At 57.0% G+C, this 57,671-nt stretch carries 47 protein-coding genes and 1 pseudogene (1 of these 48 running past the window's edge); 13 read left to right on the top strand and 35 right to left on the bottom strand.

Translation table 11 applies throughout. From position 1 onward, the window contains the following. The 3 genes from L3J03_00775 to L3J03_00785 form a co-directional block, all read left to right on the top strand. Positions 1-397: hypothetical protein (locus L3J03_00775; GenBank protein MCF6289528.1), on the top strand; the 397-nt coding region annotated here is incomplete at its 5' end. Positions 398-596: 199 nt separating this feature from the next. Continuing rightward, the gene (locus L3J03_00780; protein ID MCF6289529.1) at positions 597-1,814 is read left to right on the top strand and encodes an ISAzo13 family transposase; all 1,218 of its coding nucleotides are present in this window, start codon (positions 597-599) and stop codon (positions 1,812-1,814) included. Between the two features lie 214 nt (positions 1,815-2,028). Continuing rightward, positions 2,029-2,376 (top strand): hypothetical protein, encoded by a 348-nt coding sequence (locus L3J03_00785; GenBank protein MCF6289530.1) that lies wholly within the window; start codon positions 2,029-2,031, stop codon positions 2,374-2,376. 219 nt (positions 2,377-2,595) lie between these two features. On the opposite strand, the gene L3J03_00790 is transcribed toward L3J03_00785, so the two are convergent. Then, on the bottom strand, positions 2,596-4,011 hold the full coding sequence (locus tag L3J03_00790; protein ID MCF6289531.1) for an ISKra4 family transposase: 1,416 nt from the start codon (positions 4,009-4,011) through the stop codon (positions 2,596-2,598). Next, on the bottom strand, positions 4,008-4,910 hold the full coding sequence (locus L3J03_00795) for a DUF4338 domain-containing protein (GenBank protein MCF6289532.1): 903 nt from the start codon (positions 4,908-4,910) through the stop codon (positions 4,008-4,010). Before L3J03_00795 ends, L3J03_00790 begins: the two co-directional genes overlap by 4 nt. A 493-nt stretch (positions 4,911-5,403) precedes the next feature. Here L3J03_00795 and L3J03_00800 point away from each other — a divergent pair, with 493 nt between their 5' ends. The 3 genes from L3J03_00800 (at position 5,404) to L3J03_00810 (ending at position 6,611) form a co-directional block, all read left to right on the top strand. Then, a complete protein-coding gene (locus tag L3J03_00800; GenBank protein MCF6289533.1) occupies positions 5,404-5,622 on the top strand; it encodes a ribbon-helix-helix domain-containing protein in 219 nt (72 codons plus the stop codon). Then, positions 5,619-5,930 (top strand): type II toxin-antitoxin system PemK/MazF family toxin, encoded by a 312-nt coding sequence (locus tag L3J03_00805; protein MCF6289534.1) that lies wholly within the window; start codon positions 5,619-5,621, stop codon positions 5,928-5,930. The genes L3J03_00800 and L3J03_00805 overlap by 4 nt, the downstream gene beginning before the upstream one ends. Before the next feature lie 477 nt (positions 5,931-6,407). Then, positions 6,408-6,611 carry a hypothetical protein gene (locus L3J03_00810; protein MCF6289535.1) on the top strand — a complete coding sequence of 68 codons (204 nt, stop codon included), beginning with the start codon at positions 6,408-6,410 and terminating at the stop codon, positions 6,609-6,611. 123 nt (positions 6,612-6,734) lie between these two features. Here the strand turns inward: L3J03_00810 and L3J03_00815 are convergent, their stop codons facing one another. From L3J03_00815 to L3J03_00845, 7 genes are all read right to left on the bottom strand, one after another. After that, positions 6,735-7,865: an ATP-binding protein gene (locus tag L3J03_00815; protein MCF6289536.1), complete on the bottom strand. Its 1,131-nt coding sequence runs from the start codon at positions 7,863-7,865 to the stop codon at positions 6,735-6,737. A gap of 306 nt (positions 7,866-8,171) precedes the next feature. After that, on the bottom strand, positions 8,172-9,359 hold the full coding sequence (locus L3J03_00820) for an AAA family ATPase (GenBank protein ID MCF6289537.1): 1,188 nt from the start codon (positions 9,357-9,359) through the stop codon (positions 8,172-8,174). A gap of 365 nt (positions 9,360-9,724) precedes the next feature. Next, positions 9,725-10,114 carry a hypothetical protein gene (locus L3J03_00825; protein ID MCF6289538.1) on the bottom strand — a complete coding sequence of 130 codons (390 nt, stop codon included), beginning with the start codon at positions 10,112-10,114 and terminating at the stop codon, positions 9,725-9,727. 271 nt (positions 10,115-10,385) lie between these two features. Next, on the bottom strand, positions 10,386-11,468 hold the full coding sequence (locus tag L3J03_00830) for a polysaccharide deacetylase family protein (protein MCF6289539.1): 1,083 nt from the start codon (positions 11,466-11,468) through the stop codon (positions 10,386-10,388). 9 nt (positions 11,469-11,477) lie between these two features. Further along, a complete protein-coding gene (locus L3J03_00835) occupies positions 11,478-12,416 on the bottom strand; it encodes a glucosaminidase domain-containing protein (GenBank protein ID MCF6289540.1) in 939 nt (312 codons plus the stop codon). A 282-nt stretch (positions 12,417-12,698) separates the two neighbouring features. Continuing rightward, the gene (locus L3J03_00840; GenBank protein ID MCF6289541.1) at positions 12,699-14,801 is read right to left on the bottom strand and encodes a DNA topoisomerase IV subunit A; all 2,103 of its coding nucleotides are present in this window, start codon (positions 14,799-14,801) and stop codon (positions 12,699-12,701) included. A 4-nt stretch (positions 14,802-14,805) separates the two neighbouring features. Then, on the bottom strand, positions 14,806-16,638 hold the full coding sequence (locus L3J03_00845) for a type IIA DNA topoisomerase subunit B (GenBank protein MCF6289542.1): 1,833 nt from the start codon (positions 16,636-16,638) through the stop codon (positions 14,806-14,808). Between the two features lie 416 nt (positions 16,639-17,054). Between L3J03_00845 and thiD the strand changes: the two genes are divergently transcribed. Further along, positions 17,055-17,888, top strand: coding sequence for a bifunctional hydroxymethylpyrimidine kinase/phosphomethylpyrimidine kinase (thiD, locus tag L3J03_00850; GenBank protein ID MCF6289543.1), 834 nt, complete (start codon positions 17,055-17,057; stop codon positions 17,886-17,888). A 59-nt stretch (positions 17,889-17,947) separates the two neighbouring features. On the opposite strand, the gene L3J03_00855 is transcribed toward thiD, so the two are convergent. The 13 genes from L3J03_00855 to L3J03_00915 form a co-directional block, all read right to left on the bottom strand. Beyond that, a complete protein-coding gene (locus tag L3J03_00855) occupies positions 17,948-18,151 on the bottom strand; it encodes a hypothetical protein (protein MCF6289544.1) in 204 nt (67 codons plus the stop codon). A gap of 3 nt (positions 18,152-18,154) precedes the next feature. Continuing rightward, positions 18,155-18,484 (bottom strand): divalent-cation tolerance protein CutA, encoded by a 330-nt coding sequence (locus L3J03_00860; GenBank protein MCF6289545.1) that lies wholly within the window; start codon positions 18,482-18,484, stop codon positions 18,155-18,157. Between the two features lie 24 nt (positions 18,485-18,508). Beyond that, positions 18,509-20,656, bottom strand: a complete 2,148-nt coding sequence (locus L3J03_00865) for a U32 family peptidase (protein ID MCF6289546.1) — start codon at positions 20,654-20,656, stop codon at positions 18,509-18,511. Beyond that, positions 20,653-21,363 (bottom strand): rhomboid family intramembrane serine protease, encoded by a 711-nt coding sequence (locus tag L3J03_00870; GenBank protein ID MCF6289547.1) that lies wholly within the window; start codon positions 21,361-21,363, stop codon positions 20,653-20,655. The genes L3J03_00865 and L3J03_00870 overlap by 4 nt, the downstream gene beginning before the upstream one ends. Before the next feature lie 37 nt (positions 21,364-21,400). Then, the gene (locus tag L3J03_00875; protein ID MCF6289548.1) at positions 21,401-22,828 is read right to left on the bottom strand and encodes an ATP-binding protein; all 1,428 of its coding nucleotides are present in this window, start codon (positions 22,826-22,828) and stop codon (positions 21,401-21,403) included. Between the two features lie 227 nt (positions 22,829-23,055). After that, complete coding sequence (gene pyrR / locus L3J03_00880) at positions 23,056-23,601, bottom strand: bifunctional pyr operon transcriptional regulator/uracil phosphoribosyltransferase PyrR (protein MCF6289549.1); 546 nt, start codon at positions 23,599-23,601, stop codon at positions 23,056-23,058. Between the two features lie 60 nt (positions 23,602-23,661). Further along, a complete protein-coding gene (locus L3J03_00885) occupies positions 23,662-24,231 on the bottom strand; it encodes a phosphoribosylglycinamide formyltransferase (protein MCF6289550.1) in 570 nt (189 codons plus the stop codon). Between the two features lie 3 nt (positions 24,232-24,234). Further along, on the bottom strand, positions 24,235-24,852 hold the full coding sequence (locus tag L3J03_00890; GenBank protein ID MCF6289551.1) for an IMP cyclohydrolase: 618 nt from the start codon (positions 24,850-24,852) through the stop codon (positions 24,235-24,237). A gap of 209 nt (positions 24,853-25,061) precedes the next feature. Then, complete coding sequence (locus L3J03_00895) at positions 25,062-25,466, bottom strand: RNA-binding protein (GenBank protein MCF6289552.1); 405 nt, start codon at positions 25,464-25,466, stop codon at positions 25,062-25,064. A 142-nt stretch (positions 25,467-25,608) separates the two neighbouring features. Beyond that, complete coding sequence (locus L3J03_00900; protein MCF6289553.1) at positions 25,609-28,509, bottom strand: hypothetical protein; 2,901 nt, start codon at positions 28,507-28,509, stop codon at positions 25,609-25,611. A 135-nt stretch (positions 28,510-28,644) separates the two neighbouring features. After that, complete coding sequence (locus L3J03_00905; protein MCF6289554.1) at positions 28,645-29,088, bottom strand: hypothetical protein; 444 nt, start codon at positions 29,086-29,088, stop codon at positions 28,645-28,647. A gap of 88 nt (positions 29,089-29,176) precedes the next feature. Beyond that, on the bottom strand, positions 29,177-30,439 hold the full coding sequence (locus tag L3J03_00910) for a hypothetical protein (GenBank protein ID MCF6289555.1): 1,263 nt from the start codon (positions 30,437-30,439) through the stop codon (positions 29,177-29,179). A 6-nt stretch (positions 30,440-30,445) separates the two neighbouring features. After that, positions 30,446-32,074: a hypothetical protein gene (locus tag L3J03_00915; GenBank protein MCF6289556.1), complete on the bottom strand. Its 1,629-nt coding sequence runs from the start codon at positions 32,072-32,074 to the stop codon at positions 30,446-30,448. 408 nt (positions 32,075-32,482) lie between these two features. Between L3J03_00915 and L3J03_00920 the strand changes: the two genes are divergently transcribed. The 4 genes from L3J03_00920 (at position 32,483) to tkt (ending at position 38,308) form a co-directional block, all read left to right on the top strand. After that, positions 32,483-33,619 carry an SPFH domain-containing protein gene (locus L3J03_00920; GenBank protein ID MCF6289557.1) on the top strand — a complete coding sequence of 379 codons (1,137 nt, stop codon included), beginning with the start codon at positions 32,483-32,485 and terminating at the stop codon, positions 33,617-33,619. Positions 33,620-33,775: 156 nt separating this feature from the next. Further along, a complete protein-coding gene (locus L3J03_00925) occupies positions 33,776-34,999 on the top strand; it encodes a hypothetical protein (GenBank protein ID MCF6289558.1) in 1,224 nt (407 codons plus the stop codon). A 146-nt stretch (positions 35,000-35,145) separates the two neighbouring features. Beyond that, the gene (locus L3J03_00930; protein MCF6289559.1) at positions 35,146-35,940 is read left to right on the top strand and encodes an FkbM family methyltransferase; all 795 of its coding nucleotides are present in this window, start codon (positions 35,146-35,148) and stop codon (positions 35,938-35,940) included. Between the two features lie 361 nt (positions 35,941-36,301). Continuing rightward, positions 36,302-38,308, top strand: a complete 2,007-nt coding sequence (tkt, locus tag L3J03_00935; protein ID MCF6289560.1) for a transketolase — start codon at positions 36,302-36,304, stop codon at positions 38,306-38,308. A gap of 6 nt (positions 38,309-38,314) precedes the next feature. Here the strand turns inward: tkt and L3J03_00940 are convergent, their stop codons facing one another. The 10 genes and pseudogenes from L3J03_00940 to L3J03_00985 form a co-directional block, all read right to left on the bottom strand. Beyond that, positions 38,315-39,226, bottom strand: coding sequence for a PEGA domain-containing protein (locus tag L3J03_00940; GenBank protein ID MCF6289561.1), 912 nt, complete (start codon positions 39,224-39,226; stop codon positions 38,315-38,317). 156 nt (positions 39,227-39,382) lie between these two features. Next, complete coding sequence (locus L3J03_00945) at positions 39,383-40,114, bottom strand: hydrogenase iron-sulfur subunit (protein MCF6289562.1); 732 nt, start codon at positions 40,112-40,114, stop codon at positions 39,383-39,385. A 5-nt stretch (positions 40,115-40,119) separates the two neighbouring features. Then, positions 40,120-42,954, bottom strand: coding sequence for an FAD-dependent oxidoreductase (locus tag L3J03_00950; GenBank protein ID MCF6289563.1), 2,835 nt, complete (start codon positions 42,952-42,954; stop codon positions 40,120-40,122). A 15-nt stretch (positions 42,955-42,969) separates the two neighbouring features. Next, on the bottom strand, positions 42,970-43,158 hold the full coding sequence (locus L3J03_00955; GenBank protein MCF6289564.1) for an FAD-dependent oxidoreductase: 189 nt from the start codon (positions 43,156-43,158) through the stop codon (positions 42,970-42,972). A gap of 113 nt (positions 43,159-43,271) precedes the next feature. Continuing rightward, the gene (locus L3J03_00960; GenBank protein MCF6289565.1) at positions 43,272-44,627 is read right to left on the bottom strand and encodes an acetyl-CoA decarbonylase/synthase complex subunit gamma; all 1,356 of its coding nucleotides are present in this window, start codon (positions 44,625-44,627) and stop codon (positions 43,272-43,274) included. Between the two features lie 57 nt (positions 44,628-44,684). Next, positions 44,685-46,895: a CO dehydrogenase/CO-methylating acetyl-CoA synthase complex subunit beta gene (cdhC, locus tag L3J03_00965; protein MCF6289566.1), complete on the bottom strand. Its 2,211-nt coding sequence runs from the start codon at positions 46,893-46,895 to the stop codon at positions 44,685-44,687. 63 nt (positions 46,896-46,958) lie between these two features. Continuing rightward, the gene (locus tag L3J03_00970; protein MCF6289567.1) at positions 46,959-48,449 is read right to left on the bottom strand and encodes an acetyl-CoA decarbonylase/synthase complex subunit delta; all 1,491 of its coding nucleotides are present in this window, start codon (positions 48,447-48,449) and stop codon (positions 46,959-46,961) included. Positions 48,450-48,698: 249 nt separating this feature from the next. Further along, positions 48,699-49,610, bottom strand: a pseudogene (locus L3J03_00975) (methylenetetrahydrofolate reductase). Positions 49,611-49,688: 78 nt separating this feature from the next. Then, positions 49,689-51,692, bottom strand: coding sequence for an anaerobic carbon-monoxide dehydrogenase catalytic subunit (cooS, locus tag L3J03_00980; protein MCF6289568.1), 2,004 nt, complete (start codon positions 51,690-51,692; stop codon positions 49,689-49,691). A 94-nt stretch (positions 51,693-51,786) separates the two neighbouring features. Continuing rightward, positions 51,787-52,674, bottom strand: a complete 888-nt coding sequence (locus tag L3J03_00985; GenBank protein ID MCF6289569.1) for a bifunctional 5,10-methylene-tetrahydrofolate dehydrogenase/5,10-methylene-tetrahydrofolate cyclohydrolase — start codon at positions 52,672-52,674, stop codon at positions 51,787-51,789. A gap of 682 nt (positions 52,675-53,356) precedes the next feature. Between L3J03_00985 and L3J03_00990 the strand changes: the two genes are divergently transcribed. Then, positions 53,357-53,578: a NifU family protein gene (locus L3J03_00990; protein MCF6289570.1), complete on the top strand. Its 222-nt coding sequence runs from the start codon at positions 53,357-53,359 to the stop codon at positions 53,576-53,578. A gap of 70 nt (positions 53,579-53,648) precedes the next feature. On the opposite strand, the gene L3J03_00995 is transcribed toward L3J03_00990, so the two are convergent. From L3J03_00995 to L3J03_01005, 3 genes are all read right to left on the bottom strand, one after another. Further along, the gene (locus tag L3J03_00995; GenBank protein MCF6289571.1) at positions 53,649-54,119 is read right to left on the bottom strand and encodes a 23S rRNA (pseudouridine(1915)-N(3))-methyltransferase RlmH; all 471 of its coding nucleotides are present in this window, start codon (positions 54,117-54,119) and stop codon (positions 53,649-53,651) included. A gap of 118 nt (positions 54,120-54,237) precedes the next feature. Then, entirely contained in the window at positions 54,238-54,627 is a 390-nt protein-coding gene (locus tag L3J03_01000; protein ID MCF6289572.1) for a YkgJ family cysteine cluster protein, read from the bottom strand. A 194-nt stretch (positions 54,628-54,821) separates the two neighbouring features. Then, entirely contained in the window at positions 54,822-55,376 is a 555-nt protein-coding gene (locus L3J03_01005) for a YqgE/AlgH family protein (GenBank protein ID MCF6289573.1), read from the bottom strand. Positions 55,377-55,654: 278 nt separating this feature from the next. On the opposite strand from L3J03_01005, the gene glgB reads away from it, so the two are divergent. Next, positions 55,655-57,671: the 5' portion of a 1,4-alpha-glucan branching protein GlgB gene (gene glgB, locus L3J03_01010; GenBank protein MCF6289574.1), read on the top strand. 194 nt of this gene lie beyond the right edge of the window; only the first 2,017 of its 2,211 coding nucleotides appear in the window; the start codon lies at positions 55,655-55,657; its stop codon lies beyond the right edge, outside the window.

Genomic DNA, 57,671 nt, shown 5'->3' on the forward strand with positions numbered 1-57,671 from the left:
ATCGATAATACAACATTTAGCATGTGATAATATGAATTCCATAAAGATGTCTGATATTTTCAAAGAAATGGCGATGACAGTTTTAAAAAAGCCAAACTCGATTCCTTCAAGTGAGGCTGCACATGCAGCCTTACTTCTGTCACACGTGGCCTGGAACAGATCAACTGGGCAAGGTTTCAATCATAACGATTGCGAAAACCTCCTGAGCGAATTTGAGAAATCACGGCCTAAATTCTGGACAGAGTTGAAAACCAGGAATTGGGAATCTCTAGTCGATGATCTTATCAGCTACAAAGAACAGCACTTCCCTACTGACAAACGTATCGTTGTTGTTTGCGGCATGAGAGACCATAATATACGCGTTGAGTGGCAAGATCCTGAAGAAATAAAGGGGTAGCTGCCAAACAATTCCCGCAGGATAATAACCATTGTGACCACATTGGGCAAGATTTGGCATGCATTGTACCCCATACTGTCAGCGGTTCTTCACTGTCTCGGTCTTATATTTATCAAAAACAGGAATAGGGGTCGGATTTATTTAAGAGTTTGTAAAATAATAACTTGGCCGTTTATGATGGGTGTGTTAATATGGTCGCATGGATATTGAAAAGGCAATTAGGGATCGTTATCAAAATCTTGAATGGGTATTAGATGAACGGCTCAGGCGTTTATATGCTGCTGCCGAAGCCAAAGCATTGGGGCATGGCGGCATAACGCTTGTACAAAAAGCAACGGGAGTTGCACGAAACTCGATAAAACAAGGATTGAAGGAACTCTCGCAACGAGCGACAGGGGCGGAAGATACTGCATTCCAAAGAATACGCCGAGCAGGAGGCGGTCGAAAGGCATCTGTCAAAGCAGACAAAGGATTGCGAGTTGCTCTGGAAAACCTTGTCGAGCCCGTTACTCGAGGTGATCCTGAGTCGCCGTTACGCTGGACCTGTAAGAGCTTGCGGCAATTGGAAGCTGAGTTACGGTCACAGGGATATGTCGTCAGTCATTCTTCGATAGGCAGCCTGTTGAAAGAGTTGGGTTATAGCCTGCTGGGCAATCGCAAGACCCTGGAAGGTTCGAGCCATCCTGATCGTAATGCACAATTTGAGTTTATAAATCTACGAACAGAAGAGGCTATGCGTAATGGGCAGCCGGTTATTTCAGTTGACACCAAGAAAAAAGAGTTGGTTGGGCAGTACAAAAACGGAGGAAAAGAATTACGACCAAAGGGTGACCCTGAACAAGTTAAAGTGTATGACTTTGTAGATAAAAATTTAGGAAGAGCGAACCCTTATGGCGTTTACGATATGGCTAACAATTCTGGATGGGTTAGTGTCGGTACCGATCATGACACTGCAAGCTTTGCAGTCTCTACAATTCGTCGGTGGTGGTTTGCTATGGGCAAGGAGCTCTATTCTGGTGCCCGTGAATTGGTAATCACAGCAGATGGTGGCGGTAGTAATGGTTCCAGGGTACGCCTGTGGAAGGTTGAACTACAGAAGTTAGCCAACGAGCTTGACATGTCCATACGGGTCAGTCACTTCCCTCCAGGAACGAGCAAATGGAACAAGATTGAACATCGATTATTTTCGTTTATCAGCATGAACTGGCGAGGTAAACCACTGGTCAGTCATGAAACGATTGTTAATTTAATTGCCTCTACCACAACTAGAAAAGGATTGAAAGTACGAGTTGAGCTTGATTCTGGACATTACCCGAAAGGGGTTAAGGTAACAGACGATGAGTTAGGGGCAATACAAATTGTGCGTGATGAGTTTCATGGAGAATGGAACTATTCAATTCTTCCAATCAAAAAATGAATGGCCGTGTTATTGTTTTACAGGCCCTAATTCCTCGATATGAATGAATCAAACGGCAAAAATCGCCGCCCCCCCCCTGCCGGTTCAGTTGACCAGGGCCACAGCGGGCCTATTAAAAATAGTTAAATAATTCAAGTCAGTTGCCATGGCCATCTTTGTCGTGTGGCCCTGTCAACTGACCTTTTCGTTATGCCTCAAAGGAGTACATGATAAAATGAAGAATATTGTTTTTCTCTTTTCGCTATTATTAATATTGGGTTGTGCCTCGAACTCAGGAGTTGTACCTATCGGCCCAGAAACATTTATGGTGTCTCGCCAAGCTGCTACAGGTTTTTCTGGCTTAGGAACTTTAAAAGCCGATGCATTTAAAGAAGCGAACGAATATTGCACCAGTCAAAATAAAAATATACGGGTGGTCAACACTAATGAATCCTCACCACCATATGTAATGGGCAACTTCCCACGAGCTGAAATACAGTTCATGTGCCTCGACAAAAATGATGCTGAATTAACGCGCCCCAAAATGCAAAAAGCACCAGATACAGTAATTGAAATCAAGTAAATACTAATACAGAACCATGCTGCTTTGGGACAATACGATGAAATTGTATCACCACGACCTCGAAATTGATCTAAATGACGCATGGTGGGAAGAGGCGAAGATGGAAGACTTCGTGCCGAAAAGTTCGGCTTATCGAGTTGATCTCGATGCTATGAAAGGTCGCAAAGTCTTCGAGGTCAGTATAAATGAGGTTCGTCCAGTAAAAAGAAACCGGGAGCATTACGCGTTTCTTTTAAAGCGCTTCGCCTTTTCCCGGATGGCGTGGTTGTCGAACAGGTGCTCGAAGGTACCGTTAACCAAGGCGCAGCGTAGTTTGAGCATGTTGTTGCAATTTGACACCAACCACCAGGCACCGCTTCGTTTGATCCGGACATGGCAGATGAACTTATTGGCGGACTCGATGCCCCCGCTGCCAATAGCATAACCGCCCCGCCGGGCACCGTGGTAATTGAAGCGGTCCTTGTTGTTGCTCAAATAGTTGGCTGTCTTTCGAATAAGTTCCTTTACCGTGTCGTTTACAGGGCGCATCCGCTTAATACCGCCAATAACTGCACCCACTTCACCCTTATGTGAAAGGCGTGCCATGGTACTTTCCACCCAGAGAAAGGCCTTTTGGGGATCGGCAGCGTATTGAGCATTGGCCAAGGCGTGAACATGTTCCGAGCAGTGGTAATAATCCAGTACTTCACGAGCTCCGGGAAAGGCCTGCTGCATGGCTTTCCATAGCCACGATGCTCCGTCCCCAACCAGGCATGGACGAACTTTTTTCAGCGGAATCCTGGATGCCGCCACCTTGAGCGCCTTGCCAAGTTCCTCGGCATCGCAAACCTGGTGCCAGCTGGCGATATGCACGATACGGTCATCATTGAGGAGATATAGCCTGAAGCCCTTGGCCTCCTTGTATTCACCGGGGCCCCACTTTTCATCGCGGCCCTCTCCGCGGGGACGGGTGGGAGTGTGCGCGCCGTCTGTTGCCGCCACCAGCACTGGACGCCGTTTTTTCTTGCCTCTCACCTCATCGATACGCCGTTCGATTTCCTCGGCAGAAGGAATGACATCTTCCACCGTGGCATCTTTGCTGAACTGCGCAAATAAGTCATGCATCCGATGATCGCTGAAGGAAACACCTGTGGACTTGAAAAAGAGTTCGCTGGCCCGTTCAAAGGGCAGGTCGGCCAGAAACTCCAGCGCCAGTTTTTGGAGGTCATCCTGTTTTTTGCGGGGAGACAGACCAATCGTCGCGTCAGCCGGGAAGAAACCGTGCTTGCAAGGAGCACAGTAGAAATAAGGGCGAGCAATGGTCGACGCCCCGAGCAATGTCTCGATCGTCCTGGGAGCCTGTGTACTCCTGTTGACCTTTTTCCGGCAACATGGGCATTCCGCCTGCTGCTGCGACAACACATCACCGTGTTTTGCCTGGACAAGCCCTTCCATGGCTGCTTTCAATAACGCCGGCTGCGCCTTGGATATGGCCTGGGTGATATCCATCAGGGTCATCTTCTTTTCCGAAAGGATGTCTTCGGCAAGGGCATCGACAAAGGTGTCAACGGCAGCTTTCATCATGTCTCGGTAGCTCTCGATCAGGTGCTGTTGTAACTGGGCGTCCAGTATGCTGATATCGACGGCGGCGCTCATGCCACGCCTCCTTCGTGAACATACCGGAGGCGCTCGCGAAAATCACGAACAAGCGGCAAGACAAGGATGTCTTTCTTCCGGCCGTGCTCATGAAACCGGTTGTCTTTCTTGGCATACCCGGCAGTCTCGCCTACAACGGTCCAATTAGCCGCCTTATAGCAGGTTCCGGCAAATCTAGCCTGGTCGACAAATGTTTCCAGCAGATAAGGCGGATACCCATAGAATTTCCGCCAGTCATTGCCAATGGTTCTGGCCGACAGGCCAAGCAGATGCGACGCAAGATTCTTGACCTTGACCCAGGGAAGAATCAAAAAACGGTTGTTATTGACCACATGGCGGATGTTTCCACTCCTGGCAGCAGGATTCCAGCCTATGAAACGGTCTCGGGCAGCAATCCTGAATACACTGGAACTCCACGATAAACAGGCAATAGGCCGACCGCCCATCCAGGCGATATATTTCAGGTGTGATCCGACAATAATCCGAAAACCCTCATAATGGTATCGATGGACCAGGTAATTCCATAACCCCTCATGTTCGGTCCGTCGGACCATTGTCAGCCCGATAGGCGAAATATCCCCAAAAGCAGCCTCCAGCGGGGTGTCGTTCACCTCAGGAGGAGCGGACGGAGGGACGTAATAGCGGCGTCGCGGGTGATTGGCAAGGCCTGTCTTTGGCGGTGGCAGCGAAATGAGGCCCTTGCTTTCCAGCTTCCTCAACAAAATTCTGCACACCTGCCCTTTGAGTTGACCGTTTTCCTGGCGCCAGTCCCACTGCCGGCAAAGTTCCTTGGAAATGGCCACGCGACCCTGGGCCCAACGCCCTGTGATGACCGACTCGATTTGATGAAGTTCCGCCGATCCGATACGTTTGCCACGTATAATGAGTTCTGTATCCATGGTCTTGCCTCCTTGCTGAAAACAAGGTAACAAGACCTGGTAAGGAACGCAAGTTGATTTTCAAGAAACGCGTAATGCTCCCACAATTAGCTCAACATTGGCCATTTTATACGGTGCGCCACTTCGTTCTGCACCGTATAAAATGGCAAGTTAGCATGGCGATGGTGCCCCGCTGCGCGCGGCACCATCGACCCGAGTTGAGCGGTAGACCCGCTCCCACGTCTTGCTGGCGGCTGGCATTGGCTCCGCTGATACTACATTCCAGCCACTCGGGTTTAATCATGGCTTGTGCGCTGATTCGCGGCCGCCATCAAAAGTCGTCGGAGCGGACACTGGCCACTGTCTGATCAGAAACAAAATTCTGATCAGACAGCACCCAGCGCCGCTCAACTCGGGTCGTTGGCCGAGGAAATCGATTTGACATGAGCTGTAATGTGGACTATTATAGCTATTAGAATCCATATCGTAGAGGTGTACTATGAGAACCGTCCAGATGACCCTTGATGATGATCTTGTCAAAGCGGTTGACCGTGTTTCGAAGCAACTTCACACAAATCGTTCTGCTTTCACACGGAATGCCCTTCGTGAGGCGCTTGCTCGATATAGCCTTGAGCAACTAGAACGGAAACACCGCCAAGGGTATGAACGGCACCCAGTATCTACCGATGAGTTCTCTGTTTGGGAAAAGGAACAGGCTTGGGGTGACGAATGAAACACGGTGAAATCCGTTGGTACAAATTCGCCAAGCCGGATAAAAAGAGGCCTGTTCTTATCCTAACACGAGATTCTGTATTGGAATATCTTGGTGAAGTAACTGTTGTCCCCATTACAAGTACGGTTCGCGACATACCATCCGAGGTTTTTCTCTCAAAAGCCGACGGCATACCCAGGGATTGCGCTGTAAACTGTGACCACCTGCAAACTGTCTCGAAGGGAAAAATCGGCTCCCTGATTATAACCTTGCCCCCGGCAAAAATGGCTGATGTCAGCCGTGCAATTCGATTTGCCCTCGATATCTGAAACAGGAATGGCCAATCGGGTAGCCGGAGGTCTTTCTCCCCCGGCCCTCACACCACCTAGCAAGCGGGTCCGCACTAGGCGGTTCCCATGAGCTACCGCGCCGTAGCGGGGTAATGGACGTTTACCCACAGTTCTTTGACAGACAACAGACCTTGATCCTTCAGTCCGCCTCAGGCGGATCATCCCCGACTGGGTGGCCAGTGTCTTGGCGAGTCGATATGGTCCTTTACGGCTCAGGCCGATGGATATGGCCAGCCGCAGGTTTGTACCGAGTTTGACAAGTTCGCGGACCTTGGTACGGCAATGATTTCTGCACGGATTTTTCTGACCTCAACCTCGGGCTCAAAAGCTACAAGGGGCCGCCCCTTCCGCTTCGCCCCCATCGTCATCGGTCCAGGGCTTCGCTTGGGTGAGACCGACGCCGACGGTGACGAAGCTACAGGGGCTTAACATCCCATTTTTGGTGCTATACTTGGGTTGGGAAATCCGGATAGACCCTCTTTTTTCAGTGACGGCGAACTGGTGCCGGCTGAGCATCTGCGCCGGGTCGAGGTGCTGGGCTATGCGGCAGTGGCGATCACCGACCATGCCGATGCCTCGAACATGGACTTTATCATCCCCCGGATCATCCGGGCGGCCGAGACCCTGAACCCCTTCTCAAGGACCCGGCTGATTTTCTGACCGCCGAAATGGCCGAAACCGTGGCCCTGGGCGCGGGCCTGGATAAGGGTCAATATGAAAGAATCCGCAGGGACATGGCCGCGCTGGTGGCCCGGGTGACAGAGAAAAAGTAGAGCGGAACTTTCAGCCCCACGGGGGTGCGGCAAAATAGCGTAATGGATCAACGACCCGGATCCCGTTCTTGTCGTAGGGTCTGTTAAGCCTGGCCACAATCTGGGTGGTTTTTTCAGGCTTTAAACGTCTGGCGTAATAAGCAAGATGCCTTGCAGGGACATCATCACTGTATTTCACCTCCACCAGTTCCTCCACCACCCCTTCCCTGATGATGACAAAATCCACCTCTCTCCCCTCCTTGTCTCGGATATAGCGCAGTTCATAGCGGAATCCATCCCGGTCTTCCCGAAAATGGAGGCGTTTGAGCAGCGAGGTTGCCACCAGGTTTTCAAAACAGGCCCCCGCATCTCCCAGGACATCACCGTTGTCAAAGAAATAAACCTTGGGCGGCTTCAGCACAGCCCGCGGCAAGGATTTGGTGTAAGGTCGGACCGCAAAAACAAGATACATCCGTTCCAGGACCTCCAGCCATGCCTTGACTGTTTTTGGCGATACCTGGATGTCGCCAGCCAGGTTGGATAAAACGACCATGCTCCCGACCCGGGATCGGAGAAGGTCGAGAAACAGGCTGAGGCTCTGGATATTGCGGACCGATTCGAGATCACGGACATCCTCCCTGATTACCCGGTCAAGCCGTTCACGCCGCCAGCGGCGTGCCTCGCGTTCATTGTTGTCCAGGAACGGTTCAGGGAAACCGCCCACGGTCATCAGCCGGGTAAAAGCATCCGCTGGAGCAATGCCGACCGGAATCTCGTCAAGGGTAAAGGGATGCAACCGCCAGTAATGATATCTGCCGAGCAGGGAATCTCCGCCCCGGCGGTACACATCAAGCCTGGCCGACCCTGTCACCAGAAAAGAATGTTCATTGCCGGTCACATCGTACAGCCCCTTTAACCAGTTTTTCCAGCGGGGAAACTTGTGCAGTTCGTCAAGGACGAGCAGCCTGTCCTCATTGGTCCATTTTCGGGCAAGTATATCCTGCCGGTCATCATCAAAGTCCCAGTTCAGATAGCGACCGCCTCTGTTCTCCCGGGCCAGGATGTTTTTCGCCATTGTTGTTTTGCCGACCTGGCGTGGGCCGCCGACAAAAACCATCTTTCTGGCGAGGTCGTTGAGGACATATGGAGCAATGTATCGCATATGTCTATTTTAGACTCTACTCCAAAAGAGTCAAGGCTGTTTTGGAGTAGAGGGTAAAATAGACTGACCAGCGACAATTATAATTCCCCCCTGACGACAATTATTTTCCCCGGTTGATTTGGAATCCGATTATTCATGTTCCTCAAAGGAGGACACGAATTGTCCTGACCTATTCCAACTGGGAGACCGGTACGACTTGTTTTTCCGAGAGTTTTGAAAGCTTGAGCGAGGGGCTGCAGCACGCCTTATGGAAACTTGGCGGCGTTCCGGAGATGCACCAGACATTTGTTCTTGTAACCTATGGTTTCATAACCAAATTTTTTTATCTGAAGGCGGAGATTCCTCTGCTGCAAACGGTTGGGCAGGGATCAGATCTCGCAGGAACTGCTCGCAGGGGAGACAGAGGATATTTTTTATTACAAGTCGTTCATTACCGCGGTAGAGAAGGACAGACCTGGCCTCCGGGTAGTCTTCCTGGAAGGCGGTTAGCCCTCTGAGCATTTTGTTGTTGACCCTGGCTGAATTCTTGACCTCAATGGCCCAGAAGGTGTCCTGACCATAGAGTATAAAATCAACCTCAAGCCTTGATTTTGTGCGCCAGTAATAGAGGTTACAAGTTTTGTTGCTATATGCTATCCAGGCTCTTAAGTGCTGGGCAACGAGGCTTTCAAGTGCGGCTCCGTCAATTTCATGGGGGCTGTCCAAGGGGCCTGTTGGCCGCAAGGACCGAAAAACTCCGCTATCAAAATAATATAATTTAGGATGGGAAGCCAGATGCCGCTTAGCCCGCCTGGAAAAAATCGGCACCCGGAACGACAGTAGCAGGTCTTCAAGGACAGCAAGATAGTTATCCACGGTTTTTCGTTTGACCTGGCATTCCCTTGCCACCTCAGAGACATTCAAAGTCGATCCGTGGGAAAAACTGACCGCTTCTAAAAAGCGACTGAAGGCCCCAATATTGCGCACAGCTCCTTCCATCTGCACTTCTTCTTTCAAGTAGAGAGCGACATACGAATCAAGAGTTTCCCGCGGACTCGCAGAGTGGGTGATCAGGGGGACCAGGCCGATCTGCAGGCTGTCTGTCAGAGAGAAAGATTTGCCTATCTCGGCAGCCATGAAAGGATGCATTGTTTTAATAATGGCACGGCCGGCCAAAAGATCGACCCCGGTCCTTTTCAATTTCCGCGCACTGGAGCCGGTAAGAATGAATTGGCGGCCAGATCCCTCTTCGATAAGCTGATGAACTACATCAAGAAGTTCGGGGATTTTCTGGACTTCATCAATGATTATGGTCTTACTCTTTGCACCGCGCACCACCTCGCGTAATCGTTCCGGACTTGCCGAATATACTCGAAACACCTCCGGCGATAGAAGGTCTATCATCTCAGAGCTTTTGTAATGCTGTTTAAGCCAGGTTGATTTTCCTGTTCCTCTCGGCCCGAAAAGAAAATAACTTTGCTGGGGTGCCTGGAAAAAACGACTCACTGTTTCCATTTTTGCTTCCTTTTTTGCATTTCAAGTACAAAATATCACTAGAGTGAGGTACGTGCAAGGCAATTATTTCTGCAGAGATACTCTGCAATAAAAATCACCATCAAAGAGGTCGTTTGAAAATTTGCCGCAGGATATCCAGCAGAAGGCACGGGGCAGCAATCGGACCCGTCAGGAAACCGTGATGGGACCCGGTGGCGCTGGATTGACTTGGCCCGCTATATGAAAAAATCCGCACGGATATGGCCGCGCTGATTGCCCGGGTAACGGGATCCCCCCCTCACCAATGCAAGAAAACAAAAAAGGGGTGATGACAATGCATGTGCTTTGTCGTCGCCCCTTTTAATACAAACTCCCTGAAAGATTTTTCAGCGGCACCGGCACCAGGGATTGCCGGCAGTCAACTCATTGCCCTTTTCGTCATAGACGTCGCAGCGGGCCCGCAGCCCCTTCTTGCCCGCCTGACGGGTGGATATGGTGACCCATCCGTTTGCCGGGGTTTTTTTATTGCACCGCAGGTTGCAGTTTATTCCCGGAACCTGGAAGGAGATAAAGGTGTTGCCGGCGCACCCTGCCTTGTCGCCCGGACAGGCGCCCTGGTCACCGGCCTTGATCTTGGCCTTGTAACAGTCCGAACAGTCACCGCCTTGAACCGCAATGGTGTTGCCGGTGTCGTTGTAGACCGTAAATGCACCGGCCGGACTGCCCGCTAAAAACATGAAAGATACCATTGCAACGAAAAACCAGCTGATCTTCATAACATCTCCCTCCTTTCACGATTGCAGGTTTCTTGACCAGCAGGGCTGGACCATATGGCCGGCCGCAACAAAAAAATCAAAAACATCACTCCGGCATGGCAGGGACCGCGCTTGCTGGCCGACCCCCATATAAAACAACAAGCCGGCAAGAAATAAAAACAATTTATCAGGATATGTTGATCCGGAGGGGGCGAAGGCGAATATTTTTACCACCACCGGCCTGAAAAAAGAGCGGAAAAGGGGCTGCGCTTTTTTTTACCGGCCGGCAGGATCAGGGATGATCAGCAGCCGGGTTGGCCAGCAGCCAGAAACGGATCGCGGTCCGGCCGCTCTCCCTTTCCCGTCCGCTGATCGCCACCCGGTTAAGCCGCCGTTTAAGAGAGACCTTGTTTTCGATCCGGGCGACCCCGTCGGTGATAACGGCCTGGTGCCAGCCCAGTTCGCTCACATAGATACCCACGGTTCCCGGCCGGTAGCGTTCGGGAAACAGGAGTCTGGCGCTGAAGGCGTCAGGGGCCGGATCAACAAGCGGCACCATGTCGGGCACAGGATCGGTAATGGGCAGATCGACCCGCTCCAGGACCATCCGGAAATGATCCATGGTGGACCAGTCCTTCCCCAGGATCGGCTCCCTGGGGATGGTCATCGGCCCGGTCTGTTCGCTGACCGAGCCGGGGTCCTGGGTGAAAACCGCGTCATAGCCGGCCTCCCTGGCGATATTGATGACGGTCCGATTGTACTCGCCGTACGGCACGGCAAGGAACCGGGGCCGGTAGCCGAGTTCGCGGCTCAATATCCGGTGACTTTTAGTGAGATCGTCCCTGATCCAGTTCCGGTAGGCGGCCTCATCCATCCCTGCCGGCGGCAGGGCCATGCGATGATGTCCATAGCCGTGGTCCTGGAAATCCACCCCGGCGGCCTGCATTTCCCGCACCTGGTCCCAGGTCAGGTAATCCCAGTGGCGGTCATCGGTGGCCTTGGTATAGATGAAGACCGTAAAGGGATAACCGTACTGTTTCAGGATCGGCCAGGCCCACTGGTAGACACTCTTGTAGCCGTCGTCAATGGTGATCACCACCCCCTTTTCCGGCAGCGGTTGTTTAAGCTTCAGGGCCTTGACCAGGTCGGCCAGGGGAATGACCTGGAAGTTGTTTTCCCTGAGCCAGGCCATCTGCTCGGCGAACCGTTCAACCGTCACATTGGTGGTGGGATAGCGCTGATCGCCGAAACGGTGGTAGATGAGCACGGTCACATTGCCGGCAAAAACCGCGGCCGCCGGACCGGCAACGAAAAAAAGGGCGAGCAGGAAAAGTGTTGCCACTCGGCCCGGCCACCCCTTGAAAGAAATCATCATCTGTCCCTGCTACGTTTCCGAACTGGGCGCCGGCCCCGGGCCAAGGGCCTGCTGCCGGCTGCCCGGCAGCAGGGAGAGTCGATCATACCGCTTGAGATCATTACCCCGGATCATCTCCTGGACGTCCAGCACATAGGCCTCCCGCCGTTCCGAGTATAAGCGCAGTCCCTCGGCCAGGGCCAGGGGATCGCTGGTCTGCCGCCGGATCTCACGGAGGGGCTCATAGGCGGCCAAGCGGTTGATGGTGAGGAGATAGCCCCGCACCGAGTCAAGGATCGAATCATAGGCCTTGACCTTGTGGGTCTTGCCCTCTTCCCGCTGGGACGGGACAATCCCCCTCCCCCCCCAGGTCCAGATGCCGAACAGGTTGTTGCCCTGGCGGACAAAACGGGAACGGCCCCAGGATGATTCAATCGCCCCCTGGGCCAGAACAAGGCTTATCGGCAACACATCCACCCGCCTGAGCAGCAGATTGGCCCTGGCGGTGCGATACTTTCGGACGAGACCATAAACAAAATCTCTTTCCTCACTGGAAAGGAAAGAGTCCCAGGAGCCGGGCCGGCCCTCCCACCCTTGGCGGGTAAAGACCAGTTCATCCGGGGCATATCCGGTTTTGGCAATAATCGCCAGCAACCATGATCGTTCCAGCCGCACCTCGTTCAGGGCGATCATCGCCACCGGCAGCAGGGTGTGGAGAAATATCTTTTTAGTGACCCGTACGTCCTGGAAGGTATGGAGATTTGCCGGATAGCTGGTAAACTCCACCGCCGGCACCCGGGTCTCCGGGGTGATCTGCCACAGGTTGAGCTGTTTGAGCTGCCCGATTCTGGCGGTCACCGTGTTGGTCTCCGCCGAGGCGAGCACAACCGGCTGTCCCGGGGCAAGATCCTGGGGAGGGGCGATGGCGATATGGCTTAAGAAAAATGTCAGATAAACAAGGAATGTCATAAGTAAAAAAAGAGCTGAAAAAATAAAACGACGGTCCATCCTCCGGTTGCCGAACATCATTATCCGGCTGGGGACGGAATCGTTCCGGTTCATTGTCTGCGGAGTCTGCGACATGATAGTCATGGCCCGGCCCGGTCAAACCGAGCAGGCGCGAGCCCCACCCTGGATTATTGTCAGCCGAAATAAATTCGGAAGGGGGTTTATTTATAGGAAATCGAAAGAAAATGCAAGGAAAGATCGTCTCAAGATGAAAGAACCGGCTGTTTTATCGGACAAAACAGCTTATTCTTTTTTTTCGGGCTTAAACAAGGTGAGTTGCCCTGGTCTCTGCCTGCCGGATTTCTTCGGCTCCGGGGAGGGGGAGGACGTAGCGGCGGCACCCTTGGCCGCGGGCGGTGTTGCCTGGGAATCAGCCGGCCGGGCCGGAGCCGGACTCTTTGGCTCGTCTGATACCTGGACCGCCAGCTCGGCGATTCTCCGTACCGGTCGATTGGCCACCCGCCTGCCGATGGCCCCTACCCCCTTGATGAGAAAGTCGTCCATCCGGATCCGCATCGAATTGGATTTGGCCCGGGCCAGGGGTGTGAAATCCACCCGGAAACGGATCCCCTTGCCGGTCCTGAGCAGCAGAATCGCCGACTTTTTATGTTCCGCAAACAGGCGGTACTCCTTGCCGACAATGAACTTCGGGGTGTGGAACCGTTTCACATAAACCAGCTGCTGGCGGCCGTCCCGGTAGACCAGGTTGAAGATCTCCCCGGGATCAACAGGCATCTTGCCGGCCCAGAACAGGTCATGGCCGACAAAGACCTTGTCCGTCACGTTAATCACCTTATAGAGGCCGTCCTTGTAAACAAGCAGGATCCGGTCATACTCGGAGCAGGCGATTGCCACGTCGCCGTCGGTCTTGACCTGGTGGCCCAAAAGCCCGGTCTCCCGGTGGTAGCCCACGGTGAGATTGGACAGGGCCACCTTGCGCGCCTCCACCTCCTTGAAGGCCCTGAGTTCGGTGCGCCGCGGGTAAGAGGGGCCGTATTTCTCGAGCAGCCCCTCCAGATAGCTGATCGTATAGGAGACCATGTCCTTGAGATGATTTTTAATCCGCCGGATGGATTTGTTGATCTCCTTGATCTCTTTATGCTGTTTCTTCAGGTCAAAAAGGGAGATCCGCTTGATCCGGATCTCCAGCAGGTGATCGATGTCCTCCCGGCTGACCGGACGTCCCAGTTCTCCGGCAAAGGGTTCCAAACCCTGGGTCACGGTGTCGATGATCGCCTTCTGCGAGGTGCATTCCTCGATCCGCTTGTAGATCCGCTGCTCGATGAAGATCCGTTCCAGGGTGCGCAGGTGCAGTTTTTCCTTGAGCCGACCCAGGTCGATCCGCAACTCCTTTTCCAGGTCGTTGACCAGTTTGCCGGTGTTGTAGGAGACCACCTCCTCCACTGTCAGGTTATATGGGGTGTTGTCCCGGATCAGCATCAGGTTGGGCGAGATGGAGATCTCGCAGTCGGAAAAGGCGTACAGGGCCTTGATCGTGTCCCGGGCATACACCCCGCGGGCCAGCTTGATCTCGATCTCCACCTCCTCGGCGGTGTAGTCGTTGATGGAGACGATCTTGATCTTGCCGGCCCGGGCCGCCTTTTCAACGCTGTTGATCAGGGATTCAGTGGTGGTGCCGTAAGGGATCTCCTTGATATGGATGGTCTTGTCATTGACCTCAACGATCCTGGCCCGGCACTTGAGCCGGCCGTTGCCGTGGTTGTAGCCGGACACGTCCAGCAGCCCGCCCTGGATAAAATCCGGATAAAGCTCAAAGGGCTCGTCTCTCAATATTTTGATCTGCGCCTCCAGCAATTCACGGAAATTGTGGGGCATGATCTTGGTGGCCATGCCCACCGCGATCCCCTCGGTGCCGTGGAGGAGCAGAAAGGGCAGCTTGGCCGGCAGGGTCACCGGTTCCTGGAGCCGGCCGTCATAGGAGGGCACGAATTCGGTGAGGTCCTTGTTGAACAGGGTCTCGCGGGCCAGCGGCGAGAGCCGACATTCGATGTAGCGGGGGGCCGAGGCCTGGTCCCCGGTATGGATGTTGCCGAAGTTCCCCTGCCGCTCGATGAGATAGCCCTTGTTGGCCAGGTTGACCAGGGCCCCGAAGATGGAGCTGTCGCCGTGGGGGTGGAGTTTCATCGAGTCGCCCACCACGTTGGCCACCTTCTGGAAGCGGCCGTCGTCCATGTTGAACAGGGTCTGGAGGATGCGGCGCTGGACCGGTTTCAACCCGTCGTTGATATCCGGAATGGCCCGTTCCTTGATCACATAGGAGGCGTACTCCATGAAGTTGCGATCAAAGAGCTGGTGCAGCTTGCCGACTTGCCCGGAGGTCTCCATGGCCTTATACCAGGTGCTCCATGATGTACTCGCGCCGATCCGGCGTATTCTTGCCCATATAGAAGCTCAGGACCTTGGGCACCTCGCTTAACCGGTCAATGGTCACCTGGCGAATCTTCATGTCCTTGTCGATGAACTGTTTGAACTCCCTGGGCGAAATCTCGCCCAGGCCCTTGAAGCGGGTCATCTCCACGTTGAGCCGGGCCTTGCCCCGGCCGGCCAGCTTCCTGCTCGCCTGGTCGCGCTCCCTGTCCGAGTAACAGTAGATGGTTTCCTTCTTGTTCCGAACCCGGAAAAGGGGCGTCTCCAGGATGAACACATGGCCCATCTTGACCAGCGGTTCATAGTAGTGGAGAAAAAAGGTCAGCAGCAGGTTGCGGATATGGAGGCCGTCCACGTCGGCGTCCGTTGCCAGGATGATCTTGTCGTAACGAAGGTTGCCCACCGACTCCTCGATATTAAGGGCGCACATCAGGTTGTACATCTCTTCATTCTTGTACATCAGGGCCAGGTTCTGGCCGAACACGTTCAATGGTTTGCCCTTGAGCGAAAACACCGCCTGGGTCATCGGGTCCCGGGAACTGACAATGGAGCCGGCCGCGGACTGTCCCTCGGTGATGAACAGCATGTTCTCCCGGCCCGGGGGAGAGGGTTTTCCCCGGGAGGGATGGTACTTGCAGTCCTTGAGCTGGGCGATCTTGATCGCCACCTTCTTGGCCTTTACCCGGGCCTCCTTGCGCACCTGCTGCAATTCCTTGCGCACCTTCTCGTTGTGCTGGATCTTTTCCAGCAGCCGCTCGGCGGTGTCGCTGTTCTTGTAGAGATGGGCCGCCACCGCGTCCTTGACCACGTTGACGATCCAGGCCCGGATCTCGGTGTTGCCCAGCTTGTTCTTGGTCTGGGACTCGAACACCGGGTCCTTGATCTTCACTGCAAAGGCGCCGACAATACCTTCCCGCACATCATTGCCGATAAATTTTTTATTGGAGTTGCAGTACTCGTTCACCCCCTTGAGCACCCCCTCCCGGAACGCCGACAGGTGGGTCCCGCCCCCGCTGGTATAGGTGCCGTTGACAAAGGAAAAATAACTGTCCCCGTAGTTGTCGGTGTGGCAGAAGGCAAACTCCAGGGTGGCGTCCTTAAAGTAGATGGCCGGATAGAGATGGCTGCCGTTCACCTCCCGTTCGAGCAGGTCCTTGAGCCCGTTGGCGGAAAAGAAACGTTCCTCGTCAAGATAGAGATTGAGGCCGGCATTGAGATAGGCGTAGCGCCAGAGCCGCTGCCGGACATATTCCAGGTCAAAAACATAGTCGTCGAACAGCTCTTTTTCAGGCCTGAACTCGATCAGGGTGCCGTTTTTCTCCCTGGTCCTGCCTTGTTTCTCCTCCTGCAGCACCCCCTGGTAAAAATGGGCAGCGGCATATCGGCCGTCCCGGAAGGAGGTCACCTTGAAGGTCTCGGCCAGGGCGTTGACCGCCTTGGTGCCCACCCCGTTCAGCCCCACGGAAAACTGGAACACATCGGTATTGTACTTGGCCCCGGTATTGATCACTGAAACGCACTCCACCAGCTTGCCCAGGGGAATACCCCGGCCAAAGTCCCGCACCCGCACCGTTCCCTCCTGGCTGATGAAGACGTCGATCCGCTTGCCGGCCCCCATGATGAACTCATCCACTGCATTGTCGATGATCTCCTTTAACAGGATATAAATCCCGTCATCAGGATGGGTGCCCCGGCCGAGACGACCGATGTACATACCCGGCCGCAGCCGGATATGTTCCAGGGAACTCAAGGTCTTAATCTTACTTTCGTCGTAGTTGTGCGCAGGTAGGCTCATATGCTGAGTTCATGGGATAGAATTCGTCAGAAAGATCGTATTGTCGTGTCCGATTACGGTCACTGCCATCCCAGCGGACAATGACCAAGATACGGGGACATGGCATACTATATATGGACGAAGCATAAAACTTATACACAATATGTAGTGGCCGGGCAACTAAAAAATCAGAACGGAAAATCGTCTCTCCCCTGCCGAGGGGGTTGAACCGTACGGGAATTCTCCGTGGCCGATGCGGAAACAGTTGCTTTTTTCTGGTATAGTCTTCCGTGAAAAGTCTGGTTTAACCGCGGAGAACGCCGAGGTCACAGAGCTAATTATTTAAAATAATAAAAGTTTCTCTGCGGCCTCTGCGTACTCAGCGGTAAATATTTTAGTTTTTACGAATGCATCACCCTTCACGGTTTAAAAATATCATGTCCACAAGCAGAGCGCTTCCCACCTCCATGGCCCTGAGCATTGCCGGTTCCGACCCCTCGGGCGGGGCCGGGATCCAGGCCGATCTGAAGACTTTTTGCATGGTCGGGGTATACGGCGGCGCGGTGATCACCTGTCTCACCGCCCAGAACACCAGGGGAGTCGCCTCATATCGCCCGGTGGACCCGGAATTGGTGGGCCAACAGATCAAGCTGGTGCTGCAGGACCTGCCGGTCAGCCATATCAAGATCGGCATGGTCGGCACCGGAGAGATTGCCATCCATATCGGCGCGGCCCTGGAAAACTTCAGCGGTGAAATTGTCTGTGATCCGGTGCTGGCCGCCACCTCCGGCCTGAGCCTGCTCAAGGAATCGGCCCGGGCGGCCTACCGTGACCAAATCCTTGCCCGGGCCACGGTGTTGATCCCCAACCTTGAAGAGTTATCCCTGCTGGCGGAACGATCCTGCGCAAACCCGGCCGGGGAGATCGCCGCCGGCAGGATACTTTTCGACCGTTTCCCGCGGCTGCGCTCTATTGTTATCAAGGGAGGCCATCGGCCGGACGACGATCCGATAATCGACCGGCTGCTGGTCCGCCGGCCCGGCGGCGCGGTGGAAATCACGGCCAGAAGCCATCCCCGGGTCCGTTCCAGAAACACCCACGGCACCGGCTGCACCATGGCCGCGGCCTTTACCGCCCATCACCTGCTCGAAAACGACGACTCCATTGCCTTTGATAAGAGCGTGCATTTCATGGACCATCTCCTGACCGTCAGCGAACCGTCCCGTCTGGGACACGGCATCGGCCCCCTGCTCCACCATCTGGCCAGGTGAGCGACTGCAAGGAGACTCCGAAACGGGTTCGGTGCCGGTGAGAGCTTGCCGGCGTTCAGCTATTCCATCATCCGGATGTTGCCGCAATCCGGACAGATCCAGGTCGGGCCGTTGCTGATGCCCCACTTGTTTTCCTTGAAACAGGTGTCGCAGATCTGGAAGCCGCAGGGACAACTCCAGCAGAAGGGTTGTTTTTTCTGACAGCAAGAGCACTGAAACTCCTTGCGGCGACGCCTTGTTTTTTTTCCTTCCTGCCCGCCCATATGCTACGATGTCTCCTTGACAATCTCTTGATCCAGCCATTGCAGGTAACTGGCAGACCCGGCCGTTATCTCCACAGCCACTATTTCCGGGACCTCGTAGGGATGGATCGCACCAATGGCCTCGCGGACCGCCTCGAAAGATCCCTGCCTGGTCTTGGCAATGCATAAAAACTCTTCCGCCTCCTGCACCGCGCCCTGCCAGCGGTAGATACTGGTCATCGGGCCGATGATCTGCACACAGGCGGCCAGCTTTTGTTCCACCAGCCGCCCGGCGATCCGGGTGCCGTCCTCTTTACTCTCCACCGTGGTCATCACCTGTATGTATCCGGTCATTGTCCTTCTCCATTATTTATACGGTTACAACAATCGTCCATGGTAGTTGAAGGTAGATGCTGGCTTCCCTCCCCTTCCCCCTTGCAGTTCCCTGGCCAGGTTATTGAAAAAATTACGGTCGCGTTTGAGATAGGAGAGATCAACCACTCCATAGTCGAGTCCCATGGCCCCTAGCTCGGGCAACTGGGCCAGCAGGGAAAAAGGGCGGTCCGGCAGGGCCAGGGTCGCGCCCCAGCGCTGGACAAGTTCGTACGCCTCGCCCCTGGGGCTGACGAACCGGGCCTGGTAGCGGAAATGTTCCGCCCGCAGCCGGGCGGTGAACAGCGGAATCCGGCCGAACACGGTCATCCCCGGGGCCACTGCCGGCTTGCCGCCCTGGTGGCGGCAGATATCAGCAAGCGTTTTCTTGTCGACCTCAACCGCGATCTGGGCCCGCTGAAAACCGTTTTTTCCAAGCGCGGCCAGGGCAGCCGAGTTGAGCACGTTAAGGGTATAATCCCCGATCAGCCGCACATCCTTGATGTGGTTGAGCAAAAGCGTCTGACTGATATGACCGACCTGCCAGGATGTAAAACCGGCCCGGCCCATGAAGTCAATCGCCCGGCCGTAGAAGTCAAGGTCCTGCTCCAGGATGACCGGCGGCAGGGCCCAGATCAGCCGACGGCGCAGAGAGGCCAGTTTCCGGCCCATCTTTTCGGCCTGAGCAAAGGTCTCACGGCCCAAGGTGACCAGCACCTGTTCCGGCTTAAAGGGCAGCCGTTGGTTCAATCCCTGCATGGTATCAAGTTTGAGCCACAAAGGAAGAGTACCCTTCGAACGCCGCGGTTGCCGGGAGGATGGCGCCGGGCCCAGGGATGCAAGCACCGCTGCCACCTGTTTTCGATCCAGGAGCCGGGCTGTTTTCTTTTTAAACGGCCCGGGATCGATCAACCGCTGCCTTCTTTCCAGGGCTCTGCCCTGCCTGGTATCCACCAGATAGACCGGATCGCCGCTCTTCACCGGCTGTGGACAGTCAATGGTGATACGCTCGCCGGCGGTCGCGGTTTTAATTCCCGACCCGTTGGCCGCCTGGATCTTTTTCAGGGTAAACGAGAACCGCTCGCCGCTCTTTTCCCGGTGGACCCGCAGCCGGTCGCCCGCCTGGATGACCGCCCGGGTCATAAGCTGAGGCCGGCCCTGGCGCAGCCTTTCCACCTTGCCGAGAAAAACGCCGATATTTCCGGAATGATGCGGGGAAATAATATCGCGGGACTGGGGATTTTTAAAATAACCGGTGCAGGCGCGGCGGCCCATGGACAGGTCGAGCAGTTCCCGGGCCCGGGCCAGCGCCGCTCCCCGGTCACCGGGCCCGGCATCAAGCATGGTGCGGTAGGCCTTGACCACCGAACCGACATGGTGGGCGTTTCGCAACCTGCCCTCGATCTTGAGCGAGGTGACCCCGGCCCTGGCAAGCTCCGGCAGCAGCTCAACGGCTGCGAGATCATTCATCGAAAAGAAATAACCGCCCGGCTGGTTGCCCTTTTTCCGGCCCCGGTTCTCCCAGGTATATCGTCTGCGGCAGGGCTGGACGCAGAACCCGCGCAGGCCGCTCCTGCCGCCCAGTGAACTGCTGAAAAGGCAGAGTCCGGAATAAGCGAAACAGAGCGCCCCATGGACGAACACCTCCAGTTCAACCGGTGTTTGCCGGTGGATCGCCGCGATTTCCTTGATACATAGTTCCCGGGCCAGCACCACCCGTTTAAACCCCAGGTCGCTGCATTTTTTGACCCCCAGCGAGTTATGGGCCAGAAACAGGGTGCTGGCGTGGAGGCGCAGCCCCGGGAAATGGTTCCTGGCCAGGGAATAGACGCCCAGGTCCTGAACAATTACCGCATCCGCCTTCAGGCTGGACAGACGGGCCAGGGTCTCGACCGCGAGGGGGATCTCCTCCTCCTTGACCAGGCTGTTCATCGCCACGTACAGCTTCACCCGGCGGGAGCGGGCAAAATCAACAAGCGCGGCCAGTTCGGCCCAGGTGAAATCGCGGCTCAGGGCCCGGGCGTTCAGGGCCGGCGCGCCGATGTAAACCGCATCGGCGCCGGACTCCACCGCAACCTCAAAAACGGCCAGGGTGCCGGCCGGGGCCAGCAGTTCCATCTTTTTCCCGGGTTGTTGTTCCATGTCCTGCGTCATGATCGCCGCTGCCCGAGCCGGCGGATACCGGCCGCTCTCCGTTGCGCAACGCGGCACCGTTGTTTGTCCCTGAAGAAAAAGACCAGGATCACCCCGGCGGCAAATCCGCAGATATGGGCCCACCAGGCGATACCGCCCTGGAGTTGACCTTTGGCGGCCACCAGGCTTGCCGATCCCTGGAGAAACTGGATCAGGAACCAGAAGCCCAGGAACAGGAAAGCCGGCAGTTCAATGGCATAGAAGATGATAAAGATCGGGATCAGGGTCAGCACCCGGGCATGGGGATAGGTAAGGAAATAGGCGCCCAATACCCCGGAGATCGCCCCGCTGGCCCCGATCAGCGGCACCGGCGACTGCGGCCCGGCCAGGCCCTGGCCGAGCACCGAACAGATACCGCAGAGCAGAAAAAAGATCAGATAGCGGGCGTGTCCCATGCAATCCTCGACATTATCGCCGAAGATCCAGAGCATCCACATGTTGCCGATGAGATGGAAGAACCCGCCATGGAGAAACAGCGAGGAGAATATCGGGGTTATCTCGCCCGTGGCAAAGAACCGGCTCGGCACAAAGCCGTACTGCAGGAGAAAGGGGTCAAGACGGGGGCCGAGCATGGTCTCATAGACAAAGACCGCGCTGTTCACCAGGATCAGGCTGATATTGACCCACGGGATGGTCTGGGTGGGGATGTCGTCTTTTAAGGGGAACATGGCTGCGCGCCGCGAGGCCCGGGAAGAATGGAGGCGGCTACCCTTCCGGAATCATGGGAAGAAGCGAATAGGCCCTGGTGGACGGCAACGGCAGGATGACGTAGAAGTTGTTGCCCTGGGCAGTCTCCTCATAGCCGACCGTGCCGCCATGCATTTCAATGACATGCTTGACAAAGGCCAGGCCATGTCCGGTGCCCGGCCGGCCTTCACTGTTCCGGCCGCGGCCGCCTTCGAAAAAAAGCCGCTTCACGTCGTCCCGGCTTAAATGGGGGCCGGTGGTGAACACATTGAACTTGATCCCGTCCTGGCCCGGCCCGAAATAGTCGGGAAGCACCTCCTGGCCGTAGGCCACGGCCTTGCGCGGCCGGCCATGGTGGTCGATAATCGTTTCAGTATACTTGGCGGCATTGGAAAAGAAGTTGGCATAGACCTGGGCCAGGAGCCCCTTGTCCACCAGGATCGGAAACTCTTCCGCAACCATGTCCGTGGGCCGGTCAATGGTGACCCCGGCGTTTTCCAGCCGTTTCCGGTACTGCTCCAGCTGCGGTTCAATAATCTCTTTTTCCACCAGGCACCGTTTGGGCTGGAGCACCAGGTGGCCCTTCTGGAAATGCTCGCGCCGGAACAGGCTCTCCAGGAACAGGCTGACATTGTCATGATGTTTGCGGATCTCCTGGTAGTTGTCGGTCAACTCCTTGCGCAGACCGGCAACGGTGTCGATGACCCGTTCGTATTCCGCCGGGGTTGCATCCCTGCCGCCGGCCAGTTTCCGGATCAATGCCTCAAGGTCGGCTATTTCCACGATCCTCTTCTGCAACTGGTTGAAGAGGTAGCGGAAATACATATTAGGGATGATGACGTTATGCTCGATATCCAGCACCAGGCTGTTGATAAACTTGAGGTGGCGGATATTCTGTTGGGCGATATAGCGGTTGTAAAGCCGGTAGCCGAGCCGGTTGGCATACTTGACCAGAAAAAAACGGTCGCTTTCAGACAGGCCCTGCTGGGGAAAAACCGCGAAAAGCCCGATCAGCCGGGAAAGCGGCGGCCCTGAATCGTCGCCCTGTTCATCCAGATCAACGGGTTCGGTGGGCAGGGCCCGCCGAAAGATGGGCACCACGTAGAACTCACCGTGGACATAGGGCCTGGTGCTGGGATGAATTCCAGTGGGCACCGGGCGGGTGTCGGTAACCAGCCCCTCCAGGCTGCTGCAGGCCAGCCTGAGATTCTTCCCCTCCTCGTCAAGCAGATATAGGTTGCTCTGCAACCGCATCACCTCCAGGGGCACGGCCACGCAGATTCGATACAGGTCGGGCAGGGAAACGAATTCCTGGGCCAGGTCAAAGAAACATTTCAGCAGGTTGTCCTGGTCCCGGGAAAAATTGTAACGCCGGTAGCTTTCGGTCTTTTGGCGAACCCGCTTGAGGATATGTCTCAGGTCATTATTTTCCTGTTCAGCGACCATCGCAATTCCCCTTTGCCACCCTTGCGGCAAGCAACCGGATTTTTTACCGGTCCATTGATCCCGCGCTTGTCAGGCACCAACCAGTGTCTGTCCAGAAATGAGCAATTTCGTTCAAGATCAAGGATCGCGAAAAAAACAACCGGAGTCATATAAATGATATTACGAGGATTATTTTTTGAGTATGACGCCGAGATTGGGCGAAAGGGCCCTTTCTGGACGGGCACCAACTAGGCAACAGACTCGAGTACAACCTCATCCCCGGCCAGGGACTCGTCCAGCAGAACATGGACATGCTCGTTGGCGCCCACCTCGACCTCCATCCCGGTATAGTCGGGCTGGATGGGCAGCTCGCGGCGGCCGCCGCGATCGATCAGCACCGCCAGCTGGATCATGCTCGGCCGGCCGTAATCAATGACCGCGTCCAGGGCCGCCCGGATGGTGCGGCCGGTAAAGAGGACGTCGTCCACCAGAACAATGGTCTTTTCCTCAACCCCAAAGGGAATATCAGTGGTCTTGACAATCGGGTTCGGGGTGATCCGGCTCCAGTCGTCGCGGTAGAGCGTGATGTCCAGGGTGCCCAGGGGCAGCTCGATCTGTTCCCGCGACTGGATGGTCTCCTGGATCCGTTTTGCCAGGAAGACGCCGCCGGTGTGGATGCCGATGATCGCCAGGCTGTCCAACTCACGGTTTGCCTCGACGATCTGCAGCGCGATCCGGGACAGGGAACGTTCGATATCCCGGGCCGACATGATTGTTTTTCTGTTTCCTGACATGATTGTGTCTCCCCTCTTCAAAAAAACCGCTGGTAACGACAGGTTAACCCCCGGAGTCAATTATTTCCAGAAATAATCGAATCCCCTGGCATCCACCAGGTTGATCGCCTCGGGATAGGCCTCGCATTCAGCGGCAAAGACCTTGGCGGCGATATCATCCGGGCGGTCACCATCTTCCAGGGGCACGCATTTCTGCACAATGATCGGCCCCTGGTCGTAGACCTCGTCGGCGAGATGGACAGTGCAGCCGCTTACCTTGACCCCCCTGGCCTTGACGGCCCGATGGACCCGCATCCCGTAAAAACCGGCCCCGCAAAAGGAGGGGATCAGGGATGGATGGATATTGAGTACCTGTTGGCGCAGATGCGCGGGCGGTTCATAGAGTTTCAGATACCCGGCCAGGCAGATGCAGTCGATTTCATGGTTGGCGAGCAGAGCGTTGGTCGTGGCATTATCCCGGCCATGGAAGGCGGGGTAGCCGTAATCCATGGCCTTGGTCAGTCCCAGGGCATCGGCCCTGTTGGAGATCACCACCTGGATCTCGGCATTGAGAACACCCGCCTTGATCCGCTCATGGAAATTATCCAGGGTCCGGCCGCTGCCGGAGAGCAGTACTGCCAGCTTCAACATCACTTATTCTCCTGTAAGGGGGGTGACGGCCGGATCGATCTTGCCCAGCCAGGCGGCAATGGCGGTGTCGTAGCGGCTGGTAAGCTCGAACACCTTGACCGCCAGGCGGAAACGGGTCTCCACGGTGGTATTGCCGCTCTCCCTGAGTTCGGCCAGCACCTGGGGATAATCAGCCGGATCGACGATCACCGTGACGTCCTGATAATTCTTGGCCGCGGCCCGGAGCATGGTGGGGCCGCCGATATCGATGTTCTCAATGGCATGGCCCACGGTGCAGGCCGGATCGGCGGTGGCCTTGTCAAAGGCATAGAGGTTGACCGCGACCAGGTCGATGGGCTGCAGGCCATGCTCGGCCATCTGCCGCTGGTGGGCCGGATTGGCGCGCTGGGCCAGAATACCGCCGTGCACCTTGGGATGCAGGGTCTTGACCCGGCCGTCCAGCATCTCCGGGAAACCGGTGAACTCGGCCACGTCCTTGACCCTTATCCCGTGGTCCCGCATCCTCTTGGCCGTGCCGCCGGTGGACAGAATTTCGATCCCCATGTCCTGCAACTCCCTGGCAAAATCCTCGATCCCGCTCTTGTCGGTCAAACTGATCAGGGCTCTCTCCATCTTTTGCATCGATATTTCTCCTTTTTTATAAATCAAGGTGTCAGGTGTCGGGTTACAGGTGTCAGAAAAAACCAAAATCGCCGTTCAGAGTCAGGAGGTTAACCTGACACCTCTTGTGTCGTTTATATGAAAGTCGCACCGGACGAAGCTCACTGTCCGGGGAGATTTTCATTGTTGGTTGTGGCTGCGGCCCAAAAGTCATGGTCCAGCCATGCTGGTTATTCGTCCTTTCTTGTAAAACTTCGAATTTTGCGGCGGTCCCGTTTGCCGGGCCGGTGTTCCGGGGCATGGAGCATGGCCGCCGGCCCGAGGATCCGGCGCATCTGCCGGGCCTTTTCCCGGGCCAGAACTGATTCCCCGGTCTCCTCGTACAGGGTGCGGGCGATCCTGGCCGGGCCCCTTTTTTCAGACAGCTCCAGGACCAGGACCACGAACTCGACATCGCCCCGCCGGATTGTGAGTTCATCACCGGTGCGCACGCCCCGGGAGGGCTTGCTCCGCTCACCGTTGATACGGACCAGACCGCCGCTGACCGCCCGGGTGGCCAGGGAACGGCTCTTGTAGAAACGGGCCGCCCACAACCAGCGGTCCAACCGGGTTTTTTCCGTGGTTTCCTCGGTCATCTTCCGGATGGGGTTGTTTCATATTCCTTTCAAAAACACCTTAAGTCTACTCAAACGGGCCGGCGGCTACCACCTGAAAAATCGGGTTTCAGGGCAGGCCTCCGGGAACTGTTCCTGCTAACCGTCTGCTGAAAAAAGGACACTACCAGAAAACGTTGCCGAGTGTTTTCTTTATTTTCAGGCTGCCGTTTTCAATGGCCACCATTTCATTAACAGCAAAGGACTCCTCATGGGTCAGATCCTGATCAAGGATATAGCCGGTCACCTTGGCGGTGTAACTGATGCTGACCTCGGTGGTGTGGTGGAGCGGACCGTTTTCCAGATTGCTGATCCGATATTCGATCCGGTCAAATGCATCAAAGGAGTTGGCAAGGGATTCTTCCAGGTCGGTGAGATCGCTGCCGTCCGCCGATGACCAGTCATCGGCAAGCAGCCGCAGCACCCCGGTCAGGTTACGGTTGCTGTATTCCCGGGCAAATTCCCCGTACAGCGCCTCAATCATTTCCCTGGTTATATATTGGGCCTTTTCGGTTTGACCGGCTGGTTGCGGGCCAGACGTTTCCCGGGGTCGGTTCGGGCTCAGACCGAACATTGTCGGCCACTGGCCCTGGATTTCGTCCATCTGCTTTTTGAATTTTGCAAACTCTTCATACAGGTTCGGCCGATAGTTTTTCAACGGACCCATCCCGGGGTGAAAATCCGCATATTTTCTGGAAAAGGGCAGAAGATAGGCAACCGCCTTGTTTTTCACTTCAGGGAAGAGCACCGGAATCGGGTTGTAGTTGTCAACCGGCAACACCCTTAACCCGGTGTATTGGTCCAGGAACTTTTCACCCTTCTGAAAGGCGCTGATGAATTTTGCAACCTCGCCTTTATTAAGAGCGACAAGTTTTTTATACCAGTCCTGCCTGGCGATTTTAACCATTCTGTCGACCATCACCGGTTGCAACAGGCCGCCGCCCTGCCAGGCATCGATCAGTTCCCGCAGGGATTTCATGGTAAAGGAAATATTTATGTTTCGCTGGTCAAGTGTGTATTCAAAAGAGTTTTTCAGCTGATATATATGCCAGTACCTGTCGAGTTCAGGCAGGAGCAGCCTGGCTTCCTCGCTGGCCTTATCGTAAATTCGGTTGTTAAGGAACCTGAGGTTTATCTCGTCGTTAAAAGCGGCAAATTTACGGGCATGATGCTGAATGTCGGATTCAAGCCGGGTCAGGGAAGTCCGGTACTGGTCAAGCAGAAGCTGGTTTTCTGTCAGGGCTCTCTGGAGTCGCGCCATTGAGTCCATCACCGCTGTCACCTCGTTACTGCCGGCGCCGGCCAGGTTCATGGTCTCATTGATCAATTCCTCCGCAGTGTTAAGAATAACATCAACATCCCGGGAAGCCCGTTGAATATTCCGTTCCCATTGCGATTTTTTTTCCGCGGCATATTGAACGACCCGGTCCAGTTCGTTTTCAACCTCGCTGATTGCGGCGGCGGCATTGTTCAGGGCCCCGCCGTTGTTTGCTTGAATCCCTGCCTCATAATTCAGATAGACATAGCCGAACAAGGCCATGGAGTAATTATCAATGATGCGCTGGTCCGGGTTTTCCGGGATGGCCAGATCGTTCTGGCCGGCATAAAAATTTTCCTGGGGATTGAGATCATTAAAATCAGGGAGTGCATCCTTTTTGATTTCCAGAGCGGTATTCCGGAGTTGATCCTGGAATTTTTTTAATTTCGCGATTGCCTGATTCCTTCGCCCGGCAGCGCTTTCATAGGCCGGCAATACTTCTTCATGCCAGCTCTTGTACAAGGCCTGCTGTTTGCGGAAAACGGATTTTATGGCATCATTATAGAATATTACAACGGTATCAAGGCAGACCGGGTCATACACATACCCCTTGTAGGGTATCCGCGGAGGTTCCGGGGGCACGGCCAGGAATGGCCGGGCCAGGGTGGTATAGTAGCTCCAGTCGATGGTGCCGTTATAAATACCGATATTGGCTTCACGGAAATTTGCCAGTTGAGCAATATTTGTTTTTTGATAATTCTCCAGCTTATCGAGTAATCGCCGGTAGAGCAGACCCTGAAGGCGTCTGGTTTGTTGCGCCGGGTCGATATTGACACATCCGGGCCGCACCGTGGGCAGTTGCCCCGGTTGCCGCGTTCCCGTATCATTCTGTTGGGGTTCAGCAGGCCCGTCATGTTTTCCCTGGACTGCCGGCGCCTTTTTATTCGGCCGGCCGGGAGCGGCGCCGGATAAGGAGGTCCGCAGGGATTGCGTTACGCTCAGTTTGTCGGCAGCGGATTTTTTCAACAGTTGTTGATATTGACGGGTGGCAAAATAATAGTATGACCGTTTTTTGTCCCGGGCCCGGGCCTGGAGTTTTTTGACCTGGTCATGATACTTGCGGTATTTGAGGGCCAGGTCCAAGGTCTTGGCCCACATTTCATCCTTTAACCGGTCCACCCATTTTTTTCTGTCGAGCCAGGGTTTGGTGGCAGTGATCGCCTTCTGGTTTTCGGGAAATTCAAACCACTCGTTAAATTGACGCGCCAGTTGGCCGATGTTGGCGAAATTCCCGTTTCCCTGGCGCCATTGATTTACCCGGGGCAAGAGGAAGTTTTTTATAAAGTATTGGCGGCTCTGGTCCTCGGCCCAGCGTTGAACCTCGGTATAAGAACCCTTGGCAAAATCCCAGGCCCAGGTGATGGCGCCGGCGCCGCTGCCCAGCACCGCCTTGAGCAGCATTCCGGCGACCTGTTCACCGGCCAGGTTTCTGGCCTTGTCCGCCTCACCGTTTGCACAGTGATCAATAATCTGGAGATAGGTTGTGACATCCGCCTCGCCCAAGGCCCCGCTGGAAACCTTGTTCAACTCGGCATCAAGATGTTCTTTCAGCCTTTTTTCAAGTTCCTTCCTGATCTCCTGGTTGGTAATGGTCGCGGGAATATACTGGCTGATTCCACTGGGAGCAAGGGAGATCGCCCCGGCCGAACCGGCGGCTGCCAGGGTCGTCAGGAGTATGAATGGAAGAAGAATATTCCTTACGCGCATGTTTTTCCCCGCGCTGTCAGCTTTTTTTATATCAAAGCCGCCACGAACGTACTGCCCAGCCATGCCGGGGTGACGCCCTTCATTGTTTGGATTATGGCCAGCGGATATGGTCCGGCCATGCTCCATGCTGGTCAATCAAAAAAACCGGTCCCCTTTTACCTGCAGGATCCGGAAGCTGTCGCCTGCCGGCTTGAGCAGGATCTCGCTCTGGCCTGAACGCTTATGAGGGTTGCCCCGGCGATCCAGGTAGGACATCTGCCAGCGGACACTGGCATTGAGCAGGCCGTCGCTTTCAAGCACCTTGTTGACCATGAACCGGATGTCCACCAGATTTTCATTGCGCCAGCGGTTCTCCAGCCGCTGCCGCAGTTCCTCATACCCCTCGTAATAGCCAGGGGAAAAGAAATCGCGGACCTTGTCCCAGGTCTCCAGCTTAAGCCCCTGTTCCAGGCCCTGGAGCTGGTTTTCAACCGCGGATTTGCGGTTGTCGCTGGCCCAGGGCGTACCGGCACAGGCAGCCAGGCTGAAAACAAAAAGGAGCAAGGCGGGCAAGACAAAAAAATTGTGGTTTAACTTCACGGCAGACCCTCCCGAAGTGATCAACAGGTGAAGAAAAAGGCCGGACCCCATCAACGGGGCCCGGCCGGCACGATGAACCGGACAGCAATTACGGCCCGGAAACCGGATATTTATAATTAATAACACAGGTCAAGGGTGCGTTTAACTGATCAACCTCAACTATCGCATAGGTGCCGTTGCCAAGCTTGACGGCAAAGGTGCTGCCGGTGGTGGCCGGGGCCGGGTTGAACTGATCGTACGGCCCGGCCGGGGCCTGGGTGGCGGTGTCAAAGGAGTTGTTCGCCATGGCGACCCAGGAGGCGTTGTTGTTCATGAAAAAAATGTTGGTTTCAAAAATAATATCACCGTCCCAGGCGCCGAGGGCGCCGGTGGCCAGAAAAATGCCCTGGCCATTATCCAGGGTGGCGGTTTCCGCGGAGCCGCCGCCGCTCTCCGTGTCGTCGCCCTGTTCGGCCAGGCCGCAGTCACCGTCATTGTTGCAGCCCAGGACCTCGCTGCCGATTGATTCTTCGGTAACATTGGTAGCCACGTCGCCCGGATTGGAAACCCCGAAGATCAGGGGGGCGGCCATCTCGGAGAGCAGAAAACCGCTGCCCCGGGCAAAGGTCATGGAAGAGGCGGCGCTGTCCTTGAGCAGTTGACCGCTTTTTGCCACCTGAACCTGGCGGTTGAAGGTGAAGTACAGTTCATAGTTACCGTCAAAGGGGACGATCCTGGTGATGTTCGGCTCGATCCTGATATTATCGAAGAACAGAAAATCATCGGAAACGGCGTCTTCCAGGGCCGCGAGATCGCCTTCAAAATCCGGGTGGACCAACCGCATGAAGCCAGCCTGGTCTTCCGCCATGTAGAGGCGCAGCAGTTCGTTGAACACGGTCTTGACATTATCGGTATTAGGCATGTCGCCCACCAGAAAGGTGAAACTGTGGTCTTCCAGGTCACTGGCTTTGCCGGCAGTGGATAAGGCCTTGATCCGGAAATCATATTCCCGCTCAAGCTCCGGCTTGAACTCCAGGGTGAACATGCCCCGGTCGCCCAGGACCGCCTTTTGCCAGGTCTCGCCGCCGTCAAGGCTTATTTCAACCTTGCCGATGACCCCTTGGCCCAGTTCGGCCTGGCCGCGGATGATGAGTTCGCCGCTGACCAGGTCTTCCCTGGCCAGGGTGATCCGCTCGTCAACGTTTTCAACACTGACGGAGTTGAATCTGATGCTGGTGAATTCCGGGGTGTTGTCCTGCCTGCCGAAATCCCACCATTTGGCCTCGCCAGGGGTGGCGGTCAGCAGCATGACGCCCATGTAAAAGGCGGCAAGGAGCAGGATAAAACCTTTTTTATCTATTCTGTTATCCATGATTGATTACCCCTCCCTTTTCTCAAAGCTGTACCGGAACATGATTTTAACAATATCTTCCCGGTATTCTTTTGTTTTGTCGTCAAAGTCAAAATTATTTCTGGTCCCTTCCATCCGGATACTGCCCTTTTTGAGCCAGTCGGGCCGCAGTTCACAGTAGACGCTCAACTTGGTGCGGGTCGAATCATTGCCAAGGGTCGACAGGTCATTGACCACCCGCTCCGCATTCAGGCCGAAGCGCAGGAATTTCTCATAGGTGCCGCCCAGGTTGAACCTGAGGGTGGTTGTGTAGTCACTGCCGTTGGTGGTCAGATTGTCCCTTTCCTGCAGCCCGGCGACGAACCGGGGCCGCAACTCAAGCCGGCCGTCCTTGAAGCGATGCCGGGACGAAAGGCTAAGGTTGTAAAAATAGTTGCTGGAGGAAGCGCCGCCGGCAGTGGTGTCGTTATCAATGATTTTTTCGATGTCCGCATTGACCCGCAGGACCTTGGCCAGCCGGTCGGAGACAGCGAGCTTGATCCGGTCCGAGGTTGATTCACGGCTGTTGTCATCGGTGTCGGTCCACTTGCGGCGGGTTGACAGCGAGATCTTCAGGCTGCGCCGGTTAAAGGCCCGTTTGCGTTTGACGCCGACCTCGCCGGTAACGTTGGTGGTGGTGGTCAGGGCAAGGTTGTCCGCCAGGTTGTTCCTGGAATGATCGAACATCCCGAACACGCTCCAGCGATTGTTGAGCTTGGCGTCCGCCTTGGTATAGATCCGCTGCCGGTCCGGGGTGGCGCCGCCGCCCAGGGTGGTGAAGTCGGTGCTCACCCTCTCAAACCTGCCCCGCAGCTTGACCACGCCGAGCCGGGTTTTAAGCCCCAGCCGGTGGGCGGTGCCGGTGGTTTCGGTCCTGGCGCCGCCGCTGGTGGTCATGGTGGTATTGCTGTAGGCATGTTCGCCGCTCAGCCTTAAACGGTCCCGCCGGTATTCCCAGTCCAGGGCGGGCACTGTATTGATGTAGGCATTCTCGGTGGTCCGGTTCGGGTCGCCATCGTCATCCCTCACATAACCGAGATTCAGGCCGACCCGGTAGTTGTCCCGGGCATGCTGGAAACGGATACCGCCGCCGAACCGGTCCATGGGCTCGCCGGTCGGCGTCTTGTAGAGGTATTCCCACTGGCTGTCAAAGATGCCATAGCCGACCCGGATATAGTTTTCCTTGTCCCTGAGATTGAGCTGGGCGCCCAGACCCTTGACGGATTTATTCATGGAGTATTGGGACAGGTTGATAAAATGATCGCCGAGATTGAGCTGGACCTTGTCCTTGACGAGCTTGAGGCTCAGTTTCTCAATGGAGGCGTTTTCCGGATCGAACTGGTCGTTGTCGGTCAACCGGAAATTAAAATTCAGAATAGAATCCCAGCCGTTGTCAAAACTGTTCCTTGCCCTGATGTCCGTCTCGTGCAGGTAATGGCCGCCCTCCACATAAAAACTGGCAGCCTTGCCCGGACCGGAGATGCTGTAGCTGATCAACTCGGTGCGGTTATTGATTTTTATCTGATTTGACGCGGCCAGGGTCGGATCCGGGCCGGCCGCCAGCAGAAAAATCGAACCAAGAACCCCCCCCCAGGAGATCTTCTTGCAGTCCATCATAATGCTTTCTCCTTAATTAGATTGAAATTTCCGATAACAAGTCTCTCCATCAACAATAAATATGACCCGATTATTTTTTCACAAGCCCTGATCTTGAACAAAACTGGTCAGTTCTGGACAGACACTACCTCTTCGGGGCACCCCCGTCAATGCCAAACGTCCGCTTTTCGGCCCAGCAGACGCAACCGCTGCCTTGTAAGACCGGGCCCTTTTCGTTGGTCGATCAGACCCGTTACGGTTCGTTCCGCAAAGCTCTTGAAGGGCGGGATTTATCTCAACAAAGAGGCAAAATACTTTTTGATGCGGCACCCGGGCGATCTTTTGCTTGTGCTTGTTCTCCAGGGCTTGCTATGGTTTATTAGCGGGCCGCACCGGTCTGCAAACACATGGTCTCAAGGGGGTATGGGCATGGGAACGAACAACCTGATCTTTCTGGAAGTCATCGAATGGTTTGATGATTCGGGCAAGGAAATCACCCACCGCATTCCGGAACAGGGCTCCGGCGAGATCAAATACGGGGCCCAGCTCACTGTCCGTGACAGCCAGGCCGCGGTGTTTTTCTATCAGGGCAAGGCCTGCGAGGCGTTCGGGCCCGGTCGCCACACCTTGAAAACCGCCAACATCCCGATCCTGACCAAGATCGTTGCCCTGCCCTGGGCCATGACCAGCCCCTTGCGGGCCGAGGTCTATTTTGCCAACATGAAGGTGTTCCCCAACCTGAAATGGGGAACCCGCGACCCGGTGGCTTTCAAGGATTCCGAACTCGGCCTGATCCGGCTCCGGGCCCATGGCATGTTCAATATCCAGGTGGTGCAGCCGATCCTGTTTATCAACACCCTGGTGGGCACCATGGGCCGGTTTACCACCCGGGAAATCGAGGAGTATCTCAAGCGGGTGATTGTCTCCCGGTTCAACGACCATCTCGGCGAACATCTTGACAGCCTTCTCAACCTGCCGGGCAGGTACGACGAGCTGGCCGACGGCTTACAAAAAAGACTGGCAGAGGACTTCAGCCATTTCGGCATCAAGCTCCACGAATTGTATATCACCTCCATCACCCCGCCGGCCGACGTACAAAAAGCCATTGACGACAAGAGCCGGCTCGGGGTTTTCGATGACCTCGACCGGTTGATGAAACTGAAAGCGGCCGCAGCCATGGAAAAGGCGGCCGAGTCCAGCGGCGAGGCCGGTTCCGGCCTGGGAATGGGGTTGGGGTTCATGATGCCCTCGATGTTTGCCCAATCCATGCAGCCGGCCGCTGATTCAAACAAGCCGGAGCCACCGGCTGCCGCTGAAAACAACTGCCCGGACTGCCGCCACGCCATGCCGGTGGATTCGCGCTTCTGCCCCTACTGCGGCCACCAGCAGGTGGTCTTTCAGCAATGTGCCCACTGCGGCAAGAATCTGGCCGCCAACGCCAGATTCTGTTCCAGATGCGGCCGGCCCGCCGATGCCAGGCCGGCCCCGCTCTTCTGCCCCGAATGCGGGGCCGAAAACCTGCCCGGCGCGGTATTCTGCAACCAGTGCGGCGAATCGATGAAGTAAGAAAGAGGTTACAGGTGTCAGGTTTCGGGTGTCAGTATCAAGAGATTTTTTTGTTACGAGGAGGTTTCATTAATAACGAATATAACACGGCCCAAGCCCGTTCCCGATGACCAGGCAAACCCTGATACCTGAAACCCGATACCTGTAACCTGAATAATGCCCTATCGCCTTGAACAGGAATGCCCGCAGTGCAGCGCTCCTCTGGAGATAGAGGATACCGACCGGCTGATTTCCTGCTCCTTCTGCGGGGTGTCCAGTTACCTGGCCAATCCGGAAAAATGCCGGCTGGTGCTGCCGGCCAGGGATGCCGGCAAAACAAACCTCCATGTCCCCTATCTGCATTTCAAGGGGGCGGTGTATGGTTGCGATCAGCAGTCGGTCAAGTTCCGGCTGGCCGACACCACCAGGCTGGCGATATCACTGCCCCTTGTGCCGTCATCGCTGGGGGTCCGGCCCCAGGCCATGAAGATGCGCTATTACAGCCCGGCCCAGGGCAGCGTGCTCATAAAAAACACCCTGACCTGGAAAAAGGTGCTGGCCACCATGGTTCCTCCGCCAATACCCAGAAAAAAATGTTTGCACCAGGTTGCCATCGGCGAGGCGCTCAATGTCATCTACCTGCCCTTGACATTAAAAGACACCACCCTCTACGACGCGATACTGGACCGGCCCCTGGGCACAGTGGCCAGGGGATGGGACGCAATTGGCCCCCAGGTGCAAAGCAGGGCCGGCTGGCAGCCCAGGTTTCTGGCCAGCCTCTGCCCCCACTGCGGCTGGAACCTGCACGGCGCCCGGGACAGCGTGGTCCTCTTCTGCGATCACTGCAATTCGGCCTGGACCGCCGGCAACAACCGGCTGACCCGGGTCCCTTTTGTTGTTCAGGCCAGCAATAAAAACTCCCTCTACCTGCCCTTCTGGCAGATCCTGGCCACAGCGCCCGGGCCGGTTGCGATCGACTCCTTTGCCGACTTTATCCGGATTACCAACCAGCCGCTGGTGGTCCGGCCGGGCTGGAAGAAACAGCCGATGCGTTTTTATGCGCCCGCCTTCAAGATCCGGCCCAAGAGTTTTTTGAGACTGGCCACCCGGGCAACCGTTTCCCAGACCAGATTCACCTTAACCGGGGCGGATATGGCGGATATCGATCTGCACCCGGTCACCCTGCCCGGAAGCGAGGCGATCCAGGCCTTGAAGATCATCCTGGCCAACTCGGCCCTGACCAGGAAAAACATCTTTCCATTTCTGCCCGAAATCCGCTTTTCGGTCCAGCAGGCGCAACTGGCGCTGCTGCCCTTCAGCGCATCCAGCCATGAGTTCATCCAGGAACAGTCCGGCATCACCGTAAACCGGAACAGCTTGCGATTCGGCCGTGGTCTTTGATAATGTCCAGAGGTCCGAAACGGACGAAGATGAGGTGCTGGTGAACTTGTACGAACAGGGAAGCGAACCTGGTGAGACTCCGAAAAGACCATTCCCGGATGGGCACCAAACAACAAAATGCGGGCTCCACGGGTGAAGGTTGCGGAATGAACCATTCTATTCACCGGGCCCTGTATTACCTGCGCGTACTTGGTTTCCGTGGTCTGCTTTCCGCCGTCAGATCAAAGCTGTTGAACAGGCCGGCCCTGCTGAAATCAACCAGGCCCGGGATCAGGTTTCCTTTCTATATCAGGATGCTGGCCTCGGACGTCTCGGTATACGACCAGATATTCATTCTCCGGGAGTATGATTTCGAGACCCGGAAGGAACCGGCCGTGATAATCGATGCCGGCGCAAACAGCGGGCTTACCTCGATCTGGTTTGCCAACCGGTTCCCGGATTCAAGGATCATTGCCATTGAGCCGGAAAAAAACAACTTTGCAATACTTAAGAAAAATATTGCCCCATATAACAACATCACTCCTGTGCATGGGGCATTATGGGACGAAAACAAGGAAATCACCCTGGTTGATCCCGGCCTGGGCACAATGGGATATATGACCCGAAACAATGCAGCCACTGCGGAAAAAATTCCTGGCAAGTCACTTTACCGGGTCAAGGGGATGACCATTGACCGGATCATGGCTGAACAGGGGATCGAATTCATAGATATCCTCAAAATAGACATCGAGGGAGCGGAAAAAGAGGTCTTCCAGGACCCGGCACCCTGGATTGACAAGGTGGGCGCCTTGATCATCGAAACCCACGAACGGATGAAACCGGGTTGTAATCATAATGTACTCAATGCTACAAAAGATTTTAACGATAAGTGGTCGCAAGGAAACAGTGTATATCTGAGCCGAACCAATGGATGCCTGAAAAGGGGCATCACCCGGCCATGAGCGGATTTTTCTTGTTTTTCCGCCCGCCGTCCTGATCAGTGCCCCTGGCGCGGGTGGCGGACAGCAGGGGAGCCCCCCCGGCGGCAGGACCAGGTCCCGCCCTCCCCTGTTCGATAGCCGGAACTGCTGATGAACGCTTACCGGCCGGTGGTTTCCGTAAATCTGTAGCCCCTGGTGAACGGTTACGAAAGATCAGCCTTTGTCGAAAAAAGCCGGATCATTACTTGAAGCAAGAACCAAAATAGGGCATTATCTGCTGGACATTGAAATAGCTGAAGGTTCAAGGTTGGAAACGGCAACAACTTTGAAGCGGGAACTCGCCTGGCCTTCTCTTTATCACTTATCTGCAAAGGGGTTAAAAATGAATGTCAACACCGCCAGCCTGGACGAACTCTGCATCAACACCCTTCGTTTCCTGGCCATCGATGCAATAGACCGGGCCAATTCCGGCCATCCCGGCATGCCGATGGGGGCCGCGCCCATGGCCTATGTGCTCTGGACCCGTTTCCTCCGCCACAACCCGGCCAACCCGGCCTGGCCGGACCGGGACCGTTTCGTGCTCTCCGCCGGTCACGGTTCCATGCTCCTTTACGGTCTGCTCCACCTGAGCGGGTATGATCTCTCCCTGGACGATATCAAGAACTTCCGCCAGTGGGGCAGCAAGACCGCCGGCCACCCGGAATACGGACATGCCCCGGGCATTGAAACCACCACCGGCCCCCTGGGCCAGGGCTTTGCCAACGGGGTGGGCATGGCCATGGCCGAGCAGCACCTGGCGGCCCGCTACAACCGGCCCGGCCATGAAATCATCAACCATTACACCTACGGCATTGTCGGCGACGGCGACCTGATGGAGGGCATCTCCCACGAGGCGGCTTCCCTGGCCGGTCATCTCGGCCTGGGCAAGCTGATCTTTCTCTACGACGACAACCATGTCTCCATTGAGGGCCATACTGATATCGCCTTTACCGATGATACCGGCAAGCGGTTCGAGGCCTGTGGCTGGCAGGTCCTGCGGGTGGCGGACGGCAACGACCTGGAGGCCATTGACCAGGCCCTGGCCGCGGCCCGGGCCGAGACCTCGCAACCGTCCCTGATCGCGGTCCGTACCCTGATCGGCTATGGCAGCCCCAACCGCCAGGACACGCCCAAGGCCCATGGCGAGCCCCTGGGCGCGGAAGAGATCAGGAACACCAGGGCCAACCTGAACTGGCCGGAAACCCGGTTTTTTGTACCTCAAGAGGTTTCAGGCCATTTTGCCAACAATCAGGACAAGGGGGCGGAGCAGGAAGCGGACTGGCAGGCCCGGCTGGCCGCCTTTCGCCGGGACCATCCCCAAGCGGCCGAGGAACTGGAACAGAGACTGGCCGGCCGGCTGCCGGAAGACTGGGACCGGGATATCCCGGTGTTCCCGGCCGATGCCAGGGGCAAGGCCACCCGGGTCACCTCGGGGCAGATATTAAACGGGATCGCCGGCAATCTGCCCGCGTTGATGGGCGGTTCCGCAGACCTGGCCCCGTCCACCAAGACCCTGATCAACAACGAGGCCGGCTTTCAGCAGGACAGCTATGACCAGCGCAACATCCATTTCGGGGTGCGCGAACACGGGATGGGCGGGATCCTGAACGGCATGGCCCTGCACGGCGGTTTTGTTCCCTATGGCGCCACCTTTCTGATCTTTTCCGAATATATGCGCCCGCCCATCCGGCTGGCCAGCCTGATGGAGCAGCGGGTGATCTATGTCTTTACCCATGACAGCATCGCCCTGGGCGAGGATGGGCCGACCCATCAACCGGTTGAGCAACTGGCCTCCCTGCGTGCCATCCCCAACCTGAACGTTATCCGGCCCTGCGATGCCAATGAATGTGCCGAGGCCTGGCGGCAGGCCGTGCTGTCGGCCAGGACGCCCACCGTGCTGGCCCTGACCCGGCAGTCGGTGCCCACCCTGGACCGGGACCAGATGGCCCCTGCCGCTGGACTTGCCCGGGGCGCCTATGTATTAAAGGATTTCGGCGGGAACAGGCCGGAGGTCATCCTGATCGGCACCGGCTCGGAGGTTCATATCGCCCTGGCCGCGGCAGAGATCCTGGCGGCGCAAGGGGTGGCCGCCCGGGTGGTGAGCATGCCCAGCTGGGAATTGTTCGACAAACAGGACCGGCAGTACCAAGACCAGGTCCTGCCGCCGGCAATCACCGCCCGGGTGGCGGTGGAGGCCGGCGTAACCCAGGGCTGGCACCGTTATGTGGGCGCAGACGGCGCAATAATCGGCCTGGATCATTTCGGGGCCTCGGCGCCGATGACGGAACTCTACCGCCGGTTCGGCATCACCGCCGAAAAAGTGGTGGAGGCAGCCAACAGACTGCTCTAAGGCGAACTATTCCGCTGTTTTCCTGCCAGGCCGGAAATGGCAGCCGATACACCTGGCAATCGGACCGATCCGGCCCTGGTCGGCCATTTTCCGGTGACAGCCCTTGCACAAGGAGTGGCCGGCCAGCTTCAGGCTGTTGAGACTCTTGTTGCCCATCTCGGAGTTATGGCAGCTCACACAGGCAAGTATCCTCATCTCCGGTTCATAGGGGAGCTGTTTCCCGTTCTCATCCATGCCGTGATGACATTCTTTGCATTCAAGAAACTGCTGGTGCTTCTGGTGGGGAAACAGGGTCGGCTGCCGGGCGGATAGATTCTGGATAACGATCATCTCCAGCCCGTGGCCGCTGTCCGTGCGCTCAACCACGATCTGTTCCCGGCGGAAATCCGCCTTAACGACCCAGGTCTCCCGGGCCGCGACGGTAATCGCTTTCTCAAGCACCTGGTCGCCAAGGACAAATCTGACCGTATGTTCACCGGGGCCAAGGTTGTGGACCTGTTTGTCACCCCTGCCGATCTCCTTGCCGTCAAGTGAAATCCGGGCATGCAGGGGCAAGGAACGAAGCACCAGGTCACCGCTGTCACCGCGGCTGATCAGCAGCAGCACCTTGCGGTTGATATCCTCCACCGTTGTTGATTCATCAAAGTCAAGGACCACCTCCAGGGTACGGCCGTTCTTGATCGCCACGTTTCCGGTCAGAATTTTGCCGCGGTTTTTCGCCTTGAAGTTATACTCCCCGCCTTCGAGGTCCTCGATATAGAGACCGGCTGCCCCCAGCTTGCCCTGGAGCTGACCACTGAGCCAGACCTGGGTACCCGGCGGCCCGACAACCTGCAGGTCGCCGCCGGCCGCAGCCGGCCCGGCAACCATTGCGGTCATGATCATCCAGAGCCAGAAGAAAGAATGGTATTTTTTCACGATGCCCCTCCCTGCGGAGACGATAAATTAGCGAGATGGTTATTCTATTATATGCCGGAGATGGTTAGGATGCAATCGACTTGATTTTTTTATTCACAAAAAAAAACCCGGAACTCAAAGAGAACCGGGTTTTTAAAGATGGATTACGTGCGTGCCTCAGGATTTCTTTTTCTTGGCAGCGGCCTTTTTCCTGGCGGCGGCCTTCTTCTTGGCAGCCGGCTTTTTCTCTGTTTCTTTTTCCTGCCGGGCCGGCTTTTCGGCCTTTTTTTCCTGCCCCGCCGGGACCGGAGCAAAGGCCTTGGACAGAGACTTGGCCAGTTTTTCAGCAATCACCTCGCTGATATGCTCCCGGGTGAAATCTCCTTCCTTGCGCAACCCCTTGGTGGCATTGGCAAAGACCATCCGCACCTTACGGTCGCTGACCACTGCCAGGGCCTTTTCCAGCCGGGCCGTCAATTCGGCCGGCTCGATCCCCTCGGACTCACCCAGCGGTCCCAGTTCCCTGGCAAGTTGCGTGAAATCGGTGATCAGCTTGACAAAGCGCGGCGCCTCGGCGGCCGAGGCCCACTGGAGCGAGAACCGTTCCGGGTTGATCCCGACTTCATTGAGCGCCATTCCCACCAGCGCATCCATTCCCATTGCATCGTAATTACCAACCTGGTAATGGCATTCACCAGGTTGTCAGCCACCGGCAAAGATGCCGGCCGCCCCGGCCAGGAACCCGCGCATCACAAAGGTGGGATCGATGCGGCCGGTGCACATCACCCGGATGGTCCGCAGGTTGGGAGGGTACTGGTAGCGGGATACCCCGGCCGCATCAGCGGCGGCGTAACAACACCAGTTACACAAGAAACCCAGAATCTTGGGATTATATTGTTCCTGACTCATAATAGTTATTCCTCGGTTGCCTCTTCTTTGATCCCGCCGAACGCCTCGATCTGCGAGACGATCTGCTCGTTGGTGAACCCGCCCATGGAGATGGCAAAGGTCGGACAATGGGAAGCGCAGATGCCGCACGCCTTGCATGAGGCAACAATGGTTTCCGCCTTTTTCTTCTTATCCTGCTTGACCATCCGGATGGCCTGGTAGGGACAGAGGGAGGCGCACAGGCTGCAGCCGATGCAGGTCTCCTTATCCACGTTGGAGACGATCGGATCCACTGAGACATACCCCCTGACCATGGGGATGGCGGCCTTGGCCGCCGCGGCCTGGGCCTGGACGATGATCTCGTCAACCGGCTTGGGCGAATGGGCCAGGCCGGAGACATAGACGCCGGCAACCGGCAGTTCCACCGGCCGCAGCTTGACGTGCGCCTCCAGGTAGAACCGGTTCTGATTCACCGGCACCTTGAGCAGCTTGCTCAAATAGTCGGTGGACTCGGGTACGATCCCGGTGGACAGCACCAGCATCTTCGGCTTCAGGTTCACCTCGTCCCGGAGAATCGGGTCAAAAAAGGAGACCTCGATCCTGTTGCCCTTCTGGGTAATGGCCGGTTTCCGGTCCAGGGTATAGGGTATGAAGAGAACCCCCTGCTCCCGGGCCTGCTGGTAGATATCCTCGTTATACCCGTAGGTCCGGATATCACGAAAGAGAACCACTACCTGAGACTTCGGGTTGATCTCCTTGATCTTGAGCGCATTTTTTACAGCGCTGCTACAGCAGATCTTGCTGCAGTAGCCCAGGCCGTCGCCCCGGGAGCCGGCGCACTGAACCATGACCACCGAATCCGGGGCCCGGTTCCTGCTCTTGCCGGCAAGGCTCTTTTCCAGTTCCTGCTGGGTGAGCACTGTTTTGGCGGAAAAATCAATGGGATTGTTGAGCACGGTTGCCGGCCGATGTTCCCTGCCGCCGGTGGCGATCAGGATCACCCCGTGATCAATGGTATCCTCGACCGGGCCCTTTTTCTTCTCGCTCTTGATCACCGAGGAGAAGTTGCCGACAAACCCGCTGGTCTGCAGGAGTTCCGCCGAGGTGAACAGATCGATTTTCTTGTTTTTCCTGACCTGACCGGCCAGCTTCTTGACATGGTCGAGATGCTGGAAAAAGCCGCCCAGCGAAGATTTTTTCTCTACCAGGAAACAATGAAAACCCTGGTCAGCCAGGTTGAGGGCCGCGGTCATCCCGGCCACCCCGCCGCCGACCACCAGCGCCCTGGAGGTCACCGGCACGGTCTGTTCGGGCAAGGGCTGGATCAACCGGGCCTTGGCAACCGCCATCCGCACCAGATCCTTGGACTTGTCAGTGGCCGCCTCGGGCTCGTTGGCATGGACCCAGGAACATTGATCGCGGATATTTACCATTTCAAACAGCGAGCGGTTGAGCCCGGCATCCTTCAGGGTCTCCTGAAAGAGCGGCTCATGGGTCCGCGGCGAACAGGCGGCGATAACCACCCGGTTCAGCCGATGCTCCTTTATCTTCTCCTTGAGCACCTCCTGGGCGTCCTGGGAGCAGCTGTAAAGGCTTTCAGTGTAGTAGACCACGTTTTCCATGTCCCCGGCATAGTTGCTTACCCCGGGCACATCGACAACGCTGCCGATATTGATCCCGCAATGGCAGACAAAGACCCCGATCCGCACCTCTTCATCCAGGGGCTTTTCAGCGGGATAGCTCTTATGGATGATCCCCTTGCCCCGTTCCTTCTTTAAGAGCGAGGAAACCGCCCCGGCAACCCCGCTGGACTGGGTGACGCTCTCCGGAATATCCTTGGGGCCCTGGAAGGCGCCGGCAACAAAGACCCCCTTCCTGGAGGTGTCCAGCGGGCTGAAGGTATCAGTGGCGCAGAAATCGTATCCATTCAACTCAATCCCGCTGATCGCGGCCAGCTTGCCGGCATCGGCCGGCGAATCAAGGCCCACCGAAAGGACCACCATGTCATAGGGATCAAAGCGGTGACTGCCGTCCATGGTGGCATAGGTCAGCTGCAGGTGATCGCCCCATGGCATCACATCGGCGACCCGGGCCCGGACAAACTTGATCCCCTTGTCCTCGGCCCGCTGCTGGGCCGCGTCAAAGTCCTTGCCCTGGGTGCGGATATCCATGTAGTAGATGGTGATCTCCGCCTCGGGGTCATGCTCCTTGGCAACCATTGCCTCCTTGATCGCATACATGCAGCAGACCGAGGAGCAGTAGCCGTTGTCGCAGCCCAGATCCCGGGAGCCCACGCACTGGATAAAGGCGATCTTATGGGGATGGCGCTGGTCGGAAAGACAGCGGACCTCGCCTTGGAACGGGCCGGAGGGGTTGAGCAGCCGCTCGAACTCCAGGCTGGTGACCACGTCCGGATGTTTGCCGTAGCCATACTTGGCCAGGGCCTGGTCCGGAACCCGGCCGAAACCGGGCGAGAGCACCACCGCGCCGACCTCCAGGGCCCGTTCCTCGGGTTTCTGACTGAAATCAATGGCCTTGCTCTGGCAGACCGGCACACAGATCTGGCAGGTCTCATGCTGGAGATAGAGACAGCTGCGCGGATCAATGAAATAGGTGGCTGGCACCGCCTGGGGATAGTCGATATGGATCGGCCGGGTAATGGCCAGTCCCTCGTTGTACTCGTCGACCTGGTGCCGGGGACAGTAGGTGGTGCACAGGCCGCAGGCCGTACAGTCGTCCGCATTGATGTAACGGGGATTGATCCGGACGTTGGCGGTGAATTTACCGGGCCTTCCATCCAGTGAAAGAAACTCGGCGTTTGTAAGAATCTCGATATTTGGAGACCGACCGGCCTCGACCAACTTGGGCGCCAGGATTCAGAGCGAACAGTCGTTGGTCGGGAAGGTCTTGTCCAGTTGAGCCATCACCCCGCCAATGGCAGCGGATTTTTCCACCAGATAGACATAGTATCCCAGGTCGGTCAGATCAAGAGCCGCCTGGAGACCGGCGATACCGCCGCCGACCACCATCACGGATCCGGCTCTGCTCTTCTTTACTTCAGCCATAATGTAACTCCAGGTTCAAAGTTAACAACCGCGCAACATGTCGAAATCAACAAGATTTCTTATCCCGGTGGCCCGGGACCTGTTCCCTTTCCCTGCCGGAGCAAGACACGGTCTTAAGAGGCCGGCTTCCACTCCTTGAGGTATGCGGGCAGATGTCCGGCCTCGCGCGGGCCGATGGTAATGGTCCACTCGGGCAGTTCCTCCTCGATCTCGCCCTTGATGGTGGCCAGATACCCGGGGATGATCAGGTCGCGATGCTTGACCTTGTCCTCAATGCCGCTCTTCTTGAGGAACTGGGCGATGAGGTCGGCGCCGAACTTGCCGGCGGCCCAGGCGGTGAGCACCGACAGCCCCTCGGTATCCTTGATCAGCAGCCAGGAAGGCACCTTGCTGCCCTCGATCTCGCCGGAGACGATGAAGTAGGTGAGCGAGAAGTTGCAGGTGACCAGCACCGGCGAGTTCTCGTCCGGACCGTTGATCGGATAGATATCCTCTTTCACCACCATCGGCCGCTGCGGATCAGTGAACAGGTTGAGCCGTTCCAGGAAGAGCGGAAAGAGGGTGTCGCCCTGGAGATCGGACAGGATAATCATCCCGGCGTACTTGGCGATCAGCACCGAGGAGATCATCGCCTCCATCAGCGGGTCGTCGGTCATCTCGCCGGGAAAGACGATGGTCGGAAAGCCGAGCGGCTTGAATTTTTTGGTAACCGCGGCGCGGCGGGCCACAATGTTGTCCTCGAATGCGGCATGCATGGTCCGGGCCCCGGTATCAATGACCAGGTCCTTGAGACCGGCCTTGATCAAGCTCTCGGACAGGGTCACCGCGTCGTCAAGGTCAACGCCCTTGACCGCCAGCGGGCAGCCGGCCTCCCTGGCCATCCCGGCCATGGCATCGGCATTACCGGCAGTGGCCCCGTACAGGAGCGGCTTGCGGTCGCCGCAGAGCCTGGCCCCCTCGGCCAGGGTCTCGGGGTTGTCGCTCATCAGCACCAGGGTGGCGTCGGCCGCGGTGTCCAGGACCTTCTTGACCAATCCGCTAAAGGCGGCTCCATCACCGTCAGCATCCTTGACCGCGATGATATCGGCCTTCATCAATACCCCGACCCGCTCATAGCGCAGGCTGTTAAAGCGCTCGATCCGGCCGTCCACATCCTGGCCGGCCATCCCGGTGGTGACCAGCACCCCGATGCCGGTGGGATTTTCGAACCGCCGGTCATGCCGGTACATGCAGGTCTCGCCGCCGGCGGTGAAAGCGGCATCCCCTGCCCCGAGCTTGATGGTGCGGATCGGCGGCGCCGAGGCCTCGCCAATGGTCTCCTTGGCCTCATCGCTCACATACGGACATACGCCGATTTCCATCTGCCCGGCCGCCACCTTCATTCCAAAGGCCAGACAGGTCGGTATCCCGCATTCCCCGCAGTTGGTCTTGGGGAGCATTTTCAGGATTTGAATACCAGTTAAAGCCATTACCGTTCCTCCACGTTTATCTATACATTCAAAGCATGCAGAATATCGTTGTGATCCTTACACCGCCGCTTCCATCTCCAGGGCCGGGTGCCCCTTTTCCTTCAGGAACTTGAGGATCTCCTCCTCGGTCTCACCCTGCTCTTCAGTGGCGATCATTTCATACAGTTCAGGCATCCCCTCTTCCTTGCACCGCGCGATGAGCTTGTCCTTGATCTCTTCCTTGAGCATCTTGGGCAGCCAGACCAGCCGTTTGAGCCCGCCCTCGGCCTTGAGGAACTTGCGGCTGGTGAGGAAATGCTTGCTGACCCCCATGAAACCGGGGGTCTGGGCCCCGCCGCCGGCCATGCCGGCCAGGGTGGTGAACTTCATCCCGCTGGGGGTCATGCCCCGGTAATCGCGGTTAACGATCATCACCCCGTTGCACTGGGGCAGCATCGCGGCAATGGCCTCGAAACAGCCGCAGGCGGTCATCGGGTTGGTCATCAGTGAATAGCAGGCCACCTCGGGCACCGCGCCGCGGGAGGCCTGGTTGACAAAATCATTGATCCCCTTGAAGTTGCCCAGGTTGTTGTCAAGGCACTCGCCCTTTTCAATGGGCTGGTTGGGGCCGGTGGGGTTGATCTGATAGGAGGCCTTGCCGTCCAGCCAGTTGTAGGCCCCGCACATGCCCACCCGCTCCGGGGTGATCACGCAGACATGGCTGGGGGCGAAAGACTGGCACAGGGTACAGGAGTAGAAAATCTCCTCGGTCTCGTCGGTCATGGTGCCCAGCCGTTCGTCGCGCTCGGCATATACCGTGCGGGCCACTTCCTGGACCTTTTCCACCTGGTCGGGCTCGGTATAGATCTTGACCTGGATCTTGTCGAGGATCGCGCCGAACTCCTGGTGGAGCTTGCCGTGCAGCACCTTGCCGATGTGGGCAAGCGAAAAACCCTTCTCCACCGCGGCCTTGCCGATCCGGAGCCACATGATGTTCCGCTGGCCCATGTGCATGATGCCCTGGATGTAGTTGATCAGGTGATGGAACTGCCGCTCGAGGATGGGCTCGAAGTCGGACTGCATCTCCCGGCCGGCCACCTCGACCAGGATGGCCAACGGCAGGTTGTGGCCCTGTTCGATATCCTTGATGTCCGGACCCTCGACAATGACCAGGCCGTCCTCGACATCGCCCATGTCCTTGGAGACGAGCACCTCGACCGCCGGGGTCCGGCCGCCGCCGCACTCCATGAACAGATCGTCCTTGCGCACCCGCTCGCCCTCAAAGGCCGGACCGAAAGACATGGGGATGTCGATCTTGGTGATCGAGACCTTGAGACCGCGCACCTCAATGGCCTTCTGGACGAACTCCTCGTGGGGTACGTTGCTGACCACGTGCTCGTAAGTACAGATACCAGTGGGCAGCACCTCGGGGATGTCGTAATCAGAGATGGTGGGAAAGCCCCAGTTGATGGCGCCGGCGGCATTGGCGTACCACTCGTCGGAAACCGGTCCGAAGGCCATCACAAAGGCAAAGGTCCGGTCCTTGTTGTAGATCAGGTTGCCCCGGTAGTCGCCGGGCTTGATCCCGCCGAAGGCCATGGCCACCCGGCAGGCGAAACCAATGGCAAAGACCGCCGAGGTGTAGCTCCGGCCAAAGGGCACCAGCCGGGTGTTCCAGCCGACCTGGACCTTGTTGTCGACGAGCTGCTCGGGCATGCTCTTCCCAGAGGCGTGATCATGGTCATGCATGAAGATATAGAGGTTCTTCTCCTGCAGTTCCAGGGCGATCTTGCTGGCGATCTCCTTGTCGGGCGGCGCACCCATGATCGCGGCAAACCCGGGGGCCGTGCCGTCAACAAACTCCACCCCCCGCTTACGGAAGATGATATCGTCGGCCGCGCCCAGCCAGATATTGTCCGCAGTGGGATCCTCGGTCTTGGTGTAGAAATCAGGCTCGTTCAAATAGCGGACCGCCTCATACATCTCTTCGGCAAAAAAGGTGGCCATGCCCGCATCCAGGGCCGAGGCCAGGTAGGGCAGCCAGATCTCATCGCTGACCATCTCCGGCAGAAGCTTGCGGCATTCCTGGAAGATATCCTTCATATCCCCCAGCTTTTCCACCTTGGCGCCCAGCATTGAATAAATGACCGGCAGGAAATAGGCGGTGTTGGGGAAGGCGACCTCTTGTTCAGGACCGTGTTTCTTCAGCGCTTCTTCATACTTTTCCTCGGCCATGTCCACAATCTTGTGGGCACCTCGAATAGCGGCTGAACAGATAATTTTTGACATCGGAGACTCCTTAGCAGAGAAATATTTTTACAGGATCAACTGGGTTGTTCATGGTCACGGCATTCAGCCGATCAGGCCGTTGACCAGCGACTTGGTCAGGGCGATGGCCCTGGGATGCCGCATGATCAATACCTCGCCGCCGGACAGCAGCATACAGGAAGCGGTAATCGCCTCCATCAGCACGCCGCGCTGCTCCTGATCACCCAGGAGCGGGTCCGAGGGCAGCCGGCATTCCTTGGCCTTCCAGACCTCGCGGCCCAGGTTACAGATGATCGGCACCTGCAGTTTCTCGTCCTGCTGGGTCAGGGCGGCCAACCGGATCCGCTCCATAACCGAATAGGTGTACTCAATGCCGTAGCCCAGGGCCCCGACAGAGGGGTCGATGAGTACCGAATCAAGCGACACCCCGAGATTCTCCAGCAGGATGTTGAGCTGCTTGGCCAGGTTGACGTCAATGGGAGAGGCGGCGACCATGGGATACTGGAAGGCCATGGCCGTGGCGCCGATGGAGCGGTAATTGGCATCGGAGAGCGGCGCCAGGCAGACCTTCTTGCTGCCGATCATTGCGGTGACCTCCCGCAGGGTCTCGGTATCCTTGTCAGCGTTGCCGCAGCCCCAGAGGATGATCGGCACATCGATGTTATTGATCACCTCGGCCGCGGTCTTGGCCGCATCGGCCGATGACCGGTTCAGGCCGTTGGGGTCGGTGGAGACCAGGGAGAGACAGATCGCCTCGGCCTGGTACTCCTTGACACATTTCCGGGCCCAGTCCACCGGGCTGTCAAGCACGTCGGCAAAATGGCGGGTCAGGGTCCCGGGCCATTCTTCCGGCTTGATATCAGGAACATCCATGGCAATGAGCGGCTTGTTCGGCATCTCGCCTTCAAAGAGCTGAAAGGGCATGGAGTCGGCCCCGCCGACCTGAACGGTGTTGTCGTCGCTGCCCAGGGTGACCTGGCGGATGGAGCCGCTGTATCGGGTCCGGTAGGTGTCAACCGGAACCTTGGTCGATCGATCGGCCAGGGGTGTCGGCTCACCGGCCAGCGCGGCAACCCCGAAATCAGCGGCAGCGGCCGGGGCGGCGGCGGGCTTGGCCTCGGCAGTCTTTTCAGCCTCCTCAACGGCCTTGGCCGCAGCCTCTTTTTTCGCCTCTGCCGCGGCTTTTGCTTCCGCCGCCTTCCTAGCCTCCTCAGCGGCCTTGGCCTGTTCGGCAGCCTTGGCCGCGGCGGCCTTTTTGGCCTCTTCGGCAGCCTTGGCTTGTGCGGCGGCTTTTACTTCAGCAGCCTTCTTGGCTTCCTCGGCAGCCTTGGTCCTGGCTTCATCTGCCGCGCTATCCACGGCCGGTGCCGCCGGTGCTGCTGGTGCTGCCGGAGTTACCGGTGCTGCCGGTGCTGCCGGGGCTGCCGGGGCTGCCGGAGTTACCGGGGCTGCCGGCTCTTTCCGCAAGATGGCTTCGGCCCCGGCAAAATTGGTCAGGGCCTCGAATTGATCATCGCTTAATCCAAGGGATCTCTTCAGTAATTCAAGACCACGCTGAACAGACTCCAACGCCATCCGGCGTTCTCTTTCATTCATCTCATCTTCTCCTGCTTCCGCAATTTCCATCAATTCCTGATCAACCGGGGCCGCGGTCCGCGCCTGCGGCCTGCCCGCTTCCTCCCTGGCCGCGGCAATTATCTTTTCAGCCTCTGCCCTGGCCGCGGCAAGAACATCATCGGCCGCCTTCTTGTCGACCGGGGCCCTGCTGACCTCGATTGCCGCCGGGGCCGCAACCAGGGCCGCGGCCGGCTCATCATCAAATACCGGCCTGGGGCCGAGACTGGCCCGGCTGACGATCTCGGGCACCGCGCTTTCCCACTCAATGGCCATGATATGGACCCCGGCCACCCCCTTGATCTCACGAACCTGGTTGATAACATCAACACAGATGTTGATGCCCTCGTCCTCCTTGTCCGCGGCTCCCCGCATCCGCTCGATCACCTCGCCGGTGACATCCATGCCGGGCACGAATTTTTTCATATACCGGGCCATGCCCAGGGAACGGGGCGGGGTGACCCCGGCCAGGATGGAGACCTTTTCATCAATGCCCAGGTCGCGGACCATTTCCATGAACCTGGCGAACTTCTCCACGTTATAGATGATCTGGGTCTGGACGAAATCAGCGCCATTAGCCGCCTTTTTCCCCAGCCGCGGGGCCCGGTAGGCAAAGGGCTCGGCAAAGGGGTTGGCCGCGCAGCCCAGAAAGAGCCGCGGCTTTTCACCCTTGATCTCCTCGCCGCACTGGAACCGGCCCTCGTCGCGCAGCGACCTCATCATGCCGAGCATCTGGATGGAGTCCATGTCAAAGACCCCCTTGGCTCCCGGATGGTTGCCGAACTTCTGATGATCACCGGTCAGGCAGAGCAGGTTCTTCAACCCCAGGGCCGCGGCGCCCAGGATATCGCTCTGCATCCCGATCCGGTTCCGGTCGCGACAGGTCATCTGGATGACCGGCTCCACCCCCTCGGACTGGACGATCAGGCCGGCGGCAATACTGGACATCCGGACAATGGCGGTCTGGCAGTCGGTGATATTAACCGCGTCCACATGGCCCTTCAACAACCGGGCCTTGTTGCGCACCACCTCGGGGTCGCTGTTCTTGGGCGGCCCCAGCTCACCGGTTACCGCAAAATCTCCCGCAGTTAAGATACGCTCTAATCGACTCGCCGATTTCATCGGTAATCTATCCTTGTCTTCCATGCTTCATTTTCTTCCATGTTTCAGGTTGGGGTGCTCTTGCTGGTCCCGGAAAGATCATGGTTGCGACGACTGGGCCGGACCGGTGCAACCGGCGTCGCCAAGACCGGTGGAGCCGAGATCCCTCCGCATGGCCATGTCGAACAGGACCCGCTCGGTCTTCTTGTTGATGCCCAGCGCATCCCGTTTCGCCTCGATCTTGGCGATCATGGTCCTGGCGATCTCCACCGGGTCCTCGACCACGTTCCAGTGAGCCCCGTAAACGCCCATCAGGTCTTCAAGCAGATACTTGTTAAAGACCTTGGCCCCGGAGGTGGGCAGGCTCTGAAAAATTACCTGGGCCCCGCTGGCGACAAAGTACTGGCCGATGGCCACCGCCTTTTCACTCATCCACAGGGGCGCGGTGCCGATGGCGGGCAGGTCGGAGATGTCATCGCCCAGGCCGCCCTCGCGGACCATCTCGGTGGCTGCGATCAGGATCCGGCTGTTGTCCACGCAGGAACCCATGTGCAGCACCGGCGGCATGCCCACGGTTTCGCAGATCTCGGCCAGGCCCTTGCCGCAGAACTCCGCTGCCTCGGGCCGGAGCAGCCCGGCCTTGCCCAGGGAGGTTGCCGCGCAACCAGTGGCCAGCACCAGGACATTGTTTTTGATCAACTCCCGGGCAATGACCTCGTGGGAATCATCGGCCAGCTTGAAGTTGTCGCAGCCGACGATTATGCCGACGCCGCGGATCCGGCCGTTGATGATGTTGTCGTTCAAGGGCCGGTAGCTGGCCCGGAACCGGCCGCCCAGGATGTAGTTAATGGTCTCATGGCTGAAACCGACCACCACGTCTGTCTTTTCTTTTTCCGGAATATAAAATGCGTCCCGTTTCTTGTAATTGGCAATGGCGTGTCTGAGGATCCGCTTGGCTGATTCGAGCGGCTCATGTTCCTCGAACTGGATGTGAATCCCGCCCGGCATCTTGGCCCGGTAGTTGGTGGTGATGATGTCGGTATGGAAGTTTCCAGCCACCTCGGCCACCGACTGCATGACACACTGGACATCGACCACCATGGCCTCGATGGCGCCGGTGGCCAGGACCATTTCCTGCTGGACGAACCCGGCCGCCACCGGGATGCCGCGCCGCATCAGGATCTCGTTGCCGGTGCAGCAGACCCCGGCCAGGTTGATCCCCTTGGCGCCGGCCTTCTTGGCCAGGCCGAGGATCTCCTGGTCAGAGGCGGCAATACAGAGGGCCTCGGCCAGCAACGGCTCATGGCCGTGTACGGTAATATTGACCTGGTCCGGTTTAAGCACGCCCATATCGACTATCGCCCGGATCGGCACCGGGGTGCCGAACATGATGTCAGTGAGTTCAGTGGAAAGCATCGAGGCCCCCCAGCCGTCGGCCAGGGAACAGCGGGAGGCCTGGAGCAGGATGTTCTCATAGTCCTGATCCACGCCCATGTGGGTGCGGTGCATGGTCTCCACCACCTCACGGTCGATACCGCGGGGCTCAACACCAAGTTTCTTCCAGATGGCCTGGCGCTTGGCCGGGGCCCGCTTCAACATGGACAGCGGCGTGTTTTCCTGGTTGCCGAATTCAGCCAGGGCCTTTTGCCCCAGTTCCAGGGCAATATCCTTGACCTCCCGGTCCTCGGTCTTGATATCAAAGGTCTTGGCCAGCCTGATCAGCTTGTCCACGTCCTTGATCCGGTGCGGCCCTTCCCCGTTGGCGGTATCAATGAAACCCCGGACCATTTCCCGGGCATGATCGGTATGGGCCGCGGTGCCGGCGGCCACGATCCGGGCGAAATTCCGGGCCGCCACGGTATCAGCGGTGGCGCCGCAGACCCCGATCATCGATTCAACGCCGTCGATGATCTGGCAGGGTCCCATATTGCAGTGCCGGCAACAGGTGCCGCCGGCGCCGAACAGGCAGGTAGCCATGCCCCGGGCCTTGATCCGGTCATAGGCGGTCTTGACGTTTTTGGCCACATCCTGGGACAACACCGCCTTGGTGGAAACACAGGTGATGTCTGTACAGCCTTCGCACTCACTTCTCTTGATTGCCATTATTTCACCTCGTTCAAACAAGAATCAAATGCCGACACCCGGTTGTCGTCCTGTTACCGGACAGGTTCGGCATGGTCCGGCCCTGCCGGCCGGGTTAAACAAGTCCAGCGGCCTGCCTGGCGGCCTGGACCGTGTTTTTCATCAGCATGGTAATGGTCATCGGCCCGACACCGCCGGGAACCGGGGTGATGGCCGCGGCCTTTTCCTTGACCCCCTCAAAATCCACGTCACCGGCCAGGATGGCCTTGCCGGACTCGCTCTTGCCGATCCGGTTGACCCCCACATCGATGATCACCACCCCCTCCTTGACCATGTCGGCGGTAACCATCTTGGCAACCCCCACCGCGGCGATGATGATATCGGCCCGCCGGGTGTGGGCGGCCATATCCCTGGTCCGGGTGTGACAGAGGGTGATGGTGGCGTTGCCGGATTCACGCTTCTGGAGCATCAGGTTGGCAATCGGCTTGCCCACGATGTTGCTCCGGCCGAGGATCACCACCTCGGCGCCGCTGGTCTCAACGCCGCTCCGCTTGAGCAGTTCGAGGATGCCGTGGGGGGTGCAGGGCAGGAAGCATTGTTCGCCCAGGACCATCTTGCCGACATTGACCGGATGGAAGCCGTCCACATCCTTGTCCGGGTCAATGGCAAAGAGCACCTTGGCCTCGTTGATATGCTTGGGCAGCGGCAACTGGACCAGGATGCCGTTGATCTTGCCGTCCTTGTTGTACTTGTCGACAACGGCGAGCAGGTCCTCCTCGCTGGTATCAGCCGGCAGGGTGATCTGCTCGGAATGAATCCCCAGGGCATGGGCGGTCTTGTTCTTGGCGGAAACATAGGACTGGGAGGCCGGATCCTCGCCGACCAGGATGGTTACCAGCCCGGGGGTGATATTATGTTTTTCAATAAGTTCGGCAACCTCGACTTTCAATTCCTCGCGAATGGCCCTGGCCGTCTCGGTGCCGCTGATGATCTTGGCGGTCATGTGCAGTTTCCTCCGGATAAATTCGTAACTATGATTAAATACACCTATTAAGCAGACATGGTCTCCGGGACCGGCAAATGAATATCAGTTCACCTGCAACGGCAGAGACATGCGACAATTCCAGGAACGGAACCTTTAAAATTAACCAGTTTTTCACCTTTTTTCAAGAAAGGATTTTGAAAATCCGCCAAAGTTTTGCAGGATGGGGCGAGAGTGGTGACTTGTGGTTTCGGAAAGGAGGGTCCAAGGGCGATTTCGAATGAATTCACCACAAAGTACGGGCTCCCCTTTTTTTCCGAAGACGAGAAAAAGAAATCTATAGTCGCCTGGTAATATTATAAACCATACTAAAAACGGCATTGTCGGAAAACCAAGCGACAACACCGTATCCCTCTCAAACCTGAATGCATCCTTCAACGCCCCGGGCACAACGACCAGGGCATGGAACCCTAATGAACGTATTCGAATTGGCAAAATTCCTCAACTGAAAAATAGCTGAATGTCACCTGGGAACCAATGATGACTTTATCAACGGTTGTATCTCCGCCATGTCTGTGCTATACAGACAATCCGGTAAAAAAACGGCTGAAAGGCAAAAAAACTCCCGGGCAAACAGCTAGATTCGATGGATTTGTAAAAACCGGTTTTTGTCAGCGTTCACCATGGTTTCAAGGAGAAGATAATGCGGGAAAGGGTACAAGCTGCAATCGATAAAGTCCGGCCCGCCCTGCAGCGGGACGGCGGCGACGTTATTCTGATGGAGATCACGGATGACGGGGTGGTCAAGGTGCAGCTCACCGGCGCCTGCAAGGGCTGTCCCATGTCCCAGATGACCCTGAAACAGGGTATTGAACAGTTTGTCAGAAGCGAAGTGCCGGAGATCAAAGCCGTGGAATCGATCTGACCCCGGAAGCTGTTCCCTTCCCCCACCCGGGTACCTTGAGCCCCCTCCGGAAACGGGTGTTTCCGAAAGGTCATTTATGATATTTCTCACCGGCCTTAATGGTATGGGCGCGGTACAGCTGCTCCACCAGGAGCAGCCTGGCCATTTCATGGGTAAAGGTCATTGCCGACAGGGAAAGGACCAGGTCCGCCGCCTTGACAGCCGATGGCGCCAGCCCCAGGGCGCCGCCGATGAGAAAGGAGGCTGTCTTGATCCCCCTCCCCTCCCAACCGGTCAACCGGCCGGCCAGTTCCTCAGAGGAAAGCGGCCGGCCGCCGGGGTCCAGGGCCACGACCAGGCTGTTTTTTGAAACCGCGGCCAGCAGCACTTTGGTCTCGGCCTCGATCAAACGTGAATCAGGGTCGTTTTTCCTGACCCTGGGTTCTCGAATGGTCTTGATCTCCAGCCGGGTGTAGTGGCGGAGCCGCCTGGTAAAATCGTCTATTCCCGCGGCCAGGTACGGGGTCCTGGTCTTGCCGAGAAAGAGTAATTCCAGTTTCATCCCGGTCCACGCTGTTTTTGTCGGTCTCGTAAAAACATTCGAGACGGACGTGGGTCTTGTTGTAACTTGCTGATTCCGTTCAGTGGCATTTGAAACATTTCGGGTTGTTACGAGTTTGTCATTTTTCGGAAGAACCGTCCAGGGTGGCGGCGAATTTCGCCCGGAACTCCGGGTAACTCATGGACCGGTTGATTCCCGGGCAGGATTCCCGGATCGCGCTCAGGTTGGCCTCGTCCTTCAGAAGACTGGGGTGGAGCGGCCATTCCCGGCAGCGCCACGGCCTGCCCGGATGCACGGTACAGCCCTGGTCATAGAATATGCAGTGGCCGTCCCTGATCTTCATCTGGACGATGTTGCCGCTTATCCGCCAGAATTTTTCCGCCACCTCTTTCTCGCTCATGCCCAGATGGGCGCACATCCGCCCGCGGTCCGCCTCGTCCAGCGACACCGTGGTCTGGCCATGGCAGCAATAGCCGCATTGTTGGCACTCGAATATTTTTTCGTCCATGTTCACTCGGTGCCCTCTGCGTCCTCGGCGGTGAAATCAGACTTTTTTACGAGTCCGTCAAAAAATGATGAACTCGTAACAACCCGAAAGGCTTCAAATGCCACCCAATAAAATCAACAAGTTACAAGACGAATCACGTCCGTCGAGCGGGTTGTTGCGAGACCGACAAAAAATGAAGAGAAACGTGAGATTGCTCATGCCGAACCCACTACATCACCGAACAGGGTGATGTCGATTCCATATTGTTGCGCGGCCCGTTTCCATTTCATCTCATCCGGGGTCTTGAAAAGAATCTCGTTTTCAGCCGGCAGCACCAGCCAGCCGTCCACAATGAGTTCGCTTTCCAGCTGGCCCGGGGCCCAGCCCGAATAGCCCAGGGTCAGCACATAGTCATCCGGCCCCTGGCCGAGCACTATATCCCTGAGAATCCGAGGCTCGGAGGAGAGACAGACCGTGCTGGTCACCTCCAGCCGGCTGGGCGCCTGGTAATCCGAAGAATAGAGGATAAAGACCGAGTTCAGCCCCACCGGACCGCCCATATAGACCGAGGGCAGGACCAGCCCTTCCGGGGCCTCGATATTGGCTGCCTGGAGGATCTCGGCAAAGCTTACGTCCGGTATGGGCTCGTTGACCACCAGGCCCATGGCCCCGCCCTCGGTATGGGCGCAGATATACACCACCCGCTGCTGGAAACGCGGGTCCGGCATCCGGGGCGTGGAGATGAGAAAATATCCCTGTAGACTTTCCATGATCGGCAACTCTTGTTTTGCGGGACGCAAGGCCCGTTGATTCTTATCGGTTCCGAAAGACTAGCATTGGAGACAATCCCCGGTCAAGATCGAAACAGTGGCGTGACCACTGAACAGTCGGAATCCGTGCTGCGATCTTGCATCTGGACGCAGGAAAGGTATATTCTGCGTATGCAGTTATATATTCCGAATCTGCAGCACTGCTGAACGGTTACCGGCCGAGGGGATCTGCTCCTTTTGTGTCCCCTGGTGAACACTTACAAAATACCGAGGTCAAGATGGCCGCAATCTCAATCGAAACAGAACTGGAACGGCTCCTGCGGGCCGACCAGCATGATCCCTTCCAGGTGCTGGGATTTCATTTTGTCGAACAACCGGCCGGGGCCGCGATTATCCGCGCCTTTCAACCCCAGGCCCAGTCCCTGCGCCTGCTGGCCTTTGACAAAAGCCTGGAGATGGAAAAAACCCGGCCCGAGGGATTGTTTGAAATCACGATCCCGGACTGTAGCGAGCCCTTTGCCTACCGGTTGGCGGCCGGTTATCACAACGGCGAAGTCCATGAGTTTGTCGACCCCTACCGGTTCCTGCCCCAGCTGGGCGAGATCGACCGCTATCTCTTTAACAGCGGCACCCATTATGAACTCTACAACCGGATGGGGGCCCACCTGGCCCTGGTGGATGATGTCAGCGGCGTCCTTTTCCGGGTATGGGCTCCCTCGGCCCGCCGGGTAAGCGTGATCGGCAACTTCAACGGCTGGGACGGCCGGATCCATCAGATGCGGATTCTGGGTTCATCCGGGATCTGGGAGTTGTTCATCCCCGGGCTGGCTGAAAACGAAATCTATAAATTCGAGATCCTGACCCGGGACGGTCGGCTGCTGGAAAAATCCGATCCCTTTCAATTCTTCGGCGAACTCCGGCCCCGGACCGCCTCCATGGTATTTGACCTCAGTGCCTATCAATGGCAGGACCGGCAATGGATGCAGGCCCGGGCCGGGGTCCTGCCCTATGACCGCCCTTTTTCCACCTACGAGGTCCATCTCGGCTCCTGGCAGCGCGACCCGGCCGACCCGGACCGGTTCCTCACCTATAAAGAGATAGCGGCCCGGTTGATCCCCTATGTCAAGGAGATGGGGTTCACCCATGTCGAGTTGATGCCGGTGATGGAGCACCCGCTGGACGAGTCATGGGGCTATCAGGTGACCGGGTATTACAGCGTAACCAGCCGCTACGGCCGGCCGGACGAATTCATGTACCTGGTCGACCAGTGCCACTGCAACGGGATCGGGGTCATCCTCGACTGGGTGCCGGCCCATTTTCCAACCGATTCGCACAGCATCGCCCGGTTCGACGGCACTGCGCTCTACGAACACGAGGACCCGCGCCAGGGGTCCCACCCGGAATGGGGCACCCTGATCTTTAACTACGGCCGCAAGGAGACCAGCAATTTTCTCATTGCCAATGCCCTGTTCTGGTTCGACAAGTTTCATATCGACGGGCTCAGGGTGGATGCGGTGGCCTCAATGCTCTATCTCGACTACTCCCGCAAGGAAGGTGAATGGCTGCCCAACCGTTACGGGGGCCGGGAGAATATCGAGGCGATCGAGTTCCTCAAACACCTGAACAGCGTGGTCTACCAGCGGTTCCCCAACGTGCTGATGATCGCCGAGGAGTCGACCAGTTTCTTCGGGGTTTCAAAATCGACCGACCAGGGCGGCCTGGGTTTCGGTTTTAAATGGAACATGGGCTGGATGAACGATACCCTGAGCTATTTCAGCAAGGATCCGCTGTACCGCAAATACCACCACAATGCGCTGACCTTTTCCCTTTACTACGCCTTTTCCGAAAACTTTATCCTGCCGCTCTCCCATGACGAGGTGGTGCACGGCAAACGCTCGCTGCTCGACCGGATGCCGGGCGATATCTGGCAGCAGTTCGCCAACCTGCGCCTGCTCTACCTGTATCTCTGGACCCACCCCGGCAAAAAACTGCTCTTCATGGGCAACGAGTTCGGACAGTGGTCGGAATGGTACTGCAAGACCAGCCTGGACTGGCACCTGATCGAGCAGGAGCCCCTGCACGGCCAGGTCAAGGAGTTTGTCAAGGAACTGAACCGGTTCTACCGGGACAACCCGGCCCTGTGGGAGGTTGATTTCTCTGATCAGGGGTTCCGCTGGATGGACTTCCAGGATGCGGACAACTCGGTCATCGTCTTTGTCCGGTTTGCCAGGGACCAGCGGGACCACCTGGTCTGCGCGCTCAACTTCACCCCCCAGACCCTGGATGATTACAAGA

Source organism: Desulfobacterales bacterium (assembly GCA_021647905.1).
Classification (GTDB): domain Bacteria; phylum Desulfobacterota; class Desulfobulbia; order Desulfobulbales; family BM004; genus JAKITW01.

What these genes read in the sequence shown, in the direction of transcription:
- L3J03_00780 (MCF6289529.1), top strand. Translation starts at nt 597, where the DNA reads ATGGATATTGAAAAGGCAATTAGGGATCGTTATCAAAATCTTGAATGG.
- L3J03_00785 (MCF6289530.1), top strand. Translation starts at nt 2,029, where the DNA reads ATGAAGAATATTGTTTTTCTCTTTTCGCTATTATTAATATTGGGTTGT.
- L3J03_00790 (MCF6289531.1), bottom strand. Translation starts at nt 4,011, where the DNA reads ATGAGCGCCGCCGTCGATATCAGCATACTGGACGCCCAGTTACAACAG.
- L3J03_00795 (MCF6289532.1), bottom strand. Translation starts at nt 4,910, where the DNA reads ATGGATACAGAACTCATTATACGTGGCAAACGTATCGGATCGGCGGAA.
- L3J03_00800 (MCF6289533.1), top strand. Translation starts at nt 5,404, where the DNA reads ATGACCCTTGATGATGATCTTGTCAAAGCGGTTGACCGTGTTTCGAAG.
- L3J03_00805 (MCF6289534.1), top strand. Translation starts at nt 5,619, where the DNA reads ATGAAACACGGTGAAATCCGTTGGTACAAATTCGCCAAGCCGGATAAA.
- L3J03_00815 (MCF6289536.1), bottom strand. Translation starts at nt 7,865, where the DNA reads ATGCGATACATTGCTCCATATGTCCTCAACGACCTCGCCAGAAAGATG.
- L3J03_00820 (MCF6289537.1), bottom strand. Translation starts at nt 9,359, where the DNA reads ATGGAAACAGTGAGTCGTTTTTTCCAGGCACCCCAGCAAAGTTATTTT.
- L3J03_00825 (MCF6289538.1), bottom strand. Translation starts at nt 10,114, where the DNA reads ATGAAGATCAGCTGGTTTTTCGTTGCAATGGTATCTTTCATGTTTTTA.
- L3J03_00830 (MCF6289539.1), bottom strand. Translation starts at nt 11,468, where the DNA reads ATGATGATTTCTTTCAAGGGGTGGCCGGGCCGAGTGGCAACACTTTTC.
- L3J03_00835 (MCF6289540.1), bottom strand. Translation starts at nt 12,416, where the DNA reads ATGACATTCCTTGTTTATCTGACATTTTTCTTAAGCCATATCGCCATC.
- L3J03_00840 (MCF6289541.1), bottom strand. Translation starts at nt 14,801, where the DNA reads ATGGAGACCTCCGGGCAAGTCGGCAAGCTGCACCAGCTCTTTGATCGC.
- L3J03_00845 (MCF6289542.1), bottom strand. Translation starts at nt 16,638, where the DNA reads ATGAGCCTACCTGCGCACAACTACGACGAAAGTAAGATTAAGACCTTG.
- thiD (MCF6289543.1), top strand. Translation starts at nt 17,055, where the DNA reads ATGTCCACAAGCAGAGCGCTTCCCACCTCCATGGCCCTGAGCATTGCC.
- L3J03_00855 (MCF6289544.1), bottom strand. Translation starts at nt 18,151, where the DNA reads ATGGGCGGGCAGGAAGGAAAAAAAACAAGGCGTCGCCGCAAGGAGTTT.
- L3J03_00860 (MCF6289545.1), bottom strand. Translation starts at nt 18,484, where the DNA reads ATGACCGGATACATACAGGTGATGACCACGGTGGAGAGTAAAGAGGAC.
- L3J03_00865 (MCF6289546.1), bottom strand. Translation starts at nt 20,656, where the DNA reads ATGACGCAGGACATGGAACAACAACCCGGGAAAAAGATGGAACTGCTG.
- L3J03_00870 (MCF6289547.1), bottom strand. Translation starts at nt 21,363, where the DNA reads ATGTTCCCCTTAAAAGACGACATCCCCACCCAGACCATCCCGTGGGTC.
- L3J03_00875 (MCF6289548.1), bottom strand. Translation starts at nt 22,828, where the DNA reads ATGGTCGCTGAACAGGAAAATAATGACCTGAGACATATCCTCAAGCGG.
- pyrR (MCF6289549.1), bottom strand. Translation starts at nt 23,601, where the DNA reads ATGTCAGGAAACAGAAAAACAATCATGTCGGCCCGGGATATCGAACGT.
- L3J03_00885 (MCF6289550.1), bottom strand. Translation starts at nt 24,231, where the DNA reads ATGTTGAAGCTGGCAGTACTGCTCTCCGGCAGCGGCCGGACCCTGGAT.
- L3J03_00890 (MCF6289551.1), bottom strand. Translation starts at nt 24,852, where the DNA reads ATGCAAAAGATGGAGAGAGCCCTGATCAGTTTGACCGACAAGAGCGGG.
- L3J03_00895 (MCF6289552.1), bottom strand. Translation starts at nt 25,466, where the DNA reads ATGACCGAGGAAACCACGGAAAAAACCCGGTTGGACCGCTGGTTGTGG.
- L3J03_00900 (MCF6289553.1), bottom strand. Translation starts at nt 28,509, where the DNA reads ATGCGCGTAAGGAATATTCTTCTTCCATTCATACTCCTGACGACCCTG.
- L3J03_00910 (MCF6289555.1), bottom strand. Translation starts at nt 30,439, where the DNA reads ATGGATAACAGAATAGATAAAAAAGGTTTTATCCTGCTCCTTGCCGCC.
- L3J03_00915 (MCF6289556.1), bottom strand. Translation starts at nt 32,074, where the DNA reads ATGATGGACTGCAAGAAGATCTCCTGGGGGGGGGTTCTTGGTTCGATT.
- L3J03_00920 (MCF6289557.1), top strand. Translation starts at nt 32,483, where the DNA reads ATGGGAACGAACAACCTGATCTTTCTGGAAGTCATCGAATGGTTTGAT.
- L3J03_00925 (MCF6289558.1), top strand. Translation starts at nt 33,776, where the DNA reads ATGCCCTATCGCCTTGAACAGGAATGCCCGCAGTGCAGCGCTCCTCTG.
- L3J03_00930 (MCF6289559.1), top strand. Translation starts at nt 35,146, where the DNA reads ATGAACCATTCTATTCACCGGGCCCTGTATTACCTGCGCGTACTTGGT.
- tkt (MCF6289560.1), top strand. Translation starts at nt 36,302, where the DNA reads ATGAATGTCAACACCGCCAGCCTGGACGAACTCTGCATCAACACCCTT.
- L3J03_00955 (MCF6289564.1), bottom strand. Translation starts at nt 43,158, where the DNA reads ATGGCTGAAGTAAAGAAGAGCAGAGCCGGATCCGTGATGGTGGTCGGC.
- L3J03_00960 (MCF6289565.1), bottom strand. Translation starts at nt 44,627, where the DNA reads ATGGCTTTAACTGGTATTCAAATCCTGAAAATGCTCCCCAAGACCAAC.
- cdhC (MCF6289566.1), bottom strand. Translation starts at nt 46,895, where the DNA reads ATGTCAAAAATTATCTGTTCAGCCGCTATTCGAGGTGCCCACAAGATT.
- L3J03_00970 (MCF6289567.1), bottom strand. Translation starts at nt 48,449, where the DNA reads ATGGCGTTGGAGTCTGTTCAGCGTGGTCTTGAATTACTGAAGAGATCC.
- cooS (MCF6289568.1), bottom strand. Translation starts at nt 51,692, where the DNA reads ATGGCAATCAAGAGAAGTGAGTGCGAAGGCTGTACAGACATCACCTGT.
- L3J03_00985 (MCF6289569.1), bottom strand. Translation starts at nt 52,674, where the DNA reads ATGACCGCCAAGATCATCAGCGGCACCGAGACGGCCAGGGCCATTCGC.
- L3J03_00990 (MCF6289570.1), top strand. Translation starts at nt 53,357, where the DNA reads ATGCGGGAAAGGGTACAAGCTGCAATCGATAAAGTCCGGCCCGCCCTG.
- L3J03_00995 (MCF6289571.1), bottom strand. Translation starts at nt 54,119, where the DNA reads ATGAAACTGGAATTACTCTTTCTCGGCAAGACCAGGACCCCGTACCTG.
- L3J03_01000 (MCF6289572.1), bottom strand. Translation starts at nt 54,627, where the DNA reads ATGGACGAAAAAATATTCGAGTGCCAACAATGCGGCTATTGCTGCCAT.
- L3J03_01005 (MCF6289573.1), bottom strand. Translation starts at nt 55,376, where the DNA reads ATGGAAAGTCTACAGGGATATTTTCTCATCTCCACGCCCCGGATGCCG.